Source organism: Rhizobium sp. BK212, assembly GCF_014197475.1.
In the GTDB taxonomy this organism is placed as follows: Bacteria; Pseudomonadota; Alphaproteobacteria; order Rhizobiales; family Rhizobiaceae; genus Rhizobium; species Rhizobium anhuiense.
The window spans coordinates 969178-1026848 of sequence record NZ_JACIFS010000001.1; the positions used below are offsets into that span (position 1 = coordinate 969178).

The following is a 57671-nucleotide window of genomic DNA, read 5'->3' on the forward strand; positions in this document are numbered from 1 at the left end:
AGATCATGGATGCGCCGCATCTGCTCGAGGCCGAGTGGAAGAAGAACAGCATCATGCAGAAGATCGACCAATATTACGACAGCGTCTGGGTCTATGGCCCGCCTGACTTTTACGATCCGCTGATCGGCCTCGACGTGCCGGCGAGCCTGCGCCGGAAGATGGATTTCGTCGGCTTCCTGCAGCGCAGCGTCTCCAAGGGCAAGACCTCGATCAATGCCCGCAAGGATAAATACCTCCTCGTCACCACAGGCGGCGGCGGCGACGGCTCCGATCTCGTCCACGACGTCATGAACGCCTACGAGGCCGATCCGACGCTGACGCAGAAGGCGCTCGTCGTGCTCGGGCCCTATATGCCGGCGGCCGAGCGCGCCAAGCTGGTGCAGAAAGGGGAAGCCATCCCCTATATCGAGGTGATCGAGTTCGACAATCACATGGAAGAGCTGATCGACGGCGCCACCGGCGTCGTCGCCATGGGCGGCTATAACACCTATTGCGAGATCCTCTCCTTCGACAAGCCAGCGCTTATCGTGCCGCGCGTCAAGCCGCGCGAGGAACAGCTCCTGCGCGCCAAGCGCGCCAGCGAACTCGGCCTCGTCGACATGCTGCTGCCGGACCAGTCGGTCAACCCGATCATCATGGCCGAGGCGCTGAAGCGCCTGCCCTCCCGCCAGCCGCCTTCGAAGAGCGGCGGCAATATGCGTCTCGAAGGGCTGGACCACATCTCGCAGACCGTCGCCCGCTGGATTGACGGCCGCGGCAGCCATCTTTCCCTCGTCGGCGCGGAATAGGGCACAGCCTTGCCACCACGCCGCAAGATCCTCGTCGTACTGAAAGGCTATCCCCGCCTTTCGGAAACCTTCATTGCCCAGGAGTTGCTCGGCCTCGAAAAGGCCGGCTTCGACCTCACGCTGATTTCCATGCGCCGGCCGACCGACAGGAAGCGTCATCCCGTGCATGACGAGATCAAGGCGAGGGTCGTCTATCTGCCGGAATATCTGCACGAGGAGCCGATCCGCGTGCTGAAGGGCCTGATCGCCGGCTTCTCCAAACCCGGCTTCACGGCGCTGATCAAACGCTTCCTCGCCGATCTCAAGCGCGACATCTCCCGCAACCGCTTCCGCCGTCTCGGCCAGGCGCTGGTGCTGGGGCGCGAATGGCCGGATGGCGGCGAATGGCTGCATGCGCATTTCATCCACACGCCGGCCTCGGTGACGGAATATGCAAGCATCCTGACGGGTACGCCCTGGACCTGTTCGGCGCACGCAAAGGACATCTGGACGTCGCCGGACTGGGAACTGCACGAAAAACTCGGCAGCGCCCGCTGGGCAGTCACCTGCACCAGGACGGGCTACGAACACATGCGGGAATTGACCGACCGAAAGGATTCGGTGCATCTGAGCTATCACGGTCTGGATCTTGCCCGCTTCGGCCATTTTGCCGGCGAACGGTCGGACCGCACCGGCAGCGACCCCGACGATCCGGCCTTCATCCTCAGCGTCGGCCGCGCCGTCGAGAAGAAGGGCTATGACGTACTGCTGCGGGCCCTGGCCCTGCTGCCCGCCGACATGCACTGGCGCATGGACCATATCGGCGGCGGCGAGGAGCTCGCAAAACTGAAAGTCCTGGCCACCGAACTCGGCATCTCCGGTCGCATCGTCTGGAAAGGCGCTTTGGCGCAGGACGAGGTGCTCGACCATTACCGCCGCGCCGACCTCTTCGCGCTGGCCTGCCGCATCGCCGCCAACGGCGACCGCGACGGCCTGCCGAACGTGCTTGTGGAAGCCTCGAGCCAGCGGCTCGTCTGCCTCTCGACCGACGTATCCGGCGTGCCGGAGCTTTTGAAGGACGGTGAAAACGGCCTCGTCGTGCCGCCCGAGGATCCGGCGAAGCTCGCCGAAGCGCTGGAAGCGGCGATCCGCGACCCGGCGCTGCGCAAGCGGCTCGGCGATGCGGCCGAACGCCAGGTGCGTCAGCATTTCGACTATCACTGCAGCATCAGACAGCTCACCGGCCTGTTCGAGGCCGAATGGCAGAAGGCCTCATGACGGCACCACGCATCTTCTTCTACGTCCAGCACCTGCTCGGCATCGGCCACATCGCCCGCGCCAGCCGTATCGCCAATGCGCTGGTCAAGGACGGCTTCGACGTGACCGTCGTGACCGGCGGCCTGCCGGTGCCGGGTTTTCCCGCCGAGGGCATCAAGACCGTCGCCTTGCCGGCGGTCGTCGCCAGCAATGCTGGCTTCTCCGGCCTCGCCGATGCCGATGGCCGGCCGGCCGGCGAGGAGTTCCTCAATGCCCGCCGCGAGCGGCTGCTCGAGGCCTTTCATGCCGCAAGGCCCGATGTCGTGATCATCGAAGCCTTCCCCTTCGGCCGGCGGCAGATGCGCTTCGAACTGCTGCCGCTGCTTGCCGCGATCGAAAAGGCCGAACCCCGGCCGAAACTTGTAAGCTCGGTGCGCGACATCCTGCAGGAAAACCGCAAGGCCGGCCGCGACGCCGAGACCGTCGCACTGGTCAAGGAGCATTTCGATGCCGTGCTCGTCCATGGCGATCCCGGCTTCGTCAGGCTTGAGGACACCTTCCCGCTGACACCCGAGATCGCCGACAGGCTGCGTTACACCGGCCTCGTCGCACCTCCACCGGCGCCGGAACCGATCGAGACCTTCGACATCATCGCATCGGCGGGCGGCGGCGCGGTCGGCGCCGAACTGATCGGCGCGGCAAAACAGGCGGCAGCGATGCTGCCCGATGATCTTCGCTGGCTGCTGATATCAGGCCCGAACCTGCCGGAGGCCGATTTCGCCGCGCTGTCGCGGGACGCGCCCGCGAATGTGACGCTGGTGCGCTTCCGCAGGGATTTTCCCTCGCTGCTGCGCGGCGCGAAGGTGTCGATCTCGCAAGCGGGCTACAACACGGTCGGCGATCTCCTGCGCACCCAATGCCGGGCGATCCTCATCCCCTTCGTCGCCGACGGCGAGACCGAACAGACGGTGCGCGCCGAACGGCTGCAGGCGCTTGATCTTGCCGATATCCTGCCGGAAAAGGGACTGACGTCGGGCCATCTGAAGGAGGCTGTCGAAAAGGCGCTTGCAGCGCCGCGACGGCGGTCGGTATTGCTCGATCTCGCCGGGGCGGAGAAGACGGCCGGCATCATTCGCTCACTGATTGCCGAATCGCTCGCCTAATCCAAAATTCCTGTGATATAAGCAAAGTTCCGGCGAGAATCGGCGTTTCTGCAGCCGGTCGCTTCGCCTTGTTTTCATTGCGATATCGGCGGTCCGGCTGCATGGTCCTGTTCTCAAGCTTCCTCCCTGTCCCGGCGCCCGGATCGCGCCCCCGGAATGTCCCAGCAAGCTGACGGTTAGCCATGGAAAAAAGCCTCGCCCGCTACATCTGGAAGAACACGCGGCTGCAGCAGCTGTGGATTCTGGCTGTCGTCGCCGCCTCGATGGTGCCCTACTTCCTGTCCTTCGACCTACCGAAGCAGATCGTCAACGGACCGATCCAGGGCGACGGTTTCGAAGGTCCCGGGGCAAAGCAGACGTTCATGCACATTGCCTACGACATTCCGCTGATTGGCCATGTCGAATTCTTTCAAGGGTTGCAGCTCAACCGCTTCCAGATGCTGATGGCCCTCAGCCTGGTGTTTCTGGCGCTCGTGGTGCTGAACGGCCTCTTCAAGTTCTACATCAACACCTATAAGGGCCGGCTCGGCGAGCGCATGCTGCGCCGTATCCGCTTCGAGCTGATCGACCGGGTGCTGCGTTTTCCGCCCATTCACTTCAAGCGGGTCAAATCGGCCGAAATCGCTACGATGATCAAGGATGAGGTGGAGCCGATGGGCGGCTTCACCGGCGATGCCTTCGTCTCGCCTGCCCTTCTCGGCGGCCAGGCGATCACGGCGCTCGCCTTCATCATCGTCCAGAATTTCTGGCTCGGCATGATCGCCGCCGGCATCGTCGGCGTGCAGGCCATCGTCATTCCCCGCATGCGCAAGCGTCTGCTGGAGCTCGGCCGCCAGCGGCAGCTGACGGCACGCGAGCTTTCCGGCCGCGTCGGCGAAATCGTCGAGGGCATCGGCACGATCCACGGCAACGACACGTCAAACCTCGAGCGCGCCGACATCGCCTCGCGGCTCGGCCGGATCTTCTCGATCCGCTACGACCTTTACCAGTGGAAGTTCCTGGTGAAGTTCATCAACAACTTCCTCGCCCAGGTGACACCCTTCCTGTTCTACGCGATCGGCGGCTATCTGGCGCTGCAGGGCCGGCTCGACATCGGCCAGCTCGTCGCGGTCATATCGGCCTACAAGGACCTGCCCGGCCCGCTGAAGGAACTGATCGACTGGGACCAGATGCGCCAGGACGTGCAGGTGAAGTACCAGCAGGTCTATGAGCAGTTCAACGTCGAGCCGCTGATCGACAGCCGCATCCAGGAACTCGCCACTGCCCCGGTGGGCGCACTGACGAGCGCGCTCGTCGTTACCAACCTGTCGCTCTCCGACGACAGCGGCGCCCGCCTCGTCGACCACGTCTCCGTCGAGATCAAGCCGAACGAAACGGTGGCGATCGTCGGCCCGAACGGCAGCGGCGCCGAAGCCTTCGCCGAAGCGCTCGGACGCATGGTCTGGCCGGATTCCGGCCGCATCACCATCGACGGCCGCGATCTGCTGGACCTGCCGGAATCGATCACCGGACGGCGCATCTCCTATGCCTCGGCCGACACCTTCTTCTTCCACGGGACGCTCGCCAGCAATCTGCTTTACGGACTCAAGCACGCGCCGATGACCGATCCCGTCTATGACGAGAGGGAAGCGCTGGAATATAAATGGCATTCCGCCGAGGCGGTGAAGGCCGGCAATCCGACGCTCGACCTCAACAGCGACTGGGTGGACTACAAGGCAGCCGGGGCCAGCGGGCCCGAGGACCTGCTGAAAGCGATCCGCCCGGTGCTCGACGCTGTCCTGATCTCACAGGACATCCTCGATCTGGCGCTGCGCTCGACCGTCAACACCGACGTGCATGTCGCCGTCAGCGACCACGTCGTGGCGCTACGCGCCTCGCTGCGGGACCGGCTGCGCGACGAAGGGCTCGACACGATCGTCGTGCCTTTCGATTTCGACGCCTATAACGCCCAGGCGACGGTTGGCGAGAACCTGCTCTTCGGCACGATGAAGCGGCCTTTGATGACCAATCGCCGGCTTGCCGCCCATCCCTATTTCCAACAGCTGTTCCGCGAGACCGGCCTCAGCACCGATCTCTACGCCATGGGCCTCGAAATCGCCGAGAACGCAGTGGAACTCTTCCACGACCTGCCGCCAGACCACCCCTTCTTCCAGCAACTGACCTTCATGACGGCGGACGACATTCCGACCTATCAGGCGCTGCTGCAGAAGCTGCAAAGCCGCCGCTTCGAGGACGCAACGCCTGAGGAACGGTCGGCCATCATCCGGCTGAGCTTTGCCTATATCGAGCCGCGCCACCGCTTCGGCCTGTTGACGGACGAGCTGATGGACAAGATCGTCAGCGCCCGCAAGCAGTTCCACGAGCATATACCGGCCGATCTCGCCGAGCTGATCGAGCGCTACGACGCCGAACGTTTCACCCCTTCGGCAAGCCTGATGGACAACGTGCTCTTCGGCCGCATCGCCTATCAGCAGGCCGATGCCTCCGACCGCATCCGCGGCATCATGGGCGAACTCTTCGACGCGCTCGACCTTTACGACGACGTGCTGTCGATCGGCCTCGAATTCGACGTCGGCTCCGGTGGCAAGCGGCTGACCATGGTGCAGCGGCAGAAGCTGAACCTTGCCCGCGCGCTCCTGAAACGCTCGGACTATTTCATCTTCAACCGGCCGCTCTCGGCGCTCGACCAGCGCGTTCAGGATCGGATCACCCGTAACATCATCGAGGATCTGCACGAGGAAGGCCAACGGCCGGCGATCATCTGGGTGCTCTCCAATGCCCGGCTGGCGGAGATGTTCGACCGGATCCTGCTCTTCGACCGCGGCGGATTGGCCGAAGCCGGAAACTATCCCGAACTTTCCGAGAAAAACGGGATGTTCAAGGAACTGTTATCGTAATATTCTATAGGGGCGGCGATAATGGGCGTTCCCGGCGGGACGCCTCGGAGTTTGAAGACGCCTGGTCCCGCGGACCCTGCGTTAGGGGGTAAAAACGCTCATGCTGTTGAGAGACGAAGTCGAAATGCTGCGACGGGTGCCGATCTTTTCCAGGATCGCACCAGCAAAGCTCAAGCTTTTGGCCTTCACCTCCGACCGCATGACCTACAAAGCCGGGCAAAACCTCTTCCATCAGGGCGATGTCGGCGACGCTGCCTATGTCATTCTTTCGGGCACCGCCGACATCATCGTCTCCTCACCGGCCGGCGAGATCAAGGTCGCCGACGTCGAACTCAATTCCATCGTCGGCGAAATCGCCATCCTCTGCGACGTCTCGCGCACGGCAACGGTGCGCGCCACCTCTCCACTCGAGGTGCTGCGCATCAGCAAGGAGCACTTCCTGAAGCTGCTCAGCGATTTCCCCGAGATGGCGGTTGAGATCATGCGGGTGCTGGCCGACCGCCTGAACCACACCACGGCGGAACTGACCGCGGCGCGGGCGGCAAAGCAGCCGCAGATGGCGCAGTAAAGGGCCAGACCACCTTACCTATCAGAGATGACGGCGGCAGATCTTAGTCACAGGTCTGCAAAAGCTTCATCCGACCGCCTTGGATGAGAAGCGCGCTCAACACACCTGTTTCGCAAGCCCCGCTGTCCAAGTTGATCCTGTGTTGATCGCTGAGATCGACATGAGCGATGGGCGTGTGACCATGTATGACAGCCAGGCCATTTTCATATGGCCCCTTCGAAGAAAGCCACGGCTCACGAATCCACGCAAGCGTTTCGACGGTCTGATGATCTATCGGAACCTCTACGTCTATGCCCGCGTGGACGAAAAGCAGTTTTCCAAGCTGCAGCTTGAGAGGCAGAGAATGTAGCCATTCAATGGTATCGCCACCTAAGAGGACCGCCACCCTGTCTTCCCATCTGCCTCGTGGATCAACGCCAAGTTCCTCAAAGAATTCGGTACCGCCATTCATCAGCCAACGGTGCATCATCTTGGCGTCAGGCGTGCGAAGCAACTGAAGCAATCGATGTTCATGATTTCCGATGAGGGTGCAGTTGGTCGCGCCGGGAATGCCCTGCATGGCCAATCTGAGCGCCCGTAAGCTTTCCGGGCCACGGTCGATCAGATCGCCCAGATGGATGCAATAGGCAGCGCCCGGAGAGATGAGGTCAAATTCCTGCACAATACCGACGTGCATCTCTTTCAGAAGATCCGCACATCCATGAACGTCGCCTATCGCGCAGATAGCCGTCTCTTCATCGATCTTGCGGATCGAGGGCATCCACTCTGAACGGACTGTGACCATTTAACCTTGCCCAGGATAGATATCCTCTGAGGGATAACGAAGTTCATCCCAAAGGCCAAGGTGACCACGCTATCTTGAGGGCTGGAAGACGGCGGCGCCCATTTTGAAGCCGTTCTTGTTCCGCGCCCAGTCAGATTTCAAATCAAGATTTCGGTGGCCATTTCTGCGCTCCGTGGACGAGGCGCAAAATTTCAACCTGTTTGATTTTTTGGCGAACCCGATAGATCACGATAGAGGATGTACGTGAAACGACCAGTTCGCGCGTTCCTTCAATTCGCCCGGGCCGGCCGATCTCCGGCTGATCGATGAGCAAATCGGTCTGACGCTCGATCTCATCAAGCTGGCTTATCGCGGCGGCGACATTCTGGTCGGCGATAAACTGAATTGCTTTCTTGCGATCTGATGCAGCTTTCGCGCGCCAGACGAGCTTCACTTGGCCTCGCCCTTAAACCGAGCCAGCAGTTCTGCCCGTTCGCGCGCCATCTCTTCCTTGACGACTTCGTGCGGGATCCAGACCGCGTTCGGATCATCGGCCTCCCGGATCGCCTCCTCGACCTGTTCGCGGAACCACTTGTCGTATTCCGCCGCCTCATGGGTGCGACGCAACGCTGCGGCCCGGTCCGGTCGCGCCGCCGTCTCCGGAGCGTAATCGGCCGCATCGACATCGAACTGCGAAATGCCGACATCCTTGAGGTAGGAAACCAAGGTATCCATGCGCTTGAACAGGCGCACCTGCCGGCTGCGCTGGGCGGCGAGCGGGCGCTCGGCCTTGCCGTAGCGGATGACGACCGACCAGCCACCGGTTTTGCCGACGACATGCGCGGCATCGACCGCGCCTGCTTCGACAAGGCGGGAAAGGGTCGAATGATCGATGGTTTCCGCGGTCATGGAATATCCTTGTTCGAGCCGATAAGGATATGCATTTAATTATAGATTGCAATGCGTTCAATAATTGGAATCGCACAGTCCGAAAAAGAAAGCCTGCATGGTTTCCCATGCAGACCCATGCATTTAAGTCCGCCTATTCGCGCTGTTCCAGCGCCCTGCTGAAGGCGAGTGCCGCCAGCGTGCAGATGGCGCCGGACAGCAGGTAGTAGCCGACGAAGGTCAGGCCGAAGCGGCTGGAGAGGCTGAGCGCCACCAGCGGCGCAAAACCGGCGCCGACCAGCCAGGCGAGGTCCGAAGTGAAGGCGGCACCCGTGTAGCGGTAGCCGCGGCCGAAGCGCGACGAGATCGAGCCCGTCGCCTGGCCGAAGGACAGGCCGAGCACGCCGAAGCCGATGATGACGAAAGCGTCGTGGCCGCTGTTGCCGGATGCGATCAGGATCGGCCCGACGAAGCTGAAGATGGCGATGATGACGGCGCAGATGGCAAGCTGGGCGCGTCGCCCGATGCGGTCGGCGATCAGGCCCGACGCGATGATGGTGACGATGCCGACCATGGCGCCGACCACCTGCACCACCATGAAGGCGCCGATCGGCTGGTTGCCGTAAAGGCTCATCCAGCCGAGCGGGAAGATGGTGACGAGGTGGAACATGGCGAAGCTTGCGAGCGGCACGAAGGCGCCGATCAGGATGTCGCGGCCATGAACGCGCAGCACGTCGAGGATGGGGGCCGCTTCCAGCTCATGCTGCTCGAGCAGCGTGCCGAATTCCTTGGTCATCACGAGGCGCAACCGCGCAAACAGCGCCACGACGTTGATCGCGAAGGCGACGAAGAAGGGATAGCGCCAGCCCCAGGAGAGAAAATCCTCACTGGAAAGATTGGCGACGAAATAACCGAACAGGGTGCTTGCCAGCGCAAAGCCGATCGGTGCGCCGAGCTGCGGGATCATCGCATACCAGCCGCGATGCTTGGCCGGCGCGTTGAGCGCGAGCAGCGAGGCAAGGCCGTCCCAGGCGCCGCCGAGCGCGAAGCCCTGGCCGAGACGGAAGAGCGCCAGCAGCGCGATCGACCAGACGCCGATCTCCTGGTAACCCGGCAGGAAGGCGATCGAGGCGGTGGAGCCGCCGAGCAGGAAAAGCGCGATCGTCAGCTTGGTGCCGCGGCCGTATAGCCGGTCGATCGTCATGAAGACGACGGAGCCGACGGGGCGGGCCAGGAAGGCGAGCGAGAAGATGGCGAACGAATAGAGCGTTCCCGTCAGCCTGTCCGGCGCGAAGGGGAAGATCAGCTGTGGAAAAACCAGCACCGAGGCGAGGCCGTAGACGAAGAAATCGAAGAATTCCGACATGCGGCCGATCACCACGCCGACGGCGATGCTGCCCGGCGAAACCGGTTTGTCGGCGTGAATGCGCCGCGCGTCGCGTTCCAGCGACGACGATGACGGTCCGTAATGCGATGTTGTAGCCATGAAAACGCCTCCCTCGTTGAAGCGCTTTCGCCAAGGCGCCTCAGCCTGATCTTGATCAAACCTGCAGGCTTATCAAGTCCGTAACACGTAAATAGTTCGTCATGGCGGCTCAAAATGAGGCTTGGATGGGAAAAATAGCGTGATCGGGACCGCGATTTTCCCATGGGAACGCTGGCATGGCCGGCTGTAGCGGATATATTGGTCGAAACATGCGCTCGCGAAAAATCCTTCTTGATTTCATCAGGATTTCGAAGCTGTAGTGCGACCTGATTTGTACCGCAGTGCGGCAAGATTGCTGCACTGCGACCTTCCGCCTCATGTCGCGATCGGGTTCAGTGCTTTAGTCGCGGATCAAATGAAACAACAAGAGCTTAGAGACGTGCCAAAACTCATGAAGTTTTCCCGCCTTCTATCCGTCTTGCCGCTGCTTTTCCTGGCAGGATGCAACATGGTGGTCATGGCGCCTTCCGGCGACATCGCCATGCAACAGCGCGATCTCATCGTCATCTCGACGGTGCTGATGCTGTTGATCATCATCCCGGTGATCTTCCTGACGCTGTTCTTCGCCTGGCGCTACCGCCGCGCCAATACAGCCGCAACTTACGCGCCGGAATGGCACCATTCGACCCGCCTCGAAATCGTGATCTGGGCAGCACCGCTGGCGATCATCATCGCGCTTGGCGCCGTGACCTGGATTTCCACCCATAAGCTCGATCCCTACCGCCCGCTCGACCGCCTCGATGCCGAGCGCCCCATTCCCGCCGATACCAAGCCGCTGACCGTCGAGGTCGTGGCGCTCGACTGGAAGTGGCTGTTCTTCTATCCCGAACTCGGCATTGCCACGGTCAACGAGCTCGCGGCTCCTGTGGACACGCCGATCAATTTCAAGATCACCTCCTCCTCGGTGATGAACTCCTTCTACATCCCTGCCCTTGCCGGCCAGATCTACGCCATGCCGGGCATGGAGACGAAGCTGCACGCCGTCATCAACAGGGAAGGCGAGTATGACGGCTTCTCTGCGAACTACAGCGGCGCAGGCTTCTCCCACATGCGCTTCAAGTTCCATGGCCTGACCAAAGAGGGATTTGAAGCCTGGGTGGCACAGGTCAAGCAGCGGGGCGCGATGCTCAATCGCGACGCCTATCTGAAGCTCGAAAAGCCGAGCGAGAAGGAACCGGTGCATTATTATGCCGGCGCCGATGCCGACCTTTACAACGCCATCCTGAACATGTGCGCCGCGCCGGGCAAGATGTGCATGAACGAGATGATGCACATCGACATGATGGGCGGCGGCGGTAAGGAAAGTGCGGAGAATCGCGAGAAGCTGCGATATGACAACCGCCATGCCGACGAGGGCATCGTGACGCCGGCCGCCATGCCGGCAACGGAGGTCCCGGCCGGAAGCGAGCCTGCCGAGCGCACCGACGGCAACAGCATGCAGCACGACATGCCCGGCATGGACATGCAGCATCAGGGTCATTCCATGCCCGGCATGAGCAATGGCGCCGATCCGGCGCCGGCGCAGCTCAACAACAACAATTAACCTGGCGCTTTGCGTCGCAAGACATAATGAACGGGTTGTTCCATGTTTTCCAATCCTGACCTCCTGAAGTTCGTCTTCGGCCGGTTGACCCTCGATGCCATCCCCTATCACGAGCCGATCCTGGTCGTGACCTTCATCGGCGTCGTCATCGGCGCCATCGCGGTGCTCGGCCTTATCACCTATTTCAAGTTCTGGGGTCCGCTCTGGCGCGACTGGATCTGCAGCGTCGATCACAAGAAGATCGGCATCATGTATGTGATCCTGGCCGTCATCATGCTGCTGCGCGGCTTCTCCGACGCGATCCTGATGCGCATCCAGCAGGCGATCGCCTTCAACGGTTCGGAGGGTTATCTTCCGCCGCACCATTACGACCAGGTCTTCACCGCCCACGGCGTCATAATGATCTTCTTCGTGGCGATGCCCTTCGTCACCGGTTTGATGAACTTCGTGGTGCCGCTGCAGATCGGCGCGCGCGACGTCTCCTTCCCCTTCCTCAACAATTTCTCTTTCTGGATGACCACCGCCGGCGCGATCATCATCATGCTGTCGCTGTTCATCGGCGAGTTCGCGCAGACCGGCTGGCTCGCCTACCCGCCGCTGTCGGGGGCGGCCTACAGTCCGGGCGTCGGCGTCGACTATTATATCTGGGGGCTGCAGGTGGCCGGCGTCGGAACGACGCTGTCGGGCATCAACCTGATCGCCACCATCGTCAAGATGCGGGCTCCGGGCATGACCTTCATGAAGATGCCGGTCTTCACCTGGACGGCGCTTTGCACCAACGTGCTGATCGTCGCCTCCTTCCCGATCCTGACGGCGACGCTCGCGCTGCTGTCGCTTGACCGCTACGCCGGCACGAACTTCTTTACCAACGACCTCGGCGGCAATCCGATGATGTATATCAACCTCATCTGGATCTGGGGTCATCCGGAGGTCTACATCCTGGTGCTGCCGGCCTTCGGCATCTTCTCGGAAGTCGTCGCCACCTTCTCCGGCAAGCGCCTGTTCGGTTACGCCTCCATGGTCTACGCCACCTGCGTGATCATGATCCTGTCCTACATCGTCTGGCTGCACCACTTCTTCACGATGGGCTCGGGCGCCAGCGTCAACTCCTTCTTCGGCATCACCACGATGATCATTTCGATCCCGACGGGGGCGAAGATGTTCAACTGGCTCTTCACCATGTATCGCGGCCGCATCCGCTATGAGGTGCCGATGCTGTGGACGGTCGGCTTCATGGTCACCTTCGTCATCGGCGGTATGACCGGCGTCATGCTTGCCGTGCCGCCGGCCGATTTCGTGCTGCACAATTCACTGTTCCTGATCGCCCATTTCCACAATGTCATCATCGGTGGCGTTCTCTTCGGCATGTTCGCCGGCGTGAACTACTGGTTCCCGAAGGCCTTCGGTTTCAAGCTCGATCCCTTCTGGGGCAAGCTGAGCTTCTGGTTCTGGCAGATCGGTTTCTGGTTCGCCTTCATGCCGCTCTACGTGCTCGGCCTGATGGGCGTCACCCGCCGGGTCAGCCAGTTCGAGGACCCGTCGCTGCAGATCTGGTTCATCATCGCCGCCTTCGGCGTCGGCCTGGTCGCACTCGGCATCGCCGCCTTCCTGATCCAGATCGTCGTCAGCTTCATGAAGCGCGAGGAATTGCGCGACGACAGCGGCGACCCGTGGGACGGCCGCACGCTGGAATGGTCGACCTCCTCGCCGCCGCCGGATTACAACTTCGCCTTCACGCCCGTCGTGCACGATCATGACGGCTGGTACGACATGAAGAACCGCGGTTATGCGCGTCCGCTGCAAGGCTTCCGGCCGATCCACATGCCGAAGAACACCGGCACCGGCGCAATCCTGTCGGGCATCAGCGTCGCGCTTGCCTTCGGCCTGATCTGGTACATGTGGTGGCTGGTGGTCGTCTCCGCCGTCGCCATGCTGGCTGTGGCGATCGGCCATACCTTCAACTACAGACGCGACTTCTACATCCCCGCCGAAGAGGTAACCGAAACGGAAGGCAAGCGCACCGCGCTGCTTGCCGAGCAGGTGTAAGAGACCATGAGCGATCACACCATCGACACGGCCGAAAAGCCTGAATTCTACCTGACGGAAGATCATCATCCGGAGAACAGCACCAATCTCGGTTTCTGGCTCTATCTGATGAGCGACTGCCTGATCTTCGCGGTGCTGTTTGCAACACACGGCGTGCTCGGCCGCAACTATGCCGCCGGCCCGTCGCCGGCCGATCTCTTCGATCTGCCGATCGTTGCCCTCAACACCTCGATGCTGCTGTTCTCCTCGATCACCTATGGCTTCGCCATGTTGCAGATGGAGCGGAACGCCAAGGCGGAAACGCTGTTCTGGCTTGGTGTGACCGGCCTGTTCGGCGCAGCCTTCATCGGGCTCGAACTCTACGAGTTCATCCACCTGATCCATGAGGGAGCCGGGCCGACGCGCAGCGCCTTCCTCTCCTCCTTCTTCACGCTGGTCGGCACGCACGGGCTGCACGTCACCTTCGGCATCATCTGGCTGATCACGCTGATGGTGCAGGTGTCGATGCACGGGTTGATCGAGGCCAACCGCCGCCGCCTGATGTGCCTTTCGATGTTCTGGCACTTCCTCGACGTCGTCTGGATCGGCGTCTTTTCCTTCGTCTACCTGCTGGGAGTTCTCGGATGAGTTCGCAAGCACCTGCACATGAGGATGCCCACGAGGCTCATCACGGCCACAGCCACGGCCATCAGGCCGGCCACGGCACATTCCGCAGCTATATGGCGGGGTTCGTGCTCTCCGTCATCCTCACCGCCATTCCCTTCTGGCTTGTGATGGCAGGCGTGTTCGAAAGCCCGGCGGTGACGGCGGTGCTGGTGATGGGCCTCGGCGCGATCCAGATCGTCGTCCATATGGTCTTCTTCCTGCACATGAACACCAGGAGCGAGGGCGGCTGGACGATCATGGCGCTGATCTTCACCCTCATCATCGTCGCCATCGCGCTCTCCGGCTCGCTCTGGGTCATGCATCATCTCAACACCAACATGATGCCGATGAGTCCCGAAATGATGAAGAACATGCCGTGACTGCTACGAAGGGGCGGCGGCAGCGTCACCCGCAGGCTCCCTCGGAAAAACGGCGTTATCAGGTAAAACGCGCGGTCTTCGCCGTCTGCCTGATCCTGCTTGCCGCCGCAATCGCGGCACTCGGCACCTGGCAGGTTGAGCGCCTCGCCTGGAAACGCGACCTCATCGCCCGCGTCGACCAGCGTGTGCATGCCGCACCCGTGCCTGCCCCGACGCGCGCCGAGTGGAGCAAGGTCAATGCCGCCGATGACGAATATCGGCGGGTGACCGCGGTGGGGATGCTGGCGAACGACAAGGAGACGCTGGTCTATGCCTCCACGATACTCGGTCCGGGTTATTGGGTGATGGCGCCGCTCACACTTGCCGAAGGCACATCGATCCTCGTCAATCGCGGTTTCGTGCCGACCGACAGGCGCGACCCGGCCTCGCGCCGCGAGGGCGAACTGTCCGGCCCGGTCGAGATCACCGGGCTGATGCGCATGACCGAGCCGAAGGGATCGCTGCTGCAATCCAACGACGTCGCAGCCGACCGGTGGTATTCACGCGATGTCGCGGCGATCGCTGAAAAGCGCGGCATCAGTGCGGTCGCTCCCTATTTCATCGACGCCGATGCCACGGCCAATCCGGGCGGCCTGCCTGTCGGCGGCCTCACGATCATCGCTTTTCCCAACAACCATCTCCTCTATGCAATCACCTGGTACGGGCTGGCGGCGATGGTGCTGGCGCTGCTGGTATTCATTCTTCGCGGCGAGAAAGCCGCTATGAAGCGATCCGGCTGATCGCCTCGGCGAGTTGCGCTTGCGAAAACGGCTTGCCGAGGCGCGGCAGGTCAACGATGCCTGCCCCTTCGGGGATCTCGGCGTAACCGGTTGCGAGGATGATCGGCATATCGGGCCATTCCTTGCGGATCGCCTGTGCGAGCTGTGCGCCAGTCATGCGCGGCATGGCATGGTCTGAAATTACCAGGTCGACTTTCTGCTTGCGCAGGATCTCCAGCGCCTCGGACCCCGCCATCGCCTCGAACACCGTATGGCCGAGATCCTCCAGCATAAGCGTCGTGTTCATCAGCACCAAACCATCGTCATCGACGGCAACGATGCGCAGCCGGCGCGGCGCATTGTCCTCGCGTAGCGGCAGGCCGGCAGCGGCCTCGGTCACCCGCTCGACAGTGACGACCGGGAACCATATTTCGGCCGTCGTGCCTTCGCCGAGGCTGCTCTTCAGCATGAGGCGGCCGCCGGACTGGGACGCAAGGCCCTGCACCATGGAAAGGCCGAGGCCGGTGCCCTTGCCGACACCCTTGGTGGTGAAGAACGGAGTAATTGCCTGCTCCATCGTCTTTGCATCCATGCCCTCGCCTTCATCGATCACCGCGATGCGGACATAGCGGCCGGGCGGCAGCGGACCCTTGCCCGCCGGCACCGATTCCTCGGACGCGCGAAGCACGATCCGGCCCCCGGACGGCATGGCATCGCGGGCGTTGACAACGAGGTTCAGGATCGCCATCTCGAGCTGGTTCGGATCGGTCAGGATCGTCGGCAGCCTGACCGGGAAAGAGGTTTCGATCACGGTCAGTGGTCCGAGCGAACGGCTCAGCATATCCATCATGCCGCGGACCAGGCCGGAAACGTCGATCGGCTCCATCAGCAGTTCCTGCCGGCGGGAAAAGGCCAGCATACGCTGCGTCAAGGCAGCACCCCGCTGAGCACCCTGCATGGCATTGTCGACCAACGACGTCAGGGAGAGATCCTGCGGCATGCGCTTCTTGAGGATTTCGAGACTGCCGAGTACAGCCATCAGCAGATTGTTGAAGTCATGGGCGATACCGCCGGTCAATTGACCGATGGCTTCCATCTTCTGCGATTGGAAGAGTTCTTCGCGCGCCTGCTCCAGTGCCCGCTGAGTCTCCATCTTCTCGGTGATATCGCGGGTGATCTTGGCGAAACCGAGCACGCCGCCTTCGTCGTCGCGGATGACGTCGATGACGACGCTCGCCCAAAAACGGGTGCCGTCCTTGCGCATGCGCCAGCCTTCCCGCTCGAACCGGCCCTCGGCGCGCGCAATGGCGAGAGCGGCCTCCGGCACGCCGGTGGCGCGATCCTCGGGGGTGTAGAAGGTCGAGAAATGCCGGCCGATGATTTCATCAGGCCGATAGCCCTTGATACGCTCGGCGCCGAAATTCCAGCTGCTGACGTTGCCGTTGGGATCGAGCATGTAGATCGCATAGTCCGAGACGCCCTGGATCAGCCGGCGAAACTGTTCCTCGCTCTGGCGGATTGTCTGTTCCGCTGCTCTGCGTTCGGTCAGATCACGAGTGATCTTGGCAAAGCCGATGAGCTCGCCTGAGGGACGGCGGATCGGATCGATGATCACATGCGCCCAGAAGCGGCTGCCATCCTTGCGCTGGCGCCAGCCTTCCCCCTCGAACCGGCCGTGTTCCGCCGCCGTGGCGAGCGCACGCGCCGGAACTCCCGCTGCGCGGTCCTCTTCCAGATAGAAACGGGAGAAATGCTCGCCGAGAATTTCGGAAGGTTTGTAACCCTTGAAGCGCTGAGCGCCGGTATTCCAGCTGGTGATGATGCCTTCAGGGCTCAGCATATAGATGGCGTAGTCGGTGATGGCATCGACCAGAAGGCGAAAGCGTCCCTCCTCGTTGAGAGACGTATCATGTCGATTCAGCGCTTCCATCGGCCCCTCTTAACCACCAGCGCATTATAACGCAGCGGCGGGCGGATGGTTCCGAAACAGCCTCGAATTTCAGACGGCCTTGACCTGCGGGTAGAACCGCTCACCGACGCGCTCGGCAGCCGCATAGGCCTGCGAGACGATCTCCGGCACGAGATCGATATCGGGCAGGCTGCCAAGGCCGAGCGGGCCGACGGCAAAGAGCCCGGCGACCGTCGAACCGTCCTCGAGGAAGGGCTCGCCACGCGCATTGACCGCCAACCCCAGCGACAGCTCATCCGGCATGGCGAGGCCGGCCGAAAGCAGGCTCTGCATCAGCGGCGCGGAAAGATCCGGCGCCTGACAGCGGCAGTCAATGATGCGCTCGGCATGGATGACTTCCTCGGCAGCGGAACCGGCCGGCGTGAAGAACAGGCCGCTCAGGCCCCGGCGACCAGCGCGGCCGCGGCGCAGCACCGTGCGACCCTCGGCGAGCTCGCGTTTCAGCCGCAGGTGCATGGCCTCCGGCAGGCGGTTGCGATGGCTGTCGTAGATCGCCCTGAGGTGCCGGTTGAACTGATGTTTGTCCCGCGCCGGCAGCGAGCGCCAAAGCGAGCGGGCGTGTTTCCTGAGGCCGTTCATCACCGATTGCCAACTCCGGCCCTCCTCCTCCGCCTCGCGACAGGCCTGGCGGATGAAGTGGACGATGTCAGGCAGGCTCTGCGGCAGCGCTTCGGCCGGGAAGACCGGATCGGCGGAATTCGGCGTATGGCTCTGGGGCAGAAAGCCGTGCCGGGAAATGATCGTCACCTGGCCGGCATAACCGGAATCGCGCAGCTGCAGCAGCTGGTCGACGACGCGGATGCCGCTGCCGAGCAGCACGGCATGCGGCCGCGCCACCAGGCGCTGGGCTCTGACCGGCGAAGCCTCCTGCTCGCCGGCATCCGGCGCAGTCAGGCCGTAGCCGGTGGCAAGCATCACGGTATCGAACAGCGGATTGGCGGGATTGGCGCTTTCGAGCAGGAAGCGGTTGCCGTGGCTCCTTCGGATCGCCACGACCGGATCGTTGCAGACCTGGACGGTGATGTCCCTGCGGGCGGCCAGCGCCTCCGAAAAGCGCTGGTAGACATAATCGCTGAAAATTTCCTTCGGCACGAAGATCTGCCGGAATCCGGGGATGGCCGCCGGCACGGCGGCGCGGAAGGCGGCGTTGCTGCAGAGCCAGTCGTTGAAATCGTCATTATCGCCGAGCGAAACCGAAAGATCGCGCACGCGGGTGTTGAGGATCGTCGAGGAGCGGGCTGAAGCCAGCGCCTGCCCGCCGCTGACCGACGAATTCGGATCAAACAGCTGCAGATGGAAGGGCGCGCGCACCGTCTTCATCAGCGCGATCGCCGTCATCATGCCCGAAAAGCCGCGCCCGACGATGGCGATGCGCGGCACGGCCGAGATCTGCGCCGCCGCATTGGCTCTCGCCGAAAAAAGTCCCTGAACCGTCATCGCAACTCCTTTGCGGCTTCATCCGCACTATGGGTCGATCGAGGTTTCAACGCATAAAACAGCGGATCATGCGTTGATGAGGTTCATGCGGCCATTCGCAACATCTGCCGCGGCATCGGGGGTCCGAACCAGCGGCCCCGCAAGGAAACTAGGGGAGCAATCACGCTCGTCCATAGTCTATTAAACTAGTAGTGTATGAAAGCGCTAAATGGCGCATGTGGCAAGAGCTTTATTGCCACATCGTTTCAATCCATTGAAATATAAAGATAATTTACAGATATTTCGGATAAAGTCCGGCCGGGCCGCCCCTCTTCAGCTGCCCTCGCCCGGATATTGTTTGGCCTTCAGCAGGTTTGCCAGATGCACCGTGTTGCGCGCCAGCATCTCGACTGATGTCGTCACGACCTTCGGCACCTTGTCTAGATCGGCGAAATTGGTGGAACCCATCGCCTCGCCGACCCAATAGGCGACCGCATTCGCGGGGATGGTGAAACCGACGTCGTTCAGCGCCTGGAAGAGCTCGGCCGACACGTGATGGGCGCCGTCCTCGTTGCCGACGACGGCGACGGCCGCGACCCGGCCATAGGAGACCATACGGCCCTGATCGTCCGCCTCATCGAGGAAGGCGTCCATGCGCTCCAGCGCCCGCTTGCAGACACTGGATGGCTGGCCGAGCCAGATCGGCGTCGCCATCAGCAGGATGTCGGCGGAGAGCAGCTTTGCGCGAATATCAGGCCAATCATCGCCGGCGCCTTCGTCCGAGGTGACGCCCGGCTTGATGTTGAAATCGGCAAGGCGCAGCACCTCGGTCACGACACCGTGCGCGGACATTGCCTTGTCTATCAGGCCGATCATCCGGTCGGTCGAGGACGCCTCCTTGGCGTCGCTGGTCTTCAGCGTGGCATTGAGGGCGAGAGCTTTGAGCGGCATGGGTCTCTCCGGTAAAGGCTGGCTGTCGGGCATTCGCCTGCTGCAACCCGTTCGCGCGCAGATCGTTCCCGCCGGGGTGGTGAGGCGACCTCACGTAAAAATAACCAACTGGTGAATTCTTTACTTGAACCCCCAAATGGAATCGGCAAAAGTGAAGATGCTATCAATCCCTTCATGGATTTGCCGTCTTTTCGGGCCAGCGTCCGACCACACATCTATTGGAAAAAATACCGTGAGCAGCGATGCGTTAACACGCGCGACGAAGCCTTCGGCTTCGATGGCGCTTGCAACTGCGGCAGGCTGGGGCCGAGGCCTCTACACATTGGTGCGCATCACCATGATGGCCTTCCGCCACCCCTGGCAATCCGGCTTTGCGATCGGCGCCACGCTTGTCGCCTCTACCTTCCAGCTGATGATCCCGCGCCTTCTCGGCCAGGCCGTCGACCACACGCAGATGGCGATGAGCGGCGGAGCGGCGGGCCAGGTGGCGCAGGACGCGCTTCTGACCACGGCGCTGCTGCTGCTCGGGGCCAGCGTGCTGCGCGGCCTCTTCACCATGGTCCAGAACTATTACAGCGAATCGGTCGGCCATCACATCGGCTACGAGTTGCGGCTGGCCTGCTACGAAAAGATCCAGCGGCTCTCCTTCAGCTTTCATGACACCGTGCATTCCGGCGACCTGATCACCGTCGGCCTGCTCGACCTCGAAGGCGTGCGCATGTATTTTTCCACCGCGCTCGTCCGGATGATCCTGCTGTCGATCCTGATCGGAATCGGCGCCTATATGCTCCTGTCGACCGATATCGTCCTTGGCCTGCTGGCGCTCTCCTTCGTGCCCTTCGTCGGCTGGCGCTCCTCGGTGACGCAGCTCAGGCTGCGCGCCACCTGGCTCGACCTGCAGGAGCGGCTTTCGGTGCTGACCCGCATCATGGAGGAGAATCTTGGCGGCATCCGCGTCGTGCGCGCCTTTGCCGCGCAGGACCACGAAATGTCGAAATTCGAGGCGGCGTCGAAGAATGCGCTGGCGCTCGCGCATCAGCGCGTCGGCATCCGCGTCACCAATACCAGCGCCATGACCTTCTCCTTCTTCGCGGCGATGGGCCTGGTGCTCTGGGTCGGCGGCGGCAAGGTGATGTCGGGCGAGATCACCGTCGGCACGCTGGCCTCGTTCCTGACCTTCATGACCATCCTGCAGATGCCGGTGCGCCAGCTCGGCCTGATGGTCAACGCCTTTGCCCGCGCCTCCACCTGCGGCACGCGCCTCTTTGCCCTGCTCGACCTCGACATTTCAATCAAGGATGCGCCGGATGCGAAGGAATTGAAGCTCACCGATGGCGTGCTGCGCTTCGAGAATGTCAGCTTCGCCTATCCGGGTTCGGAAAAGCGCACTGTGCTCCACGATGTCTCCTTCGAAGCCAGGCGCGGCCAGACGATCGGCATCGTCGGACCTCCGGGCAGCGGCAAGTCGACGATCGCCCATCTCATCCCGCGCTTCTACGACGTCACCGGCGGCAAGATCACCATCGACGGCCAGGACATCCGCAAGGCGACGCTGCAATCGCTGCGCCGGGCGGTGGCCGTCGTGCAGCAGGATTCCTTCCTGTTCACCACGACGATCGAAAACAATATCGCCTATGGCGACCCGTGGGCGAAGGAAGGCCGCATCGAGCGCGCCAGCGAAAGCGCCCAGCTCCACAATTACGTGCTCGGCCTGCCCACCGGTTACGGCACTGTCGTCGGCGAGCGTGGCGTTTCGCTGTCCGGCGGCCAGCGGCAACGTCTTTCGATCGCCCGCGCGCTGATGCTGAAGCCGGCGGTGATGGTGTTCGACGATTCGACGGCGGCAATCGATGCGGCCACGGAGCAGCGCATCCGCGGCGCCATGCGCCGCTATGCCGCTGACCGCGTAACGATCATCGTTGCCCATCGCCTGAGCTCGCTGATGCATGCCGACCAGATCCTGTTCGTCGAAGACGGCCGGATCGTCGAGCGCGGCACGCATGCGGCGCTGCTTTCGCTCGGCGGGCGCTACAAGGCGCTCTACGACCTTCAGGTGCGGCCGGGCGACGAGGCGCTGAGCGCCTAGCAACGGATATGTTCCCCTCTGCTGCCAAGTGGAGAGGAATGTGTAGTGACTATGCAGGCCACCGGAAGTGATGGCCGCGGGAGGAATGTCATGGCCGAGGAACTGGAAACCGAGCGTCCCGACGTTCGCGAGGATGGACGCCGCCCGCCGCGGGCGGTGGTCGGTTCGCATCGCGTCGAGGAGGAGATGTTCGGCAGGGCCTTCGACGGCAACATCATCAAGCGCATCTGGGTTTTCGTTCACCCCTATCGCCGTCAGGTCCTCTGGTCCGTCGTCGCCGTTCTGACCTTCACGATGATGCAGCTCATCATCCCGCTGATCATCCGCTATGCCATCGACCATGGCATGTCGCCGGGCGGCAACCATTCGGCGCTGATCTGGTCGATCGTCGCCTTCACGATGGCCATCCTCATCAACTATGCGGCGAGCTACGCACAGGAGACGCTGGTCGGCGGCGTGGCGGAAGAGGTGCTCTTCGATATCCGCAAGGCAATGTTTTCGCATCTCCAGCGCGTCTCGCTCTCCTTCATGGACAAGACCGAAGTGGGCCGGCTGATGTCGCGCCTGCAGGGCGACGTCAACTCCATGCAGGAATTCCTCGAAACCTCGGTGCTTTCCGTCGGCGACATCGTGCTGCTCTTCGGCATCGTATTCGTGATGCTCTATCTCGATTTCAAGCTGGGACTGCTGACGCTCTCGGTGCTGCCGGTGCTGTTCATCGTCCGGCTGTTCTGGCTGCCGCTCGCCCGCAAATCTTTCATGGCCGCGCACGAGACCAATTCGGTTGCTGCCGGCGCACTCGCCGAAGCGATCCACGGCGTGCGCGCCGTCCAAAGCATGGACAGGCAGGGCGTCAACTTCACGCTCTATGACGACAAGGCGCATGCCAACCTCAAGACGCATCTGACAGCGGCGCGTTATGCGCAGGTGATGGTGCCGATCGTCGACAGCCTGACCGGCGTGGCAATGGCGCTCGTCATCGTCGTCGGCGGCGCCCGCGTGCTCAACCAGGCGCTCGATGTCGGCGTGCTCATCGCCTTCCTGTTCTATATCCAGCGCTTCTTCGACCCGATCCGTTCGCTGACCCTGCAATATTCGGTGATGCAGCGCGCCATGGCGTCAGGCCAGCGGCTGACCGAAGTGCTCGACGTGCCTGTCGACATCAAGGATGCGCCTGGTGCCACGGCGCTGTCGCGCGACATGGACGGCTCGGTCGAATTCAAGGACGTCGTCTTCGGCTACAATCCGAAACATCCGGTGCTCAAGCATGTCAGTTTCAAGGTCAATCCCGGCGAGACGGTGGCGCTGGTCGGGCCGACCGGGTCCGGCAAATCGAGCTGCATGTCGCTGATCCATCGCTTTTACGATGTGCAACAGGGCCAGGTGCTGGTCGGCGGCCATGATGTGCGTGATCTGACCCAGGATTCGCTCGGGGCGCAGATCGCCATGGTGCTGCAGGAGCCCTTCCTCTTCACCGGCACTGTTTTCGAAAACATCCGCTACCACAAGCTGGGGGCGACGCGTGGAGAGGTGATCGAGGCGGCGAAGGCCGTCGGCGCGCACGACTTCATCATGCGACTGGCCGATGGTTACGACAGCGTTCTCGGTGAGCGCGGCGGCAATCTTTCGCTCGGTCAGCGCCAGCTTTTGAGCTTTGCCCGCGCCCTGGTGGCGGACGCGAAGATCCTCGTGCTCGACGAAGCAACGGCCAATATCGACAGTTATACCGAGATGCTGATCCAGAAGGCGCTGGTGAAGCTGCTCGAAAACCGCACCGGCCTGGTCATCGCCCACCGACTGGCGACGATCCGCGAGGCGGACCGCATCATCGTGCTGCAGAACGGCGAAATCATCGAAAACGGCGACCACCGCCTGCTGATGAAGAACGGCAAGCTCTATTCCAAGCTCTATAATCTCAACTACGCCTCCTTCGACGACATTTCCGAAGACGTGCTGGAAGAGACGACGGCGGCGCAATCGGCGACCTGACTCGGGCAGCATGCATTAATGCCTGTTGCAAAGTTTGAACGAACAAACGCCGTGCTGCCCCATTTATCTCCTATCGGGGACCCAGTTGCCACTGAGGAGAACGTTATGAAGAGAGTTATAAGCAGCCTGTTGATCGCCACGGCCCTTGTTGGATCGGCCATTCAGCCTGCTGCCGCGCGTGATCGCCATCATCACAACGACACCGGTCGTGTCATCGCCGGCGGCGTTGCCGCAGGTGTCGTCGGCGGCCTGATCGGCGGCGCGATCGCCAATGGCGGCCCCCGTTACGTCGATGGCGGTCCCCGCTATGTCGATGGCCCTCGCTATGTCGAACCCGCGCCGAGATGCTGGTATGAGGACCGTGACGTGCGCAACCGCTATGACGGCGGCTATCATACCGAAACCGTGCGGGTCTGCGAGTAGCGGACCTGAACGCCTCCGAGGGCGTTCATCTCATTATTTTCGCCCATCCGCCGAGGTTGCGTCCTGCAGCCTCGGCATTTTCATCAAAATTCTGGCTGCCCATGCGCTTCCTGTCATTCGGCTGTAAGAGATGAGCAGTAGCTGAAAGCCGATGAATGATGGTCCGGGGACCGGCGGCAAGGCGCCGAAGAAAGAACGCATGCGCTTCGTCAGCGCCGAGCAGGTCGCGCAATTGGCAGGCGTTTCGCGCTCGGCCGTGTCGCGCACGTTCACGCCGGGCGCCAGCGTGGCGCCGGCAACGCGGGAAAAGGTGCTGCGGGCAGCGCAGGAACTCGGCTATCACGTCAACGACCTGGCGCGCGGCGTACTTGCCAATCGGAGCCGTCTCGTCGGCATCGTCGCCACGCGGCCGGAGCTGGGCTTTCGCGCGCATCTCGCCGCAGCACTGGCCAAAAGCCTGATCAAACGCGGCAGCATCCCTATCCTCATCAACACTGGCCAGACGGAAGACGAGCTGCTCGCCGCCCAGAAGATGCTGATCGGCCACCGCGCCGAAGCGATCATCATCCTCTCCGGCTCGCCGCCGGCGAGTTTTTTCGAACTCGCACAGCGAAACGGCCAGCCGCTCGTCGTGATCGGCCGCTCGGAACCCGGCGCCGACCATGTGCGCGCCGGCAATTCCGAAGCCTCCCGCAAGGCGGCGACGGCCTTTTACGAAAGCGGCAGACGGCGGCTGGCGGTCATCGGCTCGAACACGGGAACGCCTGCCATCATCGAGCGCGAAAACGCCTTCCTTTTGGCGGCCGGGTCGCTCGGCGCATCCGTTGTCGTCGGGCGCGGCGGCGATTCCGATTATGATGGCGGCGTCACTGCCGGGCGCGCGCTCTTTTCGGAAAAAATCAAGCCCGACGCGGTCTTCTGCGTCAACGACCAGCTCGCCTTCGGGCTGATGGATGTCGTGCGCCTGGAAGCGCGGCTGCGCATCCCCGAGGATGTCGCCGTCATCGGCTTCGACGACGTGCCGGAATCCGCCTGGCTGAGCTATCAGCTCACCACCTTCCGCCAGGATCCGCTGACCATGGCATTGCGCGCCGTCGAGCTGATGGAGCGGCGGCTTGAAAACCCCGATGCGCCTCCAGGTTACGAGCGCGTCATTCCGGAACTCATCATCCGCCAGAGCTTCGAACCCTAACCTCCCCAACCGCTTTTCGCGGACGCCATCCTGTGGCAAGAAGACACGTAGATCAAAGTGTTACAGCGTCGTTTGTGCGTCCTATATGACGCTCGGCGCTGTAAGGGAGGAAGATCGCCTGAGATGAAGGGAATTCGCCAGCTTGCCAAACATCTCGACATTTCGATCGGAACCGTATCCCGTGCGTTGAACGGCAAGCCCGACGTCAACGACGAAACGCGCCGACGGGTGCTTGCCGCCGCCGAGGAGCTCGGATACGTCGCCAACCAGTCGGGCCGCAGCCTTCGCCAGGGCATGACCAACGTCATCGGGCTGATGCTCGAAGTCAGCCGCGAGACGGTCGAAAACAGCGACGACTTCTTCCTCGGCGTCACCGACGGGCTGCAGAGCGTCTTTTCCCGTCACAAGCTCGATCTCGTCATGCTGCCCTGTCCCGATGACGAGGATCCGCACGAATATCTGAAGCGCATGGTGGCGCGCCGCCTGGTCGATGCGCTGATCATCTCCGCGACGCGACGCACCGACCGGCGCATCGAGCTTCTGGAAAAGGCCCGCATCCCCTTCGTGGCGCTCGGCCGCAGCGCGTTCGGCGGCAGCTATACCTGGATGGATCTCGATTTCGAGGGCGTGGCGGCGCGCGGCGTCGACCGGCTGGTCGCGAAAGGCCACCGGCGGATCGCGGTAGCCGCCCCCTCCTCCGACATCAATCTCGGCTACATCTTCCTCGACAGTTACCGCCAGGCACTGCAACGGCACGGCATTGCCTTCGATCCGGCTCTCGTCATCCGCGTCAAGTCGAGCGAACAGGGCGGCTATCAGGCTGGCCACGAATTGCTGATGATCAAAGAGCGGCCGACCGCGATCATCCTGATCCACGAGCTGATGGCGATCGGGCTTTACCGGCGGCTGGCCGAGGCCGGCATCGTGCCCGGCCGCGACCTCGCCGTCGTCGGTTTCCGCGAGGAGCCGCGCACCCATTTCCTGCAGCCGTCGCTGACCTCCTTCCGCATGTCGCTGCGCGATCTCGGGGCGCAACTCGGCGAAACCCTGCTCGCCACCATGCCGGCCTATGCCGATCATTATCCGCAGGGCGCCCGCAACCGGATCTGGCCGCTGGAACTCGTTCCCGGTGAAAGCGACGCTTTCACCCTGACAGCCTGAACCTTTCTCAGACCCGGCTCGCCGCCGCCGCATGCTCCCGTTGCGACAGCTGATGCGTGACGACGAAGACCAGCAGGGCGCCGGCAGCCAGGCAGGCGGCCAGGAAGAACATCGGCGCGATCGTGCTGCCGCTTGCTTCCTTGATCCAGGGCACGACGTTCTGGGCGACGAAGCCGCCGAGATTTCCGACCGAATTGATGGCGGCAAGGCCCGCTGCAGCACCCGCCCCCTTGAGGAAACGGGAGGGCAGGCTCCAGAAGACAGGCTGGGGTGCGAAGATGCCGGCAGCGGCGACGCAGAGGAAGGCGAATTGCAAAGCGTGGTTCGGGATCAGCGCCGAGAGCAGCAGGCAGGCAGCGCCGATGAAAGCGGGAATGACAATATAGGGCGTCTTCGATGGCGCCTTGTCGGCCATGGCGGGAACGGCATAAAGCGCGACTGCAACCAGCACCCAGGGAATGATGTTGAGGAAACCGTTCACCGTGTTGCTGACGCCGAAGGCCTGGACGACGGTCGGCAGCCAATAGCTGAGCCCATAGGCCGAAAGCGGAAAGGCGATATAGCAGAGCGCCATCAGCAGCACGCGCGGGTCGATGAGCGCCTTGAAGCCGTTTGAGGCATTCTCGCCCATGCCGGCATTTTCCGAGGCAAGCCTGCGTTCGAGCCAGGCCTTCTCCTCACCGCTGAGGAAGCTTGCGCTTTCGGGCCGGCCGGGAAGATAGAAGAAGGTGACGATGCCGGCGATGACGGCCGGAACGCCCGTCGCGAGGAAGACCCACTCCCAGCCGGCAAAGCCGTAGAGACCGTCGAGATCGAGCAGCATACCGCCGAGCGGCGCGCCGACGGCATTGGCGATCGCGCTGAAGATCATGAACAACCCGACCATCCTGCCGCGATAGGCCGAGGGAAACCAGAGCGTCAGCAGATAGAGGACGCCGGGAAAGAATCCGGCTTCGCAGACACCGAGCAGGAAGCGCAGGATGTAGAACATCGTTGCGTTCTGCGTGAAGGCGAGCGCGACCGTGACGAGGCCCCAGGAGACCAGGATGCGCGCAAACCAGACGCGGGCGCCGAGCCGGTCGAGGAAGAGATTGCTCGGCACCTCGAAGAGGAAATAACCGATGAAGAACAGCGAAGCGCCGAGGCCATAGGCATATTCGCTTATATCAAGCGCATCGACCATCTGCAGCTTGGCGAAGCTGACATTCTGCCGGTCGATATAGGCGATGAGATAGAGGATGCCGAGAAAGGGCATCAGCTTCCAGGTGATTTTCGAGATCAGCCGCTTCTCGTCGACCATGCGTATCCTCCGAAATGACAGTGCTTCGTCACGGCGTAGATAGAGCGGTCAGATGATAATCAATTGCGCGTTGCATTTTCTCACCCAAGTGCGACCAGTCATGTGGCCGCACCCGGGAGACCGGGTGCGGCCTGTCGTCGATCATTCGGCCGCGGCAACGGCGGAGCGGCGGCCGATCGTTGCCTGGGTCAGCACGAAGGCCGAGAAGGCGCAGAGCGCGATACCGGCGGCCATCGGAACGGCGGTGCCGTCGAAGAAGACGCTCGATATGACCATGGCGACGGCGGCGATCACGAAATGCAGCGTGCCCATCAGCGACGAGGCCGTGCCGGCGATCTCGCCGTGATCCTCGAGGGCGAGCACCGCGCTCGTCGGAATGACGAGGCCGAGGAAACCGTAGCCGATGAACAGGAAGGTCGCCATCACAGGCAGCTGGTTGAAGCCGGCGGCCATCACCACCGCCATGACGACCATGGCAAGGGCAAAGGCGCTGACTGCAATCCGCATGACGCGCATGAGGCCGAACCGCTCGCCGAGCCAGCCCGTCGCCTGCGATACCGCGAAGAAGGACACGGCGTTGATCGAGAAAGCGAAACTGTATTGCGTCGGCGTCAGCCCATAATGCTGGATCAGCACGAAGGGCGAGTTGGCGAGATAGACGAGGAAGCTCGAAATGCCGAGGCCACCGATGAAGGTCAGGGTCAGGAAGTTGCGGTCGGTGAGCAGCAGCCGATAGGCGGCCATAGCGCTCTTCAGACCGCTGCCGCTGCGCTCGTTGACGGAGCGGGTTTCCTCGAGCTGGGTGGCGAGCAGGACAAGGCCGATGAAGGCGGCGATCGTCACTGCCCAGAACACGCCGCGCCAGCCGTAGAATTCGATGACGGCGCTGCCCGTCAACGGCGCCAGGATCGGCGAGATCGAGAAGACCAACATCAGCAGCGACATCAGGCGGGCGGCCTGCACGCCGGTGTGCATGTCGCGGACGATAGCGCGCGGAATGACCATGCCGGCGGCTCCGCCGATCCCCTGAACGAAGCGGAAGGCGATCAGCGTTTCGATATCGGTGGCCAGCGCACAGCCGATCGAAGCGACGGCGAAGAGGCCAATACCGAGATAGAGCGGCAGCTTGCGGCCCCACATATCCGACAGCGGACCGTAGACGAGCTGGGCGAGCGCAAAGGAGATGAAGAAGGCGAGAAGGGTGAGCTGGGTGACGTTGTTATCGGCATGCAGATCCTGGCCGATGGAGGGCAGCGCAGGCAGATACATGTCGATGGCGAAAGGCCCGATGGCCGACAAAAGGCCGAGAATGAGGGCAATGCGAAAGAAGGAAGCCGTCATAATGGTGATCTTTCTTAAAAGCGCAGCGGAGGTACCGGATCGTCGCTCCGCGACTTTGCTCTTAGAGCGCCATGCGTCCTCTCGGACGCACAAAGGGACGCTCTAATCTTTGAATTTACGCATCGTGCTTTCCGAAAATCGAACCGATTTTCGGGCCGATGCGCTAGGGTTCAATGATGATCGTTCGCGCGAAGACGAAGTTGGGAGCTCATATCTCCAGCGGCAAACCAAGAGTGTCAACAAATTTGGACACGGATGTAAAATTAGACGCCATTGTCTAAAACGTCAAGACGTCTTATCTTCGCTCTCATGAAAGATCGCATGACACCGGCAGCCCGGATTGGAGGGCATACGCAGCGCGGCCAATGCGCCAAGCGCATGTCGATCCTCGATGCCGCCGCCGACGTCTTCTGCCGCCAGGGTTTTGCCGGCGCCAGCATCGACGAGATCGCCGCAGTCGCCTGCGTATCCCGCCAAACGATCTACAATCACTATCGCGAGAAGGAAACGCTGTTCGTCGCCGTCGTCGAAGACGTCATGAACCGCGCCAACGCCATGCTCTTCTCGGTGCTGTCATCTTTCCCGGACAACGCCGACGATCTTGAGGGTGAACTGACGGCTTTCGCCGTGCGCCTCAATAAGAACTGCATCTGCAACCACGATGGAAAATTCTTGCGCAAGCTGGTGCAGACCGAAGGCGAGCGGTATCCGCACCTCTTCGAAAGCTGGCGCCAGCAGGGGCCGGGCAAGCTGATCACTGCCCTTTCCGCACTGTTCGCGCGGCTTGCCCACAAGGGAACGCTCGTCATCGACGATTTCGACGTCGCCGCCCGGCAGTTCGTCGCGCTCGGCAATGCCGACCTGCAAATGATGATCCTTCTCGGCGCCACACCCACCGATGAAGAGCTGGAAAAGGCGGCGCGCAACGCCGTCCGTACTTTTCTCAAGGCCTATGGCAGGCCGGTGGCCGAAAAGGCCGGCCAGCAGCCGCAACTCGCAGCCATCTCAGGCTGATCAGGCCTCCTCTGATCGGGGCCCTCTGATCAGGCAAAGACCGTCATCTGCGAAGGCACGACCGCGAACATGCCGACGCGGCGCGCGGCAAGATATTTCACCAGCTGTTCGACAACCGAAGGCATGACCGGCTTCTGGACCACGCCGACCGCACCCTTGACCCCATCGGCGACGATTTCTGGATTGCCGGTCATGAAGACGACCGCGATGCCATGCTCTTGCGCCAGCCGCCGGCCGATCTCAGGCCCGGTCGGGCCGTCGGCGAGATTGACGTCGACGAAAGCGATATCGGCAAGCGGCGCCAGCCGTAACGCCTGTTCGCAATCATTGGCAAGGCCGGCGACCTGCATCCCCATGCCTTCCACCGTCGCCTCGAGATCGAGCGCAATCAGGAATTCATCTTCGACGATCAATACTCTCTGTTTCATCAGATCATCTCGTTGCCAGCGCCGCACGACATTGGTGGCCATGATACGTCCCCTTGTTACGCCTATACTTCGAAAGAGGGATCCGCTCCGCCAGCCTGTCCTTCAAGCGAAACTCATGGCGGTAACGGGCAACTCGAAGATATGTTCCGCGGTGGAACGCGATTTGCCATATTTAAGATATTGTTAACGTTGATAAATTCTTAATAACAAGGAGATGGAGAAGAAGGCGGAGCCGGATCGCGCTCAAGCTCGAGGCTACATCTTATGGCTGAAGGCGCGATAAGACGGTATAACCTTGCGTTACCTCAAACGAGAATCATATTGAGAAACACATTTATCGTTCTGGCCGCCGTGATCATCGGCTTGTTCGCTTACACCAAATTGATGGCCGGGGTCGGTTCAAGCTCGCCGCCTGCGGATGCGCCTTTCGAGCAACGGGCTGACCTCATTCGCGTTTATAAATCCGAACGCCGCATGGTCCTTCTCAGAGGCGATGCCGCCCTCTCGACATACCGGATTTCTCTTGGGTGGGCTGCCGACGAGGGTCCCAAGCAGCGAGAAGGTGACGAGAAAACACCCGAAGGACGGTATGAGATAGACTGGCGAAATCCCAAGTCCATGGCGCATCTCAGCCTGCACATTTCCTATCCAAATCCTGATGACCAGCGCAACGCTCAATCCGGCGGCTTCCCTCCCGGTGGCGCGATCATGATCCACGGCCTTCCCAATGGCTGGGGCCTGTTCGGAAACATCCATCAACTGTGGGATTGGACGGATGGGTGCATTGCGGTCACCAACGCGGAGATGCGCGATATCTGGGCTCGCGTACCCGACCATACGCCCATCGAGATTATGCCCTGAACTGTTGCCACGGCCTTTTCAGCCCTTGGCCTTCAGGACGAGGACCGGCTGGCTGCGATAGTCGGCGGGAAACAGCGACTTCAGGTTCTCGATTTTCGGCAGGTCGTTATAGACGATATAGGGATAGGTCGGATTGAGCGTCAGGAAATCCTGATGATAGGCTTCGGCGGGATAGAAGCCGGTGGCTTCGGACACCTTGGTGACGATCGGCTGGGCGAAGACATGCGCCTTGTCTAGCTGCTCGATATAGCTCTCGGCGACCTTGCGCTGCTCGGGATCGGAGACGAACAGCGCCGAGCGGTATTGCGTTCCCCGATCCGGACCCTGGAAATTCAGCTGCGTCGGGTTGTGCGCCACCGAGAAGAAGATCTGTAGCAACTTGCCGTAACTCACCTGATTCGGATCGAACTTGACCTGAACGGATTCGGCGTGACCCGTCGCGCCGGTGCTCACGGTTTCATATTGCGCCGTTTTGGCATCGCCGCCGGCATAGCCGGAGACGGCGCTCTTAACGCCCTTCACATGCTGGAAGACGCCCTGGACGCCCCAGAAACAGCCGCCGGCGAAAATGGCCGTCTCGGTGCCGGATCCGGCGGCCTGGTCAATGGCTGGCGGCGGGATGACGACCGCCTCCTCGGCCGCCGCTACGCCACACGCACTGAGCGACACGACGGCAGCGGCAAGGAACGCGGCAAGGCGCCGGCGATGGGAAGACGTGGACATTGCGCTACCTCCTGCGACAGCCCAAATTCTTGCGCATCCTTGCAAAACCCGCAAATCACAAGCCGGTCACTCACGCCGATGTGACAGCTGGACGAAAGCCCCTGTGCGAACATGAAACAGCGCTCAACTTGAGTTGACAATCCCGCGAGGAGTGAGGAGAGTGCCGCCGATCAGAGCCTGCATTTCCGGGGGGAACCTATGTCCGTGCGCTCGTTCTTTGCATTCGCGACAATCGCATTTTTTTCCACGATCGCCGTCAGCCTTCCCGCCGCCGCTGCGGACACCAAGCGCGACATCCAGACGATCAAGGACGCCGATTTCTTCGGTTTCGATCTTCGCACCGAGCAGAATGTCTCGCTCGATCAGTGCAAGACCTCCTGCATCGGCGACAAGAGCTGCAAGGCCTTCACCTACAATCCCAAGGTGAAATGGTGTTTCCTGAAATCCGATTTCAAGACGATGAATGCTTTCCCCGGCGCGATCGCCGGCAAGATCGTCGAAACATCAGGCAAGCAGGAGCCCGAAATCGGCGCCGCACCGCGCCTGACCTTCCTAACCAACGACCTCATCCAACAGGCCCACGACTTCAAGGACAATCTGGCGCTTGCCGACGACCAGCAGGGCCAGGGCGTCGACAGCCTGACGGCCAACGCCCGCATCGACCTCACCGCCAATAATCTGGCCGAGGCGCTGAAGTCCTTCCATGGCGCGCTGTCGATCACCCCTGACGACGCCGATCTCTGGCTCGAAACCGCCCGCGCCGCCGCTTCGCTCGGCAACGCCGAGACCAACACATCAGGACAGGCCGTGCTCGACGCGCTGAACGGCTACGAGCTGACGCGCACCAAGACCAAGCGCGCCGAGGCGCTCGCCGTCCTCGCCGACGCCCTGGACCGCAACGCCAATTACCGCCCGGCGCTCGACGCCTACAAGGCGAGCCTGGCGCTGGTTGCCTCCGACGATGTTCAGACTGCCTACCTGCAGCTGAAATCGACGCAGGGCTTCCGCATCACCGAACACACCGTCGATGCCGACAGCGCCACGCCGCGCGCCTGCGTCACCTTCTCCGAGGCGCTGGTCAAGACCACCGACTACACGCCCTTCGTGACGCTGAACGGGGCAGCTCCCAAGGCGCTGGAAACCAAGGACAAGCAGATCTGCGTCGAGGGGCTGACGCATGGCGAGACCTACAAGATCGCTTTCCGCACCGGCCTGCCGTCCTCCGTCGACGAGGCGCTCGAAGCACCCGTCAGCATCGACGTCTATATCAAGGACCGCAGCCAGATGGTGCGTTTCACCGGCGACAGCTTCGTGCTGCCCTCGACGGCGCGCCGCGGCATCCCGATCGTCTCGGTCAATATGACCTCGGCCAACTTGAAACTCTACCGCATCGGCGATCGCGCCATCGCGCCGCTGCTGACCAATTCGCAGTTCCTGAGCCAGCTCGATGGCTACAGCGCCCAGAACATCCAGGACCAGAGCGGCGAACTCGTCTGGCAGGGCTCGATCGACATCGCCAACGAGCTCAACAAGGACATCGTCACCAGTTTCCCGGTCGACGAGGCGCTGCCAGAGCGCAAGCCCGGCATCTACGTGATGACCGCAACGGCGGCCAACGCCCCGGCGCAGGAGTGGGATTCGCAGGCGACGCAATGGTTCCTGGTCTCCGATATCGGCATCACCACCTATGCCGGCACCGACGGACTCAACGTCTTCACCCGCTCGCTCGCCTCGGCAAAGCCGATCGCAGGCGTCGAGCTGCAGCTGCTTGCCAAGAACAATGAGGTGCTCGGCACCGCGACGACCGACGAAAACGGCCGCGCCACCTTCACCGCCGGCCTGATCCGCGGCACGGCGGCACTGACGCCCGCCGTCATCACCGCCCGGAACGGGACCTCGGACTACGTCTTCCTCGACATGACGCGCGCCGGCTTCGACCTTTCCGACCGCGGCGTGACGGGCCGCGCCGCCCCCGGCGCGATCGACGTGCTGACCTTCACCGAACGCGGCATCTACCGCGCCGGCGAAACGGTGCATGCCCAGGCGCTCGCCCGCGACACCGACGGCAACGCCATCGAGAACCTGCCGCTCACCTTCATCTTCAGCCGTCCGGATGGCGTCGAAGACCGGCGGATCGTCAGCCAGACCAGCAATCTCGGCGGTTATTCCATCGATTTCCCGACCCAGGAAACCGCCATGCGCGGCACCTGGACGATGAACATCTATACCGATCCCAAGGGCAGCGCGATCGCGAGCAAGAGTTTCCTGGTCGACGATTTCGTCCCCGATCGCACCGACATGGAGATCAAGACCGAGGCCAAGGAAGTCGGTCCGGACACGCCGGCGACGATCACCGTTTCGGGCAAATATCTCTACGGCGCCCCGGCCGCCGGGCTGACGCTCGAAGGCGATGTCGTCGTAAAGCCGACGCGTGAGAGTGCTGTCTTTAAGGGCTTTCTGTTCGGCCTCGCCGACGAAGAGGCGAGCGAGGATTCGCGCCTGCCGATCGATGGCCTGCCGGAACTCGACGAGAACGGCGAAGCCTCGACGGACCTGACCATCAGCGACCTGCCGGCCACGACGCAGCTGCTCAATGCCACTGTCTATGTGAGAATGCAGGAAGCGGGCGGCCGCGCCATCGAGCGTTCTCTGAGCATTCCGGTGAAAAACGAGCGGGCGTCGATCGGCATCAAGCCGGAATTTTCCGGCGACCTGCCGGAGAACTCGATCGCCAACTTCACGGTGATCGGCGTCGATGCCGCCGGGCAGAAGCAGGAGGCGAAGAGCCTCCGCTGGAAATTCTACAGCCTCAATCGCGAATACCAATGGTATCGCGAGGGAACGGCGTGGAAATACGAGCCGGTCTACACCGCCGAGCAGGTTTCCAACGGCAGCGTCGACGCGACGATGGATGGCGGCAAGATTTCCGTTCCGGTGACCTGGGGCCGATATCGCCTCGAAGTGGAAAGCCCGGATGCCGACGGCCCGACCTCCAGCGTCGAATTCGACGCCGGCTGGTTCGTCACCTCGACCTCGACCGAAACGCCCGACGGGCTGGAAATCGCGCTCGACAAGGACAGCTACAAGATCGGCGAGACCGCCAAGCTGAAAGTCACCTCGCGTTATGGCGGCGAGCTGATGGTGACGGCCGGCACCGAAAAGCTGGTCGCCGTGCAGAACGCTGCGATCGGCGATACCGGCGGCGAGGTCGACATCCCCGTCACAGCAGACTGGGGTGCCGGCGCTTATGTCACAGCCACGCTCTTCCGTCCCGGCGATGCCCAGGACAGCCATATGCCGATGCGCTCGATCGGCATCAAATGGCTGAAGGTCGATCTCGAACAGCGTGCGCTGCAGGTAACGCTCGCAACACCCGAAAAAATGCTACCGCGCGGGCCGCTCGATATCGGCCTGCAGGTGACGGGCGCCGGCGCCAACGAGGACGCCTATGTGACGGTTGCCGCCGTCGATGTCGGCATTCTCAACCTGACGCGCTACGAACCGCCGAACCCGGAAGACTGGTATTTCGGCCAGCGCCAACTCGGCCTTGAAATCCGCGACCTCTATGGCCGGCTGATCGACGGCTCGCTCGGTGCGACCGGCAAGCTCAGGACCGGTGGTGACGGCGGCGCCGTGGCGCTGCAGGCAAGCCCGCCGACGCAGAAGCTCGTCGCCTTCTTCTCCGGGCCGGTGAAGCTCGACGCCGAAGGCAAGGCCCATGTCTCCTTCGACATTCCGCAATTCAACGGCACGGCGCGCGTCATGGCGGTCGCCTGGTCGAAATCAGGTGTCGGCCACGGCGTCAAGGATGTCATCATCCGCGACCCTGTCGTGGTGACCGCAAGCCTGCCGAAATTCCTCGCCCCCGGCGACAAGGCCAATCTGCGCCTCGACATCGCCAACACCGACGCGCCGGCCGGCGATTACAAGCTGCAGCTGACCGGCAATGATGCCGTCGGCATCGAACAGGCTTCCGCCGCGCAGACGATCCGCCTCGAGGCCGGAGCGAAATCCGAGTTGACGCTTTCGCTCGTCGGCAAACAGCCAGGCGCCGGCAGCGTCTCGATCAACCTTTCCGATGCTTCCGGCCTGTCGCTCGACCAAACCGTCGACGTGCCGGTGCGCCCTGCATCGCTGCCGATCACCGAACGGCGGGTGCTGGCGCTGAAGCCGGGAGCAAAGCTCACCGTCGACAAGAACCTGCTGGCCGATAGCGTGCTGCCCGGCGCCTCGATCAGCGTCAACGTCACACGTTCGGCCGCCTTCGATATCCCGGCCTTGCTGATGACGCTCGACCGCTATCCCTTCGGCTGCGCCGAGCAGACCACCAGCCGGGCGCTGCCGCTGCTCTACCTCGCCGAAGTGGCAAAGCAGGCCGGCACGGCAAATGACGAGGACGTGCACCAGCGCGTGCAGGACGCGATCTACCGCGTGCTCTCCTACCAGGCCTCGGCCGGTAGCTTCGGCCTCTGGGGACCGGATTCGGGCGACGTCTGGCTCGATTCCTACGTCACCGATTTCCTGACGCGGGCCCGTGAAATGAAATATGACGTGCCGGAAAGGGCCTTCGTGCAGGCGCTGGAAAACCTGCAGAACACTCTGTCCTACACCACCGACATCAAGGGCCAGGGCGATCAGATCGCCTATGCCATCTACGTCCTTGCCCGCAACAAGAAGGCCGCGATCAGCGATCTGCGCTACTATGCCGATACGATGATCAACGACTTCCCGACGCCGCTCGCCAAGGCGCATATCGCTGCGGCACTGGCCCTCTATGGCGATGCGCAGCGTTCGAAGAATATCTTCCTCGACGCGCTGCAGATGTCGGAGCAATCGATGGTGTCGCGCGTGAACCTGTCGCGCACCGACTACGGCACGATCCTGCGCGATGGTGCTGCGATCCTGGCGCTCGCCGCCGAAAGCCGGCCGGTGCCGCCTGTCATCCCGGAACTCGCCAAGGCCGTCGGCAAGGAATGGGGGCGCAGCAAATATAAGAGCACGCAGGAAGAAACCTGGATGCTGCTTGCCGCGCGCGCCATTCAGGGCGGTGACGATGGACTGAAGGTCGATGTCAATGGCGCGCCGCATACCGGCGCCTACATGGCCCGCATGACCGGCGATGCGCTCGCCGACCATCCGCTGACGCTGACCAACCAGACGAACGACACGGTTTCGGCTGCAGTCACCACCGTTGCCGCCCCCACAGTGCCGCTGCCGGCCGGTGGCGACGGCTTCATCATCGAGCGCAGCTACTACACGCTCGACGGCGAAGAGGCGAATGTCAGCGAGGCGAAGCAGAACGAACGCTACGTCGTCGTCATCCATGTGCGCGAAACCAATGACTGGCCGTCGCGCATCGTCATCACCGATCTCCTGCCCGCCGGTTTCGAGATCGACAATCCGAATCTCGTCGACAGTGCCCAGATGACGAATTTCGATTGGATCGGCGAGATCTCGGCCGCCCATACCGAATTCCGCTATGACCGCTTCGTTGCAGCCTTCAACCGCGCAGCAGGCGACAATCGCGAATTCAACGTCGCCTATGTCGTGCGCGCCGTTACCCCCGGCACCTACGACCATCCGGCGGCAAGCGTCGAGGACATGTACCGGCCGGAGCTTTCGGCCCGCACGGCGACCGGCAAGATGGAGGTCGTGGCAGCGCAATAATGAAGCGGTGGCACAAGATCGCGATCGGATCCGCGGCCGGCATTGCTTTTGCCGGCGCGGCTCTCTTTGCGCTCGACGCTGCCGACAAGGCCTATCCGCCGCCATTGGACAGGGCGAATGCCGTCTCCGCCGAGGTGCTGGATGCCGACGGGCAATTGCTGCGCGCCTTCGCGACCTCAGAAGGCCGCTGGCGGCTGAAGACGGCGGTCTCCGACGTCGATCCGCAATTCCTGCGCATGCTGATCGCCTATGAGGACCAGCGTTTTTATGATCACGGCGGCGTCGATCCCTGGGCGCTCGGGCGTGCCGCCATGCAATTGGTCGGCAATGGCCGCATCGTTTCCGGCGCCTCGACCCTGTCGATGCAGGTGGCGCGGCTGATCGAGCCGCGCGAAGGGCGTTCGCTTTCGACAAAGCTCCTGCAATTGGTGCGCGCCGTGCAGATCGAGCGGCGGCTGTCGAAAGAACAGATCCTCGATCTCTACCTCACGCATGCGCCTTATGGCGGCAATCTGGAAGGTGTGCGCGCCGCAAGCCTTGCCTATTTCGGCAAGGAACCGCGCCGCCTCACGGTCGCAGAGGCGGCTTTGCTCGTCGCCCTGCCGCAATTGCCGGAACGGCGCCGGCCGGACCGCAATCTCAAGGCAGCCGAGGCTGCGCGCAAGCGTGTGCTTGACCGTGTGGCGGTGGCGGAAGCCGTGGGCGATGGCGAAGCGGAGCGTGCCGAGGGTGTCGCGGTCCCACCGCGGCGCATGCAATTGCCCGCACTTGCCGCCCATGTCGCTGAAGCCGCGCTGCGCAAGGAGCCTGATGTCCTCAAGCATCAGACGACCTTGAAGAAGCAGGTGCAGCAGGGGCTGGAATCGGTTGCGCGGGCAGCGGCCATGAAGCTCGGGCCGAAGCTGTCGCTCGCCATGGTGATGGCGGATGCGCAAACCGGCGTGATCGTCGGGGAGGTCGGCTCGGCCGATTATTTCGACGCCAGCCGCTCCGGCTGGATCGACATGACCCGCGTCAACCGCTCGCCGGGCTCGACGCTGAAGCCGTTCATCTATGGGCTCGCCTTCGAACAGGGATTGGTGTCCCAGGAAACGATCATCGAAGACCGGCCCGCCGATTTCTTCGGCTACCGGCCGCGCAATTTCGACATGAGCTATCAGGGCGACGTCACCGTGCGCGAAGCGCTGCAGCTTTCGCTGAACGTGCCGGCGGTCAAGCTGCTCGATGCGGTCGGGCCGTCGCGACTGATGGTGCGCTTCCGCCGCGCCGAGGTGCGCCCGGTGCTGCCGCCGAATGAGACGCCGGGGCTGGCGATCGGTCTTGGCGGCGTCGGCATCACATTGAAGGATCTGGTGCAGCTCTATACGGCGCTCGCCAATCGCGGCCAGCCGGCAAGGCTCGGCGACGGTGTCACCGGCGCACCGGGCAAGCTCGACGGCGAACCGCTGCTGGAGCCGGTCGCGGTCTGGAACGTCGCCGATATTCTCTCCGGCGTCATTCCGCCCGCCGGCGCGCCGCAGCGCGGCATCGCCTACAAGACCGGCACGAGCTATGGCTATCGCGACGCCTGGTCGGTCGGCTATGACGGGCGCTATGTGCTCGGCGTCTGGGTCGGACGGCCCGACAATAGCGCCGTGCCGGGATTGACCGGCTATGGCACCGCAGCACCCATCCTGTTCGAGGGCTTCGCCAAGTCCGGCATCGCAACGACGCCGCTGCCCCGCCCGCCGGCCGGCGCCATGCGCATCGCTCAGTCCGAGCTGCCGATCAGCCAGCGCCGTTTTGCGCTGAATGCCAATGGCCTGCTCGTCGCCTCCGGTCGCGAGGCAGCACCGCAGATCATCTATCCGCCCGAGGGCGCGCATGTAGATCTCGGCGCTGGAACAGGCAACCTGTCACCCCTGATGCTGAAGCTGCAGGGCGGCCGCGCGCCGTTCCGCTGGCTTGCCAACGGCGAGCCGCTGCCCGACCTCTCGCGCCGGCGCACCCAGCAATGGCTGCCCGATGGCGGCGGCTACTCGAAACTGACCGTCATCGACTCGGCCGGGAGGGCCGCAAGCGTGGGCGTCTTCATCGACTAACGCATCGTGCTTTGCGCGTCTGAAAGGACGCGCGGCGCTGTAAGGGAACAAAAACCCGGGCACAACCGTTGGAGAGGGTCTCCCTCCAACGTCAGACGGCCTCATGACACTTCCGACCGCGACCTACCGGATCCAATTCCGCAACGGCATGACTTTCGATCGCGCCTGCGACCTCGTCCCCTATCTCAAGACGCTTGGCATCAGCCACCTCTATACCTCGCCGATCTTTACCGCCGTCAGCGGCTCGACCCACGGCTATGACGTGACAGACGCCAACGAAATCGACCCGACGCTTGGCGGCCGGGCCGGATTCGAGCGGCTGACGGAAAGTCTCGCCTCGGCCGGCATGGGACTGATCCTCGACATAGTACCGAACCACATGGCGGCCTCGCCGGAAAACGGCTGGTGGCGCGACGTATTGGCATTTGGCCGGCAGAGCGCTTATGCCAGCCACTTCGACATCGACTGGAGCGAGCCGCTGACCCTGCCACAGCTCGGTCAGGATTTCGATCGCGCTCTGGCCGGCGGCGAGCTGCGCATCGCGCTCGACGAAACGCATGGCAATTTCGCGCTCGGTTACTTCGAGACGCTGTTGCCGCTGAACCCCACGAGTTACGGCGCCCTCGCAAACCGGCTCGACGATCCCGTCGCCACCCGAATGGCGGAGGCTGCGGCCGAGACGTCCGGCGAGGATTTCAACCGCACGATGCGCGATATCCTCTTCGAAGGCGGCGATCGGGCCATCCTCCAGCAAAAGCTCGACGAGGTCTCGGCCGATCTCGATTTCCTGAGAAGCCTGCACGAGGAACAGCATTGGCGGCTGACCCACTGGAAGGACGCGGCACGGCATCTGAGTTATCGCCGTTTTTTCGAGGTGACCGGCCTGGTCGGAACCCGCGTCGAAGATCCCGCGGTGTTCGAGGACATGCACCGGCTGGTGATCGAGCTGGTGCGCCATGGCAAGGTGCAAGGCCTGCGCATCGACCATGTCGACGGGCTGGCCGAACCCAAGGCCTATCTCGACAGGTTGCGGGAGGCGGTGGGACCAGACACCTATATCGTCGTCGAAAAGATCCTCGGACGCGGTGAGGTCCTGCCGGAGAACTGGCCGGTCGCCGGCACCACGGGATATGAGTTCATCGCCGCGCTCAGCGAGCTGTTTATCGAAGGCAGCGGTCTGCGCATATTGGACGGAGCCTATCGCAGCCTCGCCGGCGAGACCGGCAATCTCGAAGAGAGCCGGCAGATTGCCAAGCGACTGATGGTCGAACGCAATTTCGCCGGCGAGACCGACAGGCTGGTGTCGATCGCGGCAGGCATCTTTCCCGAGCTGAAAAGAGACGAGATCGCCACCGCGCTCTGCGAACTGCTGATCGCCTTTCCCGTCTACCGCACCTATGGCGACGGAGGCCCGCTTTCCTGGCAGGATGCAGCGGTCCTTGCCGGGACCGCGTCGCAGGTTTTGCCAAAGCTCGATGATCGCAGTGCCTGCGACCATGTGCTGAAGCTTCTCGAAGGCAAGATCGAAGGTGATGCGGCCCATGCGTTCCGGATCCGCTTCCAGCAATTGAGCGGGCCAGTGATGGCGAAAGCGACAGAGGATACGCTGTTCTATCGCTACAACAGGCTGCTTGCCGCAAACGAAGTGGGCGGCGAACCGGGCAAGGCGCCCGGCGGCATGGAGGAATTCCACCGTCGCATGGCCGAGCGGGCGCGGCTGCAGCCGCATGGGCTTTCGGCGAGCGCCACCCACGACACCAAACGCGGTGAGGATGCGCGCGCCAGGCTTTACGCGCTGAGCGAGGGCGCGGATGTCTTTGCCCAGGCGGTGGAGCGTTGGCGCGACATGAACCGGCCGTGGCTGCAGGAACTGGCGGATGGCATTGCACCGGAGCCGAATGTCGAATGGATGCTCTATCAGGCGCTGGCCGGCATCTGGCCGGAAGACTTCGACAGAGGACGGACGGAAGAACTGCGCGAACGCCTTGCCGACTACGCGGTCAAAGCCGTGCGCGAGGCGAAACTGCGCGGCGATTGGACGGAACAGAATGCCGCTTACGAGGAGGCGGTGACGACCTATGCCACGGCGCTGGTTTCACCTGAGAATGACGCCTTCCTCGAAGATTTCGAAAGGGTGCTGCAGCCCTTCATCGCGGCGGGTTACCTCAACAGCCTGTCGCAGACGCTGCTCAAGCTGACAGCCCCCGGCATTCCCGATATCTACCAGGGTGCGGAGGGTTTCGACTTCAGCCTGGTTGATCCCGACAACCGTCGGCCGGTCGATCATGAACGGCTGGCGGCCTGGCTTGATGAAGCCGGGCCGATCGCCAAGCTGCAGGCGGCGGCGCTGAAACAGCGCATCGTCGCGATCGGTCTGCAGTTGCGCCAACGCTATGTGGACCTCTTTGCCAGAGGCGACTATCTGCCGCTGAAGGTGACGGGCAACCGCCGCGATCATGTGCTCGCCTTTGCCCGGGTGCATAAGAGTGATTTCGCGATCGTCGCCGCGCCGCGGCTGATGTTCGGCTGGCTCGACCCTGGCGTGCTCTTTGCCGGCCCGGAATTTTGGGAGGATACGGCGATCGCTGTCCCCTCCCCGCTTCACGGGCTGAAGGCGGATCTGGTGACCGGAAAGACGATCGAGCCCGGGGGCAGCATCTCGGTCGCCGCCCTGCTCGGGAGCCAGCCGGTCGGGCTGATCACCCCATTCTGAGGCATCCAGCGCCAACGCATTGGACATTCGTCAAAATAGCGCTTGACCTTCCAGTTGCTGGAAGGTTCATAACCCCATCCAGATGCCGTTCCCGGCGCGGAGAGAGTTATGAATATCAAGCAAGAAGATGATCACCATCACAGCCACGCCCATGGCGACAATCATTGCCATTGCGGCCATGATCAGGAGAAGGCTGCCGACGCCATTGTCCGTGATCCCATCTGCGGCATGACCGTCGATCCGCAGGCCGGCAAGCCCTCACTCGACCATGGCGGCCGCATCTATCATTTCTGTTCCGAGCATTGCCGAACGAAATTTGCGGCTGCACCCGAGGATTACCTGACGGCGAAGGACCCCGTCTGCGGCATGAGCGTCGATCGCTCGACTGCGAGATATTTCCTGAAAGCCGAGGGCGAGAAATTCTATTTCTGCTCGGCCGCGTGCCAGGCGAAGTTCGAAGCCGACCCTGCAGCCTACCGCGATGGCCAGCGCCCGACGACAAAACCGGCGCCGAAGGGTACGCTCTATACCTGCCCGATGCATCCTGAAGTCGTCAGCGATCGCCCCGGCGACTGCCCGAAATGCGGCATGGCGCTGGAGCCGATGGGCATCCCCCCAGCCGACGAAGGCCCAAACCCGGAACTCGTCGATTTCGTCAGGCGGCTCTGGGTCAGCGCCATCCTTGCCCTGCCGCTGCTGGCGCTCGGCATGGGGCCGATGCTCGGCCTGCCGCTCCGCGAAGCGATCGGCGAGCCGCAGGCGACCTTCATCGAACTGCTGCTGGCAACCCCGGTGGTGCTCTGGGCCGCCCTGCCCTTCTTCCGCCGCGCATGGGCGTCCGTTGTCAACCGCAGCCCGAATATGTGGACGCTGATCGGTCTCGGTGTCGGCACCGCCTATCTCTACAGCGTCGTCGCCACGCTTGCGCCCGGCATCTTCCCGATGAGTTTTCGTGGCCATGGCGCGGCCGTGCCGGTCTATTTCGAGGCAGCGGCCGTCATCGTCGCGCTCGTCTTCGTCGGCCAAGTGCTGGAATTGAAAGCGCGCGAACGCACCGGCTCGGCAATCCGCGCTTTGCTGGACCTTGCGCCGAAGACAGCACGCCGCATCGATGCCGAAGGCAACGAAAGTGACGTGCCGGTGGACGATATCAATGTCGCCGACCGGCTGCGCGTTCGCCCCGGCGAGCGGGTGCCGGTGGACGGTTCCGTCCTCGAGGGCCAGTCGACCGTCGATGAATCGATGATATCGGGCGAGCCCCTGCCCGTAGAGAAATCGAAAGGCGATCCGCTGACCGGCGGCACGATCAACAAGAACGGCACCTTCCTGATGTCCGCCGAGAAGGTCGGCGCAGACACGGTGCTGTCGCGCATCGTCGACATGGTCGCCAAGGCACAGCGCTCGCGGGCGCCGATCCAGGGGGCGGTCGATAGAGTATCGGCCGTCTTCGTGCCGGCGGTCGTCGCCGTCGCCCTTCTTGCCTTCCTCGCCTGGGCCGCGATCGGGCCGGAGCCGCGCATGGCGAACGGCCTGCTTGCCGCCGTCGCCGTTCTGATCATCGCCTGCCCCTGTGCGCTCGGCCTTGCGACGCCGATGTCGATCATGATCGCAACGGGGCGTGGTGCTGGAGAAGGCGTGCTGATCAAAGATGCCGAAGCGCTAGAACGCTTCTCCAAGGTCGATACGCTGATCGTCGACAAGACGGGCACGCTGACCGAAGGAAAGCCGAAGCTTACCGATATCGCAGCCTTCGGCGGGGTCGGGGAAGACCGGCTGCTATCGCTGGCGGCAAGCCTGGAGCGCGGCTCCGAACATCCGCTGGCCGAAGCGATCGTTTCCGGCGCCGAGGAGCGCGGCGTCGCCTTCGTCGAGGTCACCGGCTTCGAGGCAACGACCGGCAAGGGCGTTCAGGGCATTGCCGACGGCACGATGGTCGCGCTCGGCAATGCGGCGATGCTTGCCGATCTCGGCATCGATCCGGCAGCACTTAGCGAGAAGACCGAAGCTCTGCGGGGCGACGGCAAGACGGTGATGTTCGTGGTGTTCGACGGCGCGCTTGCCGGGCTTGTTGCCGTTGCCGACCGGATCAAGCCGACAACGGCTGCCGCCATCCAGGCGCTGCATGACAGTGGGTTGAAGATCATCATGGCGACGGGCGACAATGAGCGCACGGCGCGGGCGGTGGCAAAAAGCCTCGGCATCGACGAGGTGCGCGCCGATGTGCTTCCGGAAGGCAAGAAGGCGCTGATCGATGAACTGCGTAGCAAAGGCGCTATCATCGCCATGGCCGGCGACGGCGTCAATGACGCGCCGGCGCTTGCCGCCGCCGATGTCGGCATCGCCATGGGCACCGGCGCCGACGTCGCGATGGAAAGCGCCGGCATCACTTTGGTGAAGGGCGATCTCACCGGCATCGTCAGGGCGCGGCGGCTGGCGGAGGCGACGATGCGCAACATCCGCCAGAATCTCGGCTTCGCCTTCGGCTATAATGCGCTCGGCGTGCCGGTCGCCGCCGGCGTGCTCTATCCGATCTTCGGGCTGCTGCTTTCGCCGATGATCGCCGCGGCAGCGATGAGCCTCTCCTCCGTCTCGGTGATTTCAAATGCGCTGAGACTGCGCTTTGCAAAACTATAGGAGATAGCGATGAATATCGGCGAAGCATCGGAACGGTCCGGCCTGCCGTCTAAGACCATCCGCTACTACGAGGATATCGGCCTCATCCGCCCCGAAAGGGGTGGAAACGGCTATCGCGACTATGCCGCGACCGACGTCCACAAGCTGCGTTTCCTGCAGCGCTCGCGCGGCCTCGGCTTTTCGGTCGAGGAATGCCGGCAACTGCTGGCGCTCTACGAGGACAAGGATCGGGCGAGCGCCGACGTTAGGGATATCGCTCAGACAAAGCTTACCGAGATCGACCGCAAGATCCGCGAGCTGACGGAACTGCGCCGGACGCTGGAGCACCTCGTGCATGCCTGCCACGGCAACGACAGGCCGGACTGTCCGATCCTCGAAGAGCTTTCGGACGGCGCCTGACCATTTCGCACGAGCAGGCCGATTCAGGCGGCCTGCATCAGGAAAGCGGTTGTATGTTCTGGTTGGCCGCCTGCGAAGTTTGAGCCCGCTCGTCGGGCTCGTCCTCTTCACCCTCGTCCAGCACGCCGTCATCCAGCCGGTGCTTGATCGCCAGCGCATAGATCACGTCGAGAATATTGCGGTCTCTGAGATGAGGATCGGTCAGCGCGAGAAGCGAGGCCCGGACGATCTTCTTGCTGGTGGCCTTCGGACAACGCGCCTTGACGAAATCATAGAGCGCCTCATCCGTCAGCCCTTCCATGGCGCCGTCCACGAGAGCTTCGTAGACCCGCTTCTTTTCCTTCATTCTTTATTTTTCCCCTGCAAATCAGCGGCGTCATGATCTGTCATGTAATTGTCACACACAATCGCCGATTTGAGGCGCCTGTCCACTGGAGAAGAATGTCCGATCGTGGTCCGGGCAGCATTCTTTTGGCTGATCAACTTTTTTGACCCGGCCGGGAATAAAATCGGCTGCACTTGCGTATACTCAATCATGGAACGCAAAGACCGCCCCTTCGATGTCATCGGACAGCTTGCAGCGCTGAGGCGCTATGCGCGCTCGCTGGTGCGCAATTCGGACGAGGCGGAGGATCTGGTGCACGATGCGCTGGTGCGCGCCTTCGAGAAGCGCAAGAGCTTCCGCAGCGGCGGCAACCTGCGCACCTGGCTGCTCTCCATCCTGCACAATGCCCATATCGACCGTCTGCGCCGGAACCGGTCGCTGACGCGCCGCCACGACGAGGCGGCTGTCGAAGCCGAGCAGTCGCTGCCGGCCGGCCAGGAACATGCTGTGCGCCTGCAGCAGGTGCGCGACGCCTTCTTCGACCTGCCGGAGGAACAGCGCGAGGCGCTGCATCTCGTCGCCATCGAAGACCTTTCCTACCAGGAAGCAGCCCAGGCGCTCGGCATTCCCGTGGGGACGCTGATGTCGCGCATCTCGCGGGCTCGCGCGCAGCTGCGCGAATTCGAGGAGAAGACACCACGCGTTTCGCATCTGAGAATTATCGGAGGGAACGGCAATGAAAGCAATTGATCCGATCCTCGATGCCGATCTCGACGCCTACGTCGATGGCGAACTCGATGTCGCCCGTCGCATCCAGGTGGAATCCTATCTTTCCGAGCATCCGGCGATTGCCGCCAAGGTGATGGCCGACCTCAGCGTCAAGGGCGAACTGCGTCTGGCGCTTGCCGGCGAAAGTGCCTTCGGCCGCCCCGAGACCCGCGATGCCGCCCGCCGGCTGGAACGTGGCCTTTCCTATGGCCGCATCTTCCATTCCATGCAGCGCATTGCCGCCGTCGGTATCCTGATCGCCGCCGGCTGGGTGGCGCACAATTCCTTCGGCGCCTTCTCGGCGACAGAGGTGTCGGCTTCCGTTCCGGCGCCCGCCTATGTCGAGGATGCCGTTCGCGCTTATCAGACCGCGGCCCTGCGCCAATCGATGCCTTCGCAGACATCGGCCACCTATAACGCTGACGACATCCGCGCCGCCACCGCGATCGTGATGCCCGAACTGCCTGGGGATTGGAAAGTTGCCGACGTGCAGATCTTCCCGTCCGAATTCGGCCCCAGCGTCGAAATGGCGATCGAGCAGTCCGATGGAAAGCGGCTGTCGCTTTTCGCCGTCCGCCCGGGCGCCTTCGAAGTCAAGCCGGTCAGTCATCTCACGCTTGAGAAAGCAGAAGCCGCCTATTGGCAGATCGGCGAGGTCGCCTATGCACTCATCGCCGACGATAGCGGTCTCAATCTCGACCAGGCGGCCGAACGGCTCGCCCGCTCGCTCTATTAATTCAAACCGAGGAGATCAGCATGAACCCGATCAATCCCCGCTACGGTGCCGTCGCCGGCTCCCAGGCCCTCTTCGACGAAGGCCTGCGCCAGCATATGCTGCGCGTCTACAACTATATGGCTCTCGGCCTCGCCATTACGGGCCTCGTGGCCTTTGTCGTCGGCTCGACGCCGGCACTCTACGTCCCGATCTTCGGCTCGCCGCTGAAGTGGGTGGTGATGCTTGCTCCGCTCGCCTTCGTCTTCTTCTTCTCGTTCAAGATCCAGACGATGTCGGCCAGCACCGCTCAGATCACCTTCTGGGCCTTCTGCGCCGTGATGGGCCTGTCGCTCGCTTCCGTCTTCCTGGTCTTCACCGGGATGAGCATTGCGCGGACCTTCTTCATCACCGCCACGATGTTCGGCGCCACCAGCCTCTACGGCTATGCGACCAAGCGTGACCTCTCGCGCATGGGCTCGTTCCTGATGATGGGCCTGTTCGGCATCATCATCGCCAGCATCGTCAACATCTTCCTGGGTTCGAGCGCACTGCAGTTTGCGATCTCGGTGATCGGCATCGTCGTCTTCGTCGGCCTCACCGCCTACGACACGCAGAACATCAAGGAACAGTATTCGGAGAACTTCGATCAGGAATCGAACCAGAAGCTCGCCGTTTTCGGTGCGCTCTCGCTCTACCTGAACTTCGTCAACATCTTCCAGCTTCTGCTCAACTTCACCGGCGAGCGGGAATAGGACTGCGCTTCTGGGGGCAAAGGAAGCGCAAGAGCGCCTGGTCTGCAGTCTGTGACAGGATGGCTGGCTGGGTGCTCACCTAAAGGAAACGGCCGGGCCAACGCCCGGCCGTTTTCGTTTCAAGCGAACCGCGTCAAATCGCACTCATGCGACGCGCTTTAAATCTTTGTCTTATGCATGTCGTTGTCCCAAAGCCGCTGCACACTTTTGGGCGACATGCACTAGATGATACCCCAGGCGCGATAGCGGCCGCGGCCGGTGATTTCGCGAATGCCGATCTCGTTGACGAGGTTGAGCGCGCCGCGCGGCGTAATGCGCAGATGACGGGCGATCATCGCCGCCGAGACCATCGGCCGCGACAGGATGAAATCGGCAAGCTCCGGCAGGCTGCTGTTCGAACGGCGGCCGCGAAAGCGCAGCTCCATCTGTGTGCGCGCCAGGGACAGGCGGTCGATTTCCTTGAGGCCGGCCGCAGCCCCGAGATGCATCGCCTCCAGAAAGGCTAGCAGCCGTGTCGCCCGATCGCGCGCCCGACGACGCTCATGGCGCACCAGTTTCAGTCCGCCGTAGAAAGAAAAGAGGTGCGAGGCAACCTTGCCGCGGGCGCGCAGCTGGCTTGCGACCAGAAGACCGCCGAGCCAGTGCTGACGCCGCAACGGCTCGATCCTCTCCCAGGCTTCGAAAAGGATGACGGCGCCGAGAACCGGCGGCAAGCTGTCGGCCAATGGCAGTACGCTCCGCCACTCCGCAAGCCGCTGTTCCTCGTCCCATTCGTCGTCACCAAGCAAGCCGAGAGGATCTTCGTTGGGCCTTGCCGGGGCAACGGCCGTCTCGCCTGCCGGCGTTTTCCCGGTATGGATATCGAGCAGCTTCTGCGAGCGCGCAAGCAGCGCATCGATCTCCGCCATTTCGGCCGCGAGCGGCCCGTCCTCATCCTCGCCCTCTTCATCGGCCTCAACCGGAGCTGCGAGGCTCTTGGCGTCCTGCGCTTTCCCCTCCCCTTCCCCGCCGGTCGCGGTCAGCGTTGCGAGGCCCGCGACGCCAAGTGCCCAGCCGGGTTCGCCGGTCCATATGCGCCGACGTGCCCGCAGCACGGAATGGGCGATCGTCAGTTCGTGGGTCGGAGCGCGGCTATCCATATGCGCATCATGCAAAACGAGATCCTCGACATGCACGAGTTCGCCGGCCACCCAAAGCGCGCCGGCGGCATCGAAGAAATGACTACGTTCGGCAAAGCCTTCGCCGACCACCGAACGCAACACCCGCTCGTCCAGCCGCGCCAGCGCATCCTCCGCCGCGGTAAGGGAGGGAAGCAGAGTTTGGAGCATTGCACCGTCGATATCGTAGCGCATTGTTAAACTTTACGGTTTTTCACAAATGGAAGCAAAATACGAGTTTCTTTCCGATGTATGCCATGGTTAACGATGTATTTCAACAAAAGGTCTGGGAAGGAGCCGTTAAGATGGCTGATCGAGCGGCTGCATAAGGAAGCACTCGGACGCGGCATGGCGTTCAGGCATGCCTGCGATTTCTCTCAGATAGACAATCGCATCCTTCGAAGTACCGCTGCTTGCAATCCCCACCACCTCACGCCGTTCGCGAACGGTAACGATCGCCCGGTTCAAAATGGGTGTCTTCGAAGATTGTCAGCTTGTCGACCTCATTAGCTGCGCCAACCAATTCGAAAACGAAGTCTGTTTTTGCAGGTCGAGGTCAAATTCTGGCTGCGCCGCTTCCCACTGGCACCGATCTCTCAGGCTAGCCAATCCGGACCCACCCCGGCTGAAGCTATGATCGGGCATCAAAGATCGTGACATTCAAGAGCGTAACCCACACCGTATAGCGTGCGAATCTTCAGATTGCGGAGTCCTGCAAATGCTTTTCGCAGCCGGCCGATATGCACGTCAACCGTCCGGCTTTCCACGGCGTGCGGAGCTGGCCAAACGGCCTCGATGAGTTGCATGCGCGTACTGATCTGCCCCTGCCTTTCCAATAGGAATTTAAAGATTCTCATCTCCATTGGCGCAAGTGCTATTCTTGTGCCTGACACCACGACGACGTGCGACCCGAGGACGACCTCGGCGGTGGCAGCAAAATTTAGTTGGGTTAGCGCCTCCGAGCGCGGCCTTATGCCGTGGAGAAAGGCGAGAAGCTTTGAAGGCGACAAAGGACGTGTGATGCCTTCGTCGAGCCCGGCCTTGATCAACTCCAAGTGTTGGGCACGCGTGTCCTCACCGATAAGAGCACCCACTGGAATCCCTGAATTCTTCAAGAGCGCACATAACGGCGCAATATCACTCGACCACCCTGCACAATCCAGTACGATGGCGGAAACCCCTGCAGATGCGCAGGCTACCACGACATCGTCGTCACTTGCAGCAAGACGCGCCTCGAAGCCCTCACAACGCAGGATATGCGCGAGGAGCAGATAAAGCTCAGCGTTCCGTGAGCAAACCAGAATGACAGAAGCCATGTCGATTGCCTCTTTCCTAGCCAGACAAAACGGCAAAACTCAACTCGGCGCGAATTCGCCACCGTTGACATCTATGATGGCTCCATTGACGAACCCGGCATCTTCCGATGCCAGGAATGCAATGACCCCGGCGACGTCGTCCGGAGAACCGAGCCTGCCGGCTGGAATACGAGCCAGCGCGTCGATGTTGGTGTTGTTTTGCGGGGAGCCTGTCAGTGGCGTCAGGATGCGACCTGGCGCCACGACATTTGATGTTATGCCATAGGGGCCATATTGAGACACCAGCGCACGGGACAACCCTGAAAGTGCGGCTTTGGACGTCGCATAAGCGGCGCCTGCGATCCGTGGTCTCGTCCGGCCGGCAAGAGAGCCAACGAATATGACCCGTCCGTAACCCTTTTCCTTCATCACGGGCAAAACGGCTCGACAACACAGCATCGCCCCCGTCAGGTTGACGGAGAGCACGTCGTTCCACTCTTCCAGGGTAAGGTCGGCGGAAAGACCTTTTGGCGAAATCCCCGCGTTGCAAACGAGAATCCCAGGTGCGCCCAAGACACGACCGACTTCGCCGAAAAAGGAATTGATGGCCTCAGGTTCGCGGAGATCGACCTTTTTCGCCAGCCACCGCTCTGGCTCGAAAGCCTCGGCAAGCGCGGCCCCTGCGGCGATGACGCTTGCATCACCATGGCTGAAGACGGCAACCCGATGTCCCGCACTGAGCAGACGAAACGCAGCGGCAAGACCGATTCCGGTCGTGCCACCGCTGACGACCGCAACACGCGGGGTATCCTGGCTCATGCTGCCTGATCCAATGCAGCGAATAGCGAAATCGGGGGATGGGCGTCGGCGTCCGTTATCACCTCGATCAGCAAAGGCCCTTCTTCACGCAGGCCGCGCTCGAGGCAACGAGGAAGATCGGCGGGATCAGAGATTCGAACAGCCGGGCAGCCGCAAGCTTCGGCAATCTGTCGATGATCGACATCCGCGAAGCTGCAGGCGGTGGTGAAGCTGCCGAACTTGACGGTTTCAGCATCACGCTGGAAGCCGAGGATGCCGTTGTTCAAGACGATGATGAGTACGGGTAGCTTGCTCCGCACCATGGTCTCCAGCTCCGCCCAGCTATGCGCGAAGCCGCCGTCCCCTACGATGGCGACCACCGGCTCGTCCGGCCTCGCCGCTTTTGCACCGAGCGCAAGTGGCAAGCCCCACCCGAGTCCAGCAAGACCCCGCGGCGACAGGAAGCGCATACCGGAGGAAAGAGCCCGCAATTGGCCAGCTATCCACATTGAGGAATAGCTCGCATCGGCAACAACGGTCGTCTCTGCCGTCAGCACTTGCTGCAGGTCCGACATGACCCGCTCGGGACGTATCGGACTGTTCTCCGAACCAGCTACGGATTCCCGCTCCGTGTCAAACGCGCGCCAGAAACCGGCGATCCGGGCCGTCATCTTATCGCGCTGCGATGCGCGGTACGAGAGATCGCGTCGGGCAAGCGCGCTTCGAAGTGCGCTAATGGTTTCGGCCGCATCGCCTGCCAATCTGACCGCTTCGTAGTTGCGCCCGATTTCGGTGGGATCGACATCGATGTGGATGACTGATGCGGACCGGGGGATTTGGCGCCAACTGTCAGTGCCGTTCTGATTGGTTCGCGTTCCGACCAGAATGACGAGATCGGCCTCTTCGACAAGGGCAAGCGTGTGCCGCCCAAGCGATCGCGGCCCGACGAGAGCCCCGAGAACGCCAGCTGACAGCGGGTGGTATTCGTCGACGGCGCCTTTTCCCATATTGGTCGTCAGCACGGGAAGCGAGGCTTCGTCCTGTAGCCCCGAAAGCTCGCCAGCGGCATGGCTCGCATGGACGCCTCCTCCGGCTATGATGATGGGTGCCTGGGCCGTGGCGATCATTGAGGCCGCGCGCTCGATGTCACAATCGCGCGGACGTAACCGATCGAGCGGCCAGTGGCCTAGGACAGCCTCACGACGAAAGGGCGAAGGGACTATCTGCTCCCGCAAGAGGTCGGCCGGGAGCAGGAGAGCTGCCGGTCCTGGCCGGCCCGAGGCGGCTGCCGTGAAGGCAGCATCGACATAATCGTCGATCCGCTCCGCTACGAGAACTTTTCGCACCCACTTCGTGCAGGATTGGAATAGGGTAAGATGATCGAGTTCCTGGAATGCATTACGGTCAGCCTGATCGCGTTCGACATCCTGGACGAGAGCAACGACCGGAACGCTCGCCTTCAGCGCCTCGGCCAGCGGCGGAACAAGAAGCGTTGCGGCAGGTCCGTTCTGCGCTGCGACCACGCCGACCTTGCCGGAAAGGCGCGCATAGCCGTCGGCCATGGTCCCTCCCATATTTTCCTGTCGGTAGGCGATTTGACGGATGCCGATTGCTTCGGCCGCAAGGATAACCGCCGAAGGCAGGCTCTGAGCAAAGATATGGGTGACGCCATGCCTCTTCAGGCAAAGAGCGATCCGCTCGGCGACGGTTAGATTATTGGTTGCCATGGTCACATGCCTGCTTCGGTTGGAGTTACTTCGAGGATTGAAAGGAAGTCTGAGAAGGCTGAGATGACTGCGTCACCGTCAGCGGTCGTCATTGCCGTCGAAATGCAGGCCGCAGCGCCATCGGGAAGCAGGATGCCGCAATTGAGGAAATGCTTTGAGAGCCGACCCATCAACTCGGCCTCTTCCGGTGCGAGATACGCCTCGCGAAAGTCCCTTGGCTGCCTTCCTTTCGGATGGATGCGAAACAAAGAGGCAGCTCCCGTCACGCTGAAGGCGGCACCGTGGCGTTCGATTTCCTTTCGAAGTCCGACCCGGATGCGATCTCCAAGGCTCTCCAGTGAAGCGAAAGCGTCCTCCGTCATCGCCTCCATGGCGACCCGGCCTGCGACCATCGACACGGGATTTGCCGAAAACGTGCCGCCCTGCGGCAGCAGCGGCTTACCGCTGTCGCTTGCGAACACCCGCATTACGTCCTTGCGCCCGCCGATGGCCCCGACGGGAAAACCTCCGCCGATGATTTTTCCGGCGGCGACCAGGTCAGGGTGGAGACCATAGCGGGCCGATGCCCCCGTATATGACTGCCGAAGATTGAGGACCTCATCGGCCACGATGAGAATCCCATATTGCTTCGCGATCGCCTCGACAGCCGCGAAAAAGCTCGGCTCAGGCGCTATCAACCCGGCGCGGCTCGGCATCGGATCGATCAGGATACAGGCAAGCGAAGGGGCAGCCGAAGCAATTCGGCGCTCCAGATCCGCGATGTCATTGAAGCGGATAACGGTCACCTCCTCACCTACCGAAGGCGGCATACCGCGATAGGCGGGTACGGCCGGCGACCCCAATGGGTCGTTCCATATAGTCGGCGTCACCGCCTGCCCCGTTTCCGCCCAGTCATAGGCGCCATGATAGGCGCCTTCGATCCGTGCAATGCCTGGCCGGCAGGTGAAGGCGCGAGCGGCCTTTATCGCAAACATCACTGCCTCGGTCCCGCTGTTGACGAAGCGAATATGTTCGATCGCTGGAATGCGCTCGATCAACAGCTCAGCCAGAGTGATCTCGTGCTCAGTCGGGTTAGAGAAACACGTTCCGCGATGAAGCAGATCTGCAACCGCGTCGGCAACTGGAAGAAAGCCATGGCCGTGTATCAGCGTCGTGAAATTGTTATTCAGGTCGAGAAGGCGATTGCCGTCGACATCGAAGAGATAGGCGCCTTCCCCGCGTGAAATGTATAGCGGGCTAGGCTCATGATTGACCGTGACCCGCGTGATTCCGGTCGGAAATACGCGACGACCCCGTTTGAAGAAATGTTCGGACCTCGACCGGGAAAATCCCCGGCCGTCGCGCAAGATATAAGGGTGAAACATTCGATCTTCTCCGGCAAATGGGTCACGGTGCGACCCTTCATAATTTTGTTATCACAAAAATCATGAACCCGAAGAAGTTGCAACAAAAAAATCCGGCCGCAATGCTATTCTCGCTTGAGACGCTCCTGCGCTGCTTTCTTGAGGCGACGATAGCCGTCTCGAATGTCGTTTTCCATTGCGGCTCGGACGGCGGAGGGATCTTTATCCACCAGAGCCTCAATCGCGGCCAGATGGTTGTGGACACCGTATTTTGCTTCCGCAAACTCGGGATAGAGGTCGTGGAACGCGGCACCCACCCTTAACCATAGGGCGTCGATGGTCGAAAGAAGGTGCGGCATCCCACACAGTCGATAGATCGTAAAGTGGAATTCCTTATTGTCGTGAAGAGCGTCCGAATAACGCTTTTCGTCGAGCGACAGCGTGATTTTCTCTTGAAGTGCCAATAGCTTATCGACGACATCATTCGTCGCGCAAAGCGTGCCTCTTTCTGTCGCCAATCCCTCAAGCGCAAGCCGCATCTGCGTGACTTCATAAAGTGCCGCAAGATCGAGATGTGGAACGATGACCGTTTTTGGACCTACCATGACCAGCGCACCCTCAAAAACCAGACGGTTGATTGCCTCGCGCGCTGGCGTGGCACCAACCTTCAGCATTTCAGCAACCGAACGGATCGGCAACTTGTGACCGGGCTTGTAAACACCCCGCGTAAGTTGCTCTTTGATGGATGAATAGGCGAAGTCGCTGAGGCGCCCAGAGTGCAATTCCGACGCCGACGATTCCTCTTCAGTTGTATTATCGTTCAAAATTAACTCCCCACGAGTTGACATTTTCACATTTTTGTTGCAACAAAAATGCATCACGCAAAAATTGATCACGTAATGTGACAGCATAACGGGATCGCGAATATTAGCAACGCCTTGGCCCCGGCGGCCATGCCTGAATAGCTCCGGTCTTGCCGGCACGACGCACACAGCACCTGGCGCCGCGCGGGCGGAGCCGAGGGGTTCCATGCATCTCAAAGCACACAAAAGGAGATATCATTTTGATTGGCGCGCCTGTTTTTATCGATCGCATAGGCAAGGCCTACGGCAGCCAGACTGCCGTAGGCGAAGTGACCTTGGACATTTCGGCAGGCGAATTCTTGTCGATCCTTGGTCCATCCGGATCGGGCAAGACGACGCTTCTGACAATGATCGCCGGTTTCGAAAGCCCTTCTGCCGGACGCATCATCATTGGCGGTCGAGATGTCACCGCCGTATCGCCCGACCGCCGCAATATCGGGATGGTCTTCCAGCGTTATGCCTTGTTCCCACATCTGACCGTCGCCGAAAACATCGGCTTTCCCTTGCGGATGCGAGGCATCCGCAAGGACCTCAGGGCAGAACGCGTTGGCCGGGCGCTCGATCTCGTTCAACTCCCGGACTACGCCAAGCGCTATCCCCACGAACTTTCCGGCGGCCAGCAGCAGCGGGTGGCGGTCGCGCGAGCAATCGTGTTCGAACCGCCTGTTCTTTTGATGGACGAGCCACTCGGGGCACTGGACAAGAAGCTGCGCGAATCCATGCAGATCGAGATCAAGCAGCTTCAGAGGCGCCTCGGTGCAACGGTCATCTACGTGACGCACGATCAGGAGGAGGCCTTGACGATGTCCGACCGGATCGCTGTCATGGCAAAGGGGCATCTCGCGCAGCTCGGAACCCCGACGGATCTCTACTGTAATCCGCAGAGTGCCTTTGTAGCCGACTTCATCGGCAAGATGAACTTCCTGACGGGAGAATTCCTGGGCGGGACCGCTGGCCGCCAGACGATCAGACTGGGTGACGACGTGGTTATTGATACGCCCGGTGCAGCCCATGGTTTCGAGGGTTCGGCAAAAATAGGTGATCGCGTTCGGCTCGCGCTGCGGCCTGAGCGCCTTGGCCTTGCAGCGCGTGGCGCAGGGGGACAGAACGCCCTCCCCGGCCGGATCGAAACGTCGGTCTTTGCAGGCTCCTTCGACCTTCATCTCGTTCGCTCCGATTTCGGAAGCGGAGAGCTCATTCAGGTGCAGATCCCTGCTGACGGAAAGCGGGTGCCCTTTGCAATGGGGGCACTCGTGGATGTCATCGCCGAACGCGACGGCCTACGGCTCTTTACGGCTGCGGAGGCATGAAATGACCATGACAGTCGATAATTTGCCTGTTGCACCAACCCGTCCAGCAAGCTGGATTTTCTCACGCTCGGCGCGCCAGTATTCGCACGCGCTGACGCTCTTGCTTATTGTGCCGTTGATGCTCTTACTGGCCGGAGGCTTCATCTATCCAATTGGGCGGCTCGTCTCTTTGAGCCTAATGGCGCCGGGATTCACGCTGGAGCATTACGAGCGGATCGTGACCGAGCCACTCTACATGGAAGTCCTGCTTCGCACGTTGCAGACGGGTGCAATCGTAACAGTGGCGAGCTTGCTGCTTGGATATCCGGTTGCCTTTCTCATGTCCCGCGCCAAAGGCAAGACGGCGGTGATCGTATCGGCGGCGGTCTTCGTGCCGCTATGGACCTCAGTGCTGGTGCGATCCTACGCCTGGATCGTGCTGCTGCAGAGAAACGGCATCGTAAACGGTCTGCTGATCGAGAGCGGCCTCATTAACAGCCCGTTGAAGCTTATTTACACCGAAGGCGCAGTGATCCTTGCGATGACGCATGTCCTGATGCCCTTCATTATACTGCCGATCTACAACGCTCTTCGCACTATTCCTGCAGAGTACCCCCAAGCCGCCCGCAATCTCGGCGCCGGCCCGATCGGCGCGTTCATGCGCGTGACCTTGCCGCTCAGCTTGCCCGGAATCTTTGCCGGGTGCGTCATGTGCTTCATCCTGGCGATCGGCTTTTACATCACACCGGCACTCGTCGGTGGGCCTGGAGCATTGATGATGGCAACGCTGATCGGTCAGCAAACCACCGTCCTGCTCGACTGGCCATTTGCCGCAGCGCTCGCGACCGTCCTTCTGACCACGACGCTGGTCTTCGTCCTTGTGTTCCGCAAGGCGCTTTCCCTCAGCAAAGGGATGAACAGTGTCAACTGAACCCGTAGCCATCGCCCCATTCGCCGGCTCTCCCGTCAAAAGCACCCATCGACCTTACGGCAAAGCAGCCTTGCAGCTCCTCGTCGGCCTCTTGATCGGAGCAATCCTGTTCTTCCTGGTTCTGCCGACGCTGCTCGTCATCCCGATTTCGCTGAATGACAGCAGCTATATCGAGCTTCCGCCGAAGGGCCTAACGCTT

Annotated in this window: 46 protein-coding genes (2 of these 46 only partly in view); 28 read left to right on the top strand and 18 right to left on the bottom strand. The window is 62.1% G+C overall.

Annotated features, from left to right (window positions below; genetic code table 11):
* The 5 genes from FHT79_RS04630 to FHT79_RS04650 form a co-directional block, all read left to right on the top strand.
* Positions 1-788, top strand: the 3' portion of a protein-coding gene (locus tag FHT79_RS04630) for a glycosyltransferase family protein (RefSeq protein ID WP_097595627.1). 421 nt of this gene lie to the left of the window's left edge; the window shows 788 of its 1209 coding nt (coding positions 422-1209); the start codon falls outside the window, past its left edge; the stop codon is at positions 786-788.
* Positions 789-797: 9 nt separating this feature from the next.
* A complete protein-coding gene (locus FHT79_RS04635) occupies positions 798-2045 on the top strand; it encodes a glycosyltransferase (RefSeq protein ID WP_097595626.1) in 1248 nt (415 codons plus the stop codon).
* Positions 2042-3187 (top strand): glycosyltransferase, encoded by a 1146-nt coding sequence (locus FHT79_RS04640; protein ID WP_047613441.1) that lies wholly within the window; start codon positions 2042-2044, stop codon positions 3185-3187. Before FHT79_RS04635 ends, FHT79_RS04640 begins: the two co-directional genes overlap by 4 nt.
* Positions 3188-3369: 182 nt before the next feature.
* A complete protein-coding gene (locus FHT79_RS04645) occupies positions 3370-6084 on the top strand; it encodes an ABC transporter ATP-binding protein (RefSeq protein ID WP_097630782.1) in 2715 nt (904 codons plus the stop codon).
* Between the two features lie 100 nt (positions 6085-6184).
* Positions 6185-6652: a cyclic nucleotide-binding domain-containing protein gene (locus FHT79_RS04650; protein WP_003563501.1), complete on the top strand. Its 468-nt coding sequence runs from the start codon at positions 6185-6187 to the stop codon at positions 6650-6652.
* 43 nt (positions 6653-6695) lie between these two features.
* On the opposite strand, the gene FHT79_RS04655 is transcribed toward FHT79_RS04650, so the two are convergent.
* The 4 genes from FHT79_RS04655 to FHT79_RS04670 all read right to left on the bottom strand — a co-directional run bounded on the left by FHT79_RS04655 (position 6696) and on the right by FHT79_RS04670 (position 9789).
* A complete protein-coding gene (locus tag FHT79_RS04655; protein ID WP_028758801.1) occupies positions 6696-7436 on the bottom strand; it encodes a metallophosphoesterase in 741 nt (246 codons plus the stop codon).
* A gap of 142 nt (positions 7437-7578) precedes the next feature.
* Complete coding sequence (locus FHT79_RS04660) at positions 7579-7869, bottom strand: type II toxin-antitoxin system RelE/ParE family toxin (RefSeq protein ID WP_028758802.1); 291 nt, start codon at positions 7867-7869, stop codon at positions 7579-7581.
* Positions 7866-8324, bottom strand: coding sequence for a hypothetical protein (locus FHT79_RS04665; protein WP_183902999.1), 459 nt, complete (start codon positions 8322-8324; stop codon positions 7866-7868). Before FHT79_RS04665 ends, FHT79_RS04660 begins: the two co-directional genes overlap by 4 nt.
* Positions 8325-8457: 133 nt before the next feature.
* On the bottom strand, positions 8458-9789 hold the full coding sequence (locus FHT79_RS04670) for an MFS transporter (RefSeq protein ID WP_028758804.1): 1332 nt from the start codon (positions 9787-9789) through the stop codon (positions 8458-8460).
* Positions 9790-10168: 379 nt separating this feature from the next.
* Here FHT79_RS04670 and cyoA point away from each other — a divergent pair, with 379 nt between their 5' ends.
* From cyoA to FHT79_RS04695, 5 genes are read left to right on the top strand one after another with little or no spacing between them, the layout of a single operon-like run.
* Positions 10169-11332 carry a ubiquinol oxidase subunit II gene (cyoA, locus tag FHT79_RS04675; protein ID WP_183903000.1) on the top strand — a complete coding sequence of 388 codons (1164 nt, stop codon included), beginning with the start codon at positions 10169-10171 and terminating at the stop codon, positions 11330-11332.
* Positions 11333-11374: 42 nt separating this feature from the next.
* The gene (gene cyoB, locus FHT79_RS04680) at positions 11375-13378 is read left to right on the top strand and encodes a cytochrome o ubiquinol oxidase subunit I (protein WP_028758834.1); all 2004 of its coding nucleotides are present in this window, start codon (positions 11375-11377) and stop codon (positions 13376-13378) included.
* 6 nt (positions 13379-13384) lie between these two features.
* Positions 13385-14005 (top strand): cytochrome o ubiquinol oxidase subunit III, encoded by a 621-nt coding sequence (cyoC, locus tag FHT79_RS04685; protein WP_028756183.1) that lies wholly within the window; start codon positions 13385-13387, stop codon positions 14003-14005.
* Complete coding sequence (cyoD, locus tag FHT79_RS04690; protein WP_028756182.1) at positions 14002-14403, top strand: cytochrome o ubiquinol oxidase subunit IV; 402 nt, start codon at positions 14002-14004, stop codon at positions 14401-14403. Before cyoC ends, cyoD begins: the two co-directional genes overlap by 4 nt.
* Positions 14400-15182: an SURF1 family protein gene (locus FHT79_RS04695; RefSeq protein ID WP_183903001.1), complete on the top strand. Its 783-nt coding sequence runs from the start codon at positions 14400-14402 to the stop codon at positions 15180-15182. Before cyoD ends, FHT79_RS04695 begins: the two co-directional genes overlap by 4 nt.
* Here FHT79_RS04695 and FHT79_RS04700 read toward each other — a convergent pair.
* From FHT79_RS04700 to FHT79_RS04710, 3 genes are all read right to left on the bottom strand, one after another.
* On the bottom strand, positions 15163-17091 hold the full coding sequence (locus FHT79_RS04700; RefSeq protein ID WP_047612633.1) for a PAS domain-containing sensor histidine kinase: 1929 nt from the start codon (positions 17089-17091) through the stop codon (positions 15163-15165). The two genes, FHT79_RS04695 and FHT79_RS04700, sit on opposite strands and share 20 nt — an antisense overlap.
* A 69-nt stretch (positions 17092-17160) precedes the next feature.
* Positions 17161-18567 (bottom strand): FAD/NAD(P)-binding protein, encoded by a 1407-nt coding sequence (locus tag FHT79_RS04705; protein WP_028756179.1) that lies wholly within the window; start codon positions 18565-18567, stop codon positions 17161-17163.
* A 312-nt stretch (positions 18568-18879) separates the two neighbouring features.
* Positions 18880-19497, bottom strand: coding sequence for a flavodoxin family protein (locus FHT79_RS04710; RefSeq protein ID WP_183903002.1), 618 nt, complete (start codon positions 19495-19497; stop codon positions 18880-18882).
* A 124-nt stretch (positions 19498-19621) separates the two neighbouring features.
* On the opposite strand from FHT79_RS04710, the gene FHT79_RS04715 reads away from it, so the two are divergent.
* From FHT79_RS04715 to FHT79_RS04735, 5 genes are all read left to right on the top strand, one after another.
* The gene (locus FHT79_RS04715; RefSeq protein WP_179869510.1) at positions 19622-21583 is read left to right on the top strand and encodes an ABC transporter ATP-binding protein; all 1962 of its coding nucleotides are present in this window, start codon (positions 19622-19624) and stop codon (positions 21581-21583) included.
* Positions 21584-21673: 90 nt separating this feature from the next.
* A complete protein-coding gene (locus FHT79_RS04720) occupies positions 21674-23572 on the top strand; it encodes an ABC transporter ATP-binding protein (protein ID WP_183903003.1) in 1899 nt (632 codons plus the stop codon).
* A 105-nt stretch (positions 23573-23677) separates the two neighbouring features.
* Positions 23678-23995, top strand: a complete 318-nt coding sequence (locus FHT79_RS04725) for a hypothetical protein (protein ID WP_183903004.1) — start codon at positions 23678-23680, stop codon at positions 23993-23995.
* Positions 23996-24146: 151 nt separating this feature from the next.
* The gene (locus FHT79_RS04730) at positions 24147-25187 is read left to right on the top strand and encodes a LacI family DNA-binding transcriptional regulator (protein ID WP_097595619.1); all 1041 of its coding nucleotides are present in this window, start codon (positions 24147-24149) and stop codon (positions 25185-25187) included.
* 123 nt (positions 25188-25310) lie between these two features.
* Positions 25311-26348: a LacI family DNA-binding transcriptional regulator gene (locus tag FHT79_RS04735; protein WP_183903005.1), complete on the top strand. Its 1038-nt coding sequence runs from the start codon at positions 25311-25313 to the stop codon at positions 26346-26348.
* A gap of 7 nt (positions 26349-26355) precedes the next feature.
* On the opposite strand, the gene FHT79_RS04740 is transcribed toward FHT79_RS04735, so the two are convergent.
* Both FHT79_RS04740 and FHT79_RS04745 read right to left on the bottom strand, forming a co-directional pair.
* Entirely contained in the window at positions 26356-27648 is a 1293-nt protein-coding gene (locus tag FHT79_RS04740) for an MFS transporter (protein WP_183903006.1), read from the bottom strand.
* Positions 27649-27789: 141 nt separating this feature from the next.
* Complete coding sequence (locus FHT79_RS04745; protein WP_183844760.1) at positions 27790-28989, bottom strand: multidrug effflux MFS transporter; 1200 nt, start codon at positions 28987-28989, stop codon at positions 27790-27792.
* Between the two features lie 273 nt (positions 28990-29262).
* Here FHT79_RS04745 and FHT79_RS04750 point away from each other — a divergent pair, with 273 nt between their 5' ends.
* Entirely contained in the window at positions 29263-30003 is a 741-nt protein-coding gene (locus tag FHT79_RS04750) for a TetR/AcrR family transcriptional regulator (RefSeq protein ID WP_063475951.1), read from the top strand.
* 29 nt (positions 30004-30032) lie between these two features.
* On the opposite strand, the gene FHT79_RS04755 is transcribed toward FHT79_RS04750, so the two are convergent.
* Entirely contained in the window at positions 30033-30473 is a 441-nt protein-coding gene (locus FHT79_RS04755) for a response regulator (RefSeq protein WP_028756285.1), read from the bottom strand.
* A gap of 279 nt (positions 30474-30752) precedes the next feature.
* On the opposite strand from FHT79_RS04755, the gene FHT79_RS04760 reads away from it, so the two are divergent.
* Positions 30753-31292: a L,D-transpeptidase family protein gene (locus tag FHT79_RS04760; RefSeq protein ID WP_183903007.1), complete on the top strand. Its 540-nt coding sequence runs from the start codon at positions 30753-30755 to the stop codon at positions 31290-31292.
* An 18-nt stretch (positions 31293-31310) separates the two neighbouring features.
* Here the strand turns inward: FHT79_RS04760 and msrA are convergent, their stop codons facing one another.
* Positions 31311-32015, bottom strand: coding sequence for a peptide-methionine (S)-S-oxide reductase MsrA (gene msrA, locus FHT79_RS04765; RefSeq protein WP_097595613.1), 705 nt, complete (start codon positions 32013-32015; stop codon positions 31311-31313).
* A 198-nt stretch (positions 32016-32213) separates the two neighbouring features.
* Between msrA and FHT79_RS04770 the strand changes: the two genes are divergently transcribed.
* The 5 genes from FHT79_RS04770 to cueR all read left to right on the top strand — a co-directional run bounded on the left by FHT79_RS04770 (position 32214) and on the right by cueR (position 45509).
* Positions 32214-37682, top strand: coding sequence for an alpha-2-macroglobulin family protein (locus tag FHT79_RS04770; RefSeq protein WP_183903008.1), 5469 nt, complete (start codon positions 32214-32216; stop codon positions 37680-37682).
* Positions 37682-39763 (top strand): penicillin-binding protein 1C, encoded by a 2082-nt coding sequence (gene pbpC / locus FHT79_RS04775; protein WP_183903009.1) that lies wholly within the window; start codon positions 37682-37684, stop codon positions 39761-39763. The genes FHT79_RS04770 and pbpC overlap by 1 nt, the downstream gene beginning before the upstream one ends.
* 103 nt (positions 39764-39866) lie before the next feature.
* Positions 39867-42476, top strand: coding sequence for a malto-oligosyltrehalose synthase (gene treY, locus FHT79_RS04780; protein WP_183903010.1), 2610 nt, complete (start codon positions 39867-39869; stop codon positions 42474-42476).
* Between the two features lie 108 nt (positions 42477-42584).
* A complete protein-coding gene (locus tag FHT79_RS04785; RefSeq protein WP_183903011.1) occupies positions 42585-45110 on the top strand; it encodes a heavy metal translocating P-type ATPase in 2526 nt (841 codons plus the stop codon).
* Positions 45111-45119: 9 nt separating this feature from the next.
* Positions 45120-45509, top strand: a complete 390-nt coding sequence (gene cueR / locus FHT79_RS04790) for a Cu(I)-responsive transcriptional regulator (protein WP_097543521.1) — start codon at positions 45120-45122, stop codon at positions 45507-45509.
* A gap of 37 nt (positions 45510-45546) precedes the next feature.
* On the opposite strand, the gene FHT79_RS04795 is transcribed toward cueR, so the two are convergent.
* Positions 45547-45855 carry a hypothetical protein gene (locus tag FHT79_RS04795; RefSeq protein WP_028759112.1) on the bottom strand — a complete coding sequence of 103 codons (309 nt, stop codon included), beginning with the start codon at positions 45853-45855 and terminating at the stop codon, positions 45547-45549.
* Positions 45856-46044: 189 nt separating this feature from the next.
* On the opposite strand from FHT79_RS04795, the gene FHT79_RS04800 reads away from it, so the two are divergent.
* The 3 genes from FHT79_RS04800 to FHT79_RS04810 are packed head-to-tail and all read left to right on the top strand — an operon-like array spanning position 46045 to position 48069.
* On the top strand, positions 46045-46584 hold the full coding sequence (locus FHT79_RS04800; protein ID WP_003553462.1) for a sigma-70 family RNA polymerase sigma factor: 540 nt from the start codon (positions 46045-46047) through the stop codon (positions 46582-46584).
* Positions 46571-47338 carry an anti-sigma factor gene (locus FHT79_RS04805; protein ID WP_028759110.1) on the top strand — a complete coding sequence of 256 codons (768 nt, stop codon included), beginning with the start codon at positions 46571-46573 and terminating at the stop codon, positions 47336-47338. The genes FHT79_RS04800 and FHT79_RS04805 overlap by 14 nt, the downstream gene beginning before the upstream one ends.
* Positions 47339-47358: 20 nt before the next feature.
* Positions 47359-48069 (top strand): Bax inhibitor-1/YccA family protein, encoded by a 711-nt coding sequence (locus tag FHT79_RS04810; RefSeq protein ID WP_028759109.1) that lies wholly within the window; start codon positions 47359-47361, stop codon positions 48067-48069.
* A gap of 221 nt (positions 48070-48290) precedes the next feature.
* On the opposite strand, the gene FHT79_RS04815 is transcribed toward FHT79_RS04810, so the two are convergent.
* The 6 genes from FHT79_RS04815 to FHT79_RS04840 form a co-directional block, all read right to left on the bottom strand.
* Entirely contained in the window at positions 48291-49421 is a 1131-nt protein-coding gene (locus FHT79_RS04815; protein ID WP_097595603.1) for an RHE_PE00001 family protein, read from the bottom strand.
* A gap of 449 nt (positions 49422-49870) precedes the next feature.
* Positions 49871-50542, bottom strand: a complete 672-nt coding sequence (locus FHT79_RS04820) for a response regulator transcription factor (RefSeq protein WP_028758519.1) — start codon at positions 50540-50542, stop codon at positions 49871-49873.
* Positions 50543-50581: 39 nt separating this feature from the next.
* The gene (gene fabG, locus FHT79_RS04825) at positions 50582-51340 is read right to left on the bottom strand and encodes a 3-oxoacyl-ACP reductase FabG (protein WP_028758520.1); all 759 of its coding nucleotides are present in this window, start codon (positions 51338-51340) and stop codon (positions 50582-50584) included.
* Positions 51337-53046 carry an acetolactate synthase catalytic subunit gene (locus tag FHT79_RS04830; RefSeq protein ID WP_028758521.1) on the bottom strand — a complete coding sequence of 570 codons (1710 nt, stop codon included), beginning with the start codon at positions 53044-53046 and terminating at the stop codon, positions 51337-51339. The genes fabG and FHT79_RS04830 overlap by 4 nt, the downstream gene beginning before the upstream one ends.
* 2 nt (positions 53047-53048) lie before the next feature.
* Complete coding sequence (locus tag FHT79_RS04835) at positions 53049-54410, bottom strand: aspartate aminotransferase family protein (protein ID WP_029868299.1); 1362 nt, start codon at positions 54408-54410, stop codon at positions 53049-53051.
* Between the two features lie 104 nt (positions 54411-54514).
* On the bottom strand, positions 54515-55213 hold the full coding sequence (locus tag FHT79_RS04840; protein ID WP_097595676.1) for a GntR family transcriptional regulator: 699 nt from the start codon (positions 55211-55213) through the stop codon (positions 54515-54517).
* A 239-nt stretch (positions 55214-55452) separates the two neighbouring features.
* Here FHT79_RS04840 and FHT79_RS04845 point away from each other — a divergent pair, with 239 nt between their 5' ends.
* The 3 genes from FHT79_RS04845 to FHT79_RS04855 form a co-directional block, all read left to right on the top strand.
* The gene (locus tag FHT79_RS04845; protein WP_097595599.1) at positions 55453-56562 is read left to right on the top strand and encodes an ABC transporter ATP-binding protein; all 1110 of its coding nucleotides are present in this window, start codon (positions 55453-55455) and stop codon (positions 56560-56562) included.
* A 1-nt stretch (position 56563) separates the two neighbouring features.
* Positions 56564-57472 (top strand): ABC transporter permease, encoded by a 909-nt coding sequence (locus tag FHT79_RS04850; RefSeq protein WP_183903012.1) that lies wholly within the window; start codon positions 56564-56566, stop codon positions 57470-57472.
* Between the two features lie 70 nt (positions 57473-57542).
* A protein-coding gene (locus FHT79_RS04855) for an ABC transporter permease (RefSeq protein ID WP_097595598.1) crosses the window boundary here: on the top strand, positions 57543-57671 show its beginning. Its footprint extends 642 nt past the window's final position; 129 of the gene's 771 nt are visible here — the first part of the coding sequence; it begins with the start codon at positions 57543-57545; the stop codon falls past the right edge of the window.

Excerpts from the sequence above, each read along its gene's own strand:
- treY (WP_183903010.1), top strand. The coding sequence starts at position 39,867 with ATGACACTTCCGACCGCGACCTACCGGATCCAATTCCGCAACGGCATG.
- FHT79_RS04740 (WP_183903006.1), bottom strand. The coding sequence starts at position 27,648 with ATGGTCGACGAGAAGCGGCTGATCTCGAAAATCACCTGGAAGCTGATG.
- FHT79_RS04665 (WP_183902999.1), bottom strand. The coding sequence starts at position 8,324 with ATGACCGCGGAAACCATCGATCATTCGACCCTTTCCCGCCTTGTCGAA.
- FHT79_RS04815 (WP_097595603.1), bottom strand. The coding sequence starts at position 49,421 with ATGCGCTACGATATCGACGGTGCAATGCTCCAAACTCTGCTTCCCTCC.
- FHT79_RS04830 (WP_028758521.1), bottom strand. The coding sequence starts at position 53,046 with ATGGCAACCAATAATCTAACCGTCGCCGAGCGGATCGCTCTTTGCCTG.
- FHT79_RS04700 (WP_047612633.1), bottom strand. The coding sequence starts at position 17,091 with ATGGAAGCGCTGAATCGACATGATACGTCTCTCAACGAGGAGGGACGC.
- msrA (WP_097595613.1), bottom strand. The coding sequence starts at position 32,015 with ATGTCCACGTCTTCCCATCGCCGGCGCCTTGCCGCGTTCCTTGCCGCT.
- FHT79_RS04645 (WP_097630782.1), top strand. The coding sequence starts at position 3,370 with ATGGAAAAAAGCCTCGCCCGCTACATCTGGAAGAACACGCGGCTGCAG.
- FHT79_RS04810 (WP_028759109.1), top strand. The coding sequence starts at position 47,359 with ATGAACCCGATCAATCCCCGCTACGGTGCCGTCGCCGGCTCCCAGGCC.
- FHT79_RS04720 (WP_183903003.1), top strand. The coding sequence starts at position 21,674 with ATGGCCGAGGAACTGGAAACCGAGCGTCCCGACGTTCGCGAGGATGGA.
- FHT79_RS04655 (WP_028758801.1), bottom strand. The coding sequence starts at position 7,436 with ATGGTCACAGTCCGTTCAGAGTGGATGCCCTCGATCCGCAAGATCGAT.
- FHT79_RS04800 (WP_003553462.1), top strand. The coding sequence starts at position 46,045 with ATGGAACGCAAAGACCGCCCCTTCGATGTCATCGGACAGCTTGCAGCG.
- FHT79_RS04705 (WP_028756179.1), bottom strand. The coding sequence starts at position 18,567 with ATGACGGTTCAGGGACTTTTTTCGGCGAGAGCCAATGCGGCGGCGCAG.
- FHT79_RS04795 (WP_028759112.1), bottom strand. The coding sequence starts at position 45,855 with ATGAAGGAAAAGAAGCGGGTCTACGAAGCTCTCGTGGACGGCGCCATG.
- FHT79_RS04710 (WP_183903002.1), bottom strand. The coding sequence starts at position 19,497 with ATGCCGCTCAAAGCTCTCGCCCTCAATGCCACGCTGAAGACCAGCGAC.
- FHT79_RS04730 (WP_097595619.1), top strand. The coding sequence starts at position 24,147 with ATGAATGATGGTCCGGGGACCGGCGGCAAGGCGCCGAAGAAAGAACGC.
- FHT79_RS04725 (WP_183903004.1), top strand. The coding sequence starts at position 23,678 with ATGAAGAGAGTTATAAGCAGCCTGTTGATCGCCACGGCCCTTGTTGGA.
- fabG (WP_028758520.1), bottom strand. The coding sequence starts at position 51,340 with ATGAGCCAGGATACCCCGCGTGTTGCGGTCGTCAGCGGTGGCACGACC.
- cyoB (WP_028758834.1), top strand. The coding sequence starts at position 11,375 with ATGTTTTCCAATCCTGACCTCCTGAAGTTCGTCTTCGGCCGGTTGACC.
- FHT79_RS04770 (WP_183903008.1), top strand. The coding sequence starts at position 32,214 with ATGTCCGTGCGCTCGTTCTTTGCATTCGCGACAATCGCATTTTTTTCC.
- FHT79_RS04785 (WP_183903011.1), top strand. The coding sequence starts at position 42,585 with ATGAATATCAAGCAAGAAGATGATCACCATCACAGCCACGCCCATGGC.
- FHT79_RS04805 (WP_028759110.1), top strand. The coding sequence starts at position 46,571 with ATGAAAGCAATTGATCCGATCCTCGATGCCGATCTCGACGCCTACGTC.
- pbpC (WP_183903009.1), top strand. The coding sequence starts at position 37,682 with ATGAAGCGGTGGCACAAGATCGCGATCGGATCCGCGGCCGGCATTGCT.
- FHT79_RS04640 (WP_047613441.1), top strand. The coding sequence starts at position 2,042 with ATGACGGCACCACGCATCTTCTTCTACGTCCAGCACCTGCTCGGCATC.
- cyoC (WP_028756183.1), top strand. The coding sequence starts at position 13,385 with ATGAGCGATCACACCATCGACACGGCCGAAAAGCCTGAATTCTACCTG.
- FHT79_RS04670 (WP_028758804.1), bottom strand. The coding sequence starts at position 9,789 with ATGGCTACAACATCGCATTACGGACCGTCATCGTCGTCGCTGGAACGC.
- FHT79_RS04650 (WP_003563501.1), top strand. The coding sequence starts at position 6,185 with ATGCTGTTGAGAGACGAAGTCGAAATGCTGCGACGGGTGCCGATCTTT.
- FHT79_RS04745 (WP_183844760.1), bottom strand. The coding sequence starts at position 28,989 with ATGACGGCTTCCTTCTTTCGCATTGCCCTCATTCTCGGCCTTTTGTCG.
- FHT79_RS04820 (WP_028758519.1), bottom strand. The coding sequence starts at position 50,542 with ATGGCTTCTGTCATTCTGGTTTGCTCACGGAACGCTGAGCTTTATCTG.
- cueR (WP_097543521.1), top strand. The coding sequence starts at position 45,120 with ATGAATATCGGCGAAGCATCGGAACGGTCCGGCCTGCCGTCTAAGACC.
- FHT79_RS04850 (WP_183903012.1), top strand. The coding sequence starts at position 56,564 with ATGACCATGACAGTCGATAATTTGCCTGTTGCACCAACCCGTCCAGCA.
- FHT79_RS04755 (WP_028756285.1), bottom strand. The coding sequence starts at position 30,473 with ATGGCCACCAATGTCGTGCGGCGCTGGCAACGAGATGATCTGATGAAA.
- FHT79_RS04735 (WP_183903005.1), top strand. The coding sequence starts at position 25,311 with ATGAAGGGAATTCGCCAGCTTGCCAAACATCTCGACATTTCGATCGGA.
- cyoD (WP_028756182.1), top strand. The coding sequence starts at position 14,002 with ATGAGTTCGCAAGCACCTGCACATGAGGATGCCCACGAGGCTCATCAC.
- FHT79_RS04835 (WP_029868299.1), bottom strand. The coding sequence starts at position 54,410 with ATGTTTCACCCTTATATCTTGCGCGACGGCCGGGGATTTTCCCGGTCG.